This is a genomic window from Collinsella sp. AM40-7AC (assembly GCF_003468125.1).
In the GTDB taxonomy this organism is placed as follows: Bacteria; Actinomycetota; Coriobacteriia; order Coriobacteriales; family Coriobacteriaceae; genus Collinsella; species Collinsella aerofaciens_O.
In genome coordinates this window covers 169,952-218,384 of record NZ_QSGK01000005.1, presented here as the reverse complement: position 1 = coordinate 218,384, position 48,433 = coordinate 169,952, and the positions used below count along the sequence as shown (strand labels likewise).

Sequence of the window (48,433 nt, the reverse complement as noted above, 5' to 3'; positions counted from 1 at the left end):
GGGGCGCCGGGGGCGGGAATCGCGCACTCCATATTTTGTTCACAAATGAATAGGTCCCTCAGTCACGTCACTGAGGTTATAACTGAAGCATCAGCTTCTGATATTGGCGGTGACCAGCTGGTTTATAGATGTTGAGGCATCGGTCATCTCTGGAGCGCCACTTTACTCCAAAAGCATCGGTTATTTGTTTCCCGTCGGTAAAAGGCAGGTTTTGTTCGCCAAGCGTTCCTATATATAGAAGTTCGGGTTCGAACCGTGCATCGGTAACAAAAAAGCGACCAGCCGGAGCCGATCGCTTTCTATTCTATGCTGGAGCATCCAGAGGGGTTCTTCCGAACTCATTTTCTCGCTGCCATTCATGCTTTCGAAGCATCTTTCTACAGCCCTCGTTGTCTATCCTCGTATCTCACAGGTCTTCCGGAAATTCACAAGCAGTCTTTGGGTCAATTTAGTTCTGCTTTCAGAGACTTGTTTGAGAGTTTTTAAAGACAGTTCAAAACAATAAGTGAGACACCATAAAGCAGAGCAAGATGAGCCGGATAGAAAATGTAGAAGAAATATTTGAGCTTCAGCCCTCGCTTGCCATTATAAAGATTGATAAGCAGCAACGAAACGACCGCGGCAGCAACATCAGGATTAAATATATTAGCTGTAGCAAACTCAAATCCGCCGCCAACTATATGGCATGACGAAAGGAGCACTGCGCATACTGCAGCAAAGAACATCTTGGCCTTGCTGTCGTGGAATAAATAGAATGCAGCCACAAGCAGAATGCCATACACACCGCCATCTAGTTTAGTGTATTCAGCTGCCAGTGCTGTCAAAACAATCAGAGCAGTTTCTGCGATGTACCTCTTCCATTTTGAAAGGCTTTGTATCTTTTCCAGAATTATCAAGAAGACCAAGCAAAGCAGGAGCTCACACATAACATTTTGTTGCCGAAGGTCAAATAGTTGCCCGGTTTGAACGAAATCGTATATGGGCTCCGCAATGATTGCGAAGACAAGCATATTTCGCAGGTACCTCTTTATGTCATGAGTATGCAAAAATCCCTCAACTATCAAAAAGCAAAATAAGGGAAATGCAATCCTGCCAAGAACATGAAGCACATCCGAAGCCTCGCTTAGAATCGCCCACTGTTCGTCTGATATCTGATTGTACGATGCGTGAGTCATGATTCCATTGGTCAGGACGATCCTGCTTACATGATCGAGAACCATCGAAATGGCCGCTATTATCTTTAATGTGCTGCCGCTAATTCCGTATCTATCTGTTTTCATTTCGTTTTCCTTTCTTTGGGTGGGCCGTCAGAGGTTCGGCCTGCTCTGCAGACGGCCGCTGCGGCGCTTCGCGCCTTGCGCGCTGCGCTGGCAAACGCTCACGCGTTTACTCAGCTCCGCGCCCTTTCGGGTTCGAACCCATGTCGCGGCAACAAAAAAGCGGCCGGCATCCGCCAGTCGCTTTTCTATTCTATGGTGGGCCGTCAGGGGTTCGAACCCTGGACCTTGGGATTAAAAGTCCCCTGCTCTGCCAGCTGAGCTAACGGCCCGCGGGTGGCATTGTACCACGGTCTGGGGCTATTCCCAACTCCATTGGCCGTTCTGGAAAATCACAACTTCACGTCCATCAGGCGTAATGCCCGTAATATCGATATCGTCCGTGCCGATCATAAAATCGACGTGCGTGCTCGAGACGTTAACGCCATGCTCCAGGAGCTCCTCCTTGGACATGTCATACCCACCCTCGATGCATTCGGGGAAACCGACACCCAGCGCGAGATGGCAGCTAGCGTTCTCATCATAGAGCGTGTCATAGAATAGAACGCCACTTTCACGGATCGGCGTGTTCTTGGAGATAAGCGCGACCTCACCCAGATGAGCGGCACCTTCATCGGTGTCAATAATGCTCGCAAGCGTCGCCTTACCCACGCGGGCATCGTAGTCCACTACGCGGCCCGCCTCGAACTTAATCCAAAAATCGTCAACCTTGTTACCGTGGTGAATGAGCGGCATAGCCGAATACACGATACCGTCGGCACGCATACGATCAGGCGAGGTGAAGACTTCCTCGGTGGGAATGTTGGGGAAGAAGGGGTGCCCATCGGGCGTCTTGCCCTTGCCGCCGGCCCACTCGTGACCTTTCGTCATGCCAATCGTCAGATCGGTTCCATTTGCCGAGGTGTAATGCAGGTAGTCGAAACGATTGTCGTTCAGGAAACGCAGGTTCTTTTCGAATGCGGCGTCATGGAGTTCCCAGTCGCTCTCCGGGTCCTGGCCATCGGCGCGAGCGGTATGCAGAATCGCATTCCACAGCTTATAGATTGCAACCTCATCGGCGTCTCCCGGGAACACCTCGCGCGCCCAGGCAACGACCGGCGCGCCGGCGATGCACCACGGGTTGATGTTGTAGTCCAGTCCGCGGCGGAAGACCTTGCACTGCGTGTTCCTTGCCTTAGAAGCTGCAGCAGGCTTAGCGGGATCGATGCCCTTAAGAGCGGCAGGGTCCGCACCCTCGATAAAGATAAAGCAGGCACCATCCTGGGCCAGTGAATCAAGCTGCAGGCGCTTCCACTCGGGCGTCTGCTCAAAATAGCTTTTCTCGACATGCTCGTACGTGAGCCTCGTCACGGCGTCATCGGCCCAAATAACCGTCACGTGACCGGCACCGGAGGCATAGGCCTCCGCGACCACCACGCGCGCAAACGGCGCGCACTCGACCGGAGACTGAACGACAACCTCCTGACCGGGCTTGACGTTTACGCCCTTGCGGACAACCAGGCGCGCATAGTTTTTAATCTTGGGCTCTAGGGCCTTCATGCCCTCCAGAGCCTCTTCGACCGTCAGGGCAGCTCGAATCATGTGCCACTCCATCTATCTATAGAACAGTAAAAAGGCGCGCCGCAAAAACGACGCGCCTTATATCTTAGCGATAAGTATGCATGCAAACGCTACTTCTTCTTGGAGTCCTTCTTGTCCTCCTCGGCAGCCGAGCGCTCGATAAGGGCGTTGAGCTTGTTCTCGGACATGCCCTCGGCCTGCGTGCGGTACATGTTGCGCAGGGGACGAATACGAACGAAGTCGTAGATGAAGTCACCCAAAATGACGACGTAGGACAAAACAATGCCGACCATCTGGACAGGGCTGGACACCATGCCAGCGGGAGCGAAGTACAGCGAAGCCCAAATGGCCACGACGAGCACCATGCCGATAGTGAGCACGGCCCACCAGATGCGGCGGCGCTTGGTGTAGTCCTCATCCTGCTTGAGAAGGATATTCGACACCGTGTAGATGCGATCCTCCTTGGCGCGCTGCTTAGCCTTGCGGGCGCGCTTCTCCTCTTTAGAGAGGCCCTCGAGGTTCTCGCCCTTCTCGAGCTCTTTGCGGCGTGCCTTAGACGAAGCCGGCACGACGCGGACAGAGCTCGCTGCCTGACGGGCGGGCTTGGCGGATGCAGCGGACTTGCGCGCAACCCCGGTAACCTCGTGGGATTGCGTGCGCTTGTTCGTGGCGCTACGGGTACTCACTTATGCGTTCTCCTTCATGCTTGTGAACTGGGAGCCCGTGATGATCTGGAAGGCCTCGCGATAGCGCTCGGACGTGCCATCGATGACCTCGGCGGGCAGATGCGGGGTCTCCCCCGTCATATCCCAGTTGGCTTTGAGCCAATTGCGGACGAATTGCTTGTCGTAGCTGGGCTGAATCTTGCCCTCCTCGTAGCTGGCGGCAGGCCAGAAACGGCTGGAGTCGGGCGTGAGGCACTCGTCGATCAGCGTAACCTTGCCATCGATGACACCGAACTCGAACTTGGTGTCGGCAATGATGATGCCACGGGTCGCTGCATACTCGGCGGCAGCCTTGTAGATCTTGAGGGAAAGGTCGCGAATCTGCGTGGCGATGTCCTCGCCCACGATCTCGCAGCAACGCTCGAACGAGATGTTCTCGTCGTGGTCACCGATCTCGGCCTTCGTGGACGGCGTGAACAGCGGCTCGGGAAGCTTGGAAGCCTCGGTCAGGCCCTCAGGCAGCTGGATGCCGCAGACGGTGCCGTTCTCGTCGTAGGTCTTCTTGCCCGAACCGGTCAGATAGCCGCGGACGATGCACTCGATAGGAATCGTCTGGGCCTTCTTAACCAGCATGGCGCGGCCGGCGAGGTAGTCACGATACTCAGCAAACTCCTCGGGGAAATCCGCCGGGTCGATGGAAACGAGGTGGTTGGGAACGATGCCGGCAAACTTATCGAACCAGAATGCCGAGATGCGGTTGAGCACCTCTCCCTTAAACGGAATCTCGTCGGGAAGAATGAAGTCGAACGCAGAAATGCGGTCGGTGGCGACCATCAGCAGGTTTTCACCGGCATCGTAGATATCACGAACCTTGCCACGGGAATCCGGACGACGCTCCATCGTTGTCACGTGAGTCACTCCTTACCAAAATACGACAGTAATGCGGGTTCTTTCCCGCACGTTTTCGCAAACTCGGAGCGGCAGGGACGAAACCCCTCCTTCACCGAATAGCGAAAAGCTAGTGCTCCATTGTAGTAGATGCCGCGTCCGCCGTGTGCTCGCGAGGCAGATGAATCGTAAAAGTCGTACCCTTTCCAAGCTCCGACTCCACGGATATGTAGCCGTGATGGCGCTCGACGATCTGTTTAGTCACGGCGAGGCCCACGCCCAGACCGCCCGCCTCACGGGCACGGCTGGCATCGGCGCGCCAAAAACGGCCGAAGATGCGCGACAAGTCATCCTTGGCAATACCGATGCCGGTATCAGAAACGGCAATGCTGACGTGTTTGCGGTCACTGAGCACCGACACCACGACCCAACCGCCCTCGGGGGTGTAGCGCATGGCGTTGCTCATGAGATTGATGACGCATTGTGTGATCATGTCGGGATCGGCTTCGACGACATCGTCGTGACCTTGGGTCTCGTCAGCAAAGCGCAAGCGCAGATCGCGGTCGACAAACAGGCGCTCCTGGGCATTGACGATGGAACGCACGAAAGGAACCATGTCCACCGGCTCAAGGTTGAGCGGAGCCGTGCTGTTTTCCATGCGCGACAGGTCGAGCATCTGCTGCACCAGACGAGCCAGGCGACGCGTCTCGGAAGCAACAGTCTCCAAGTGCTCATCGTCGGTAGGATATACGCCATCCTGCATGGCCTCGACCGTTGCGAGCATGGCCATAAGCGGAGTACGAAGTTCGTGAGCCACGTCCGAGGTCAAACGTTTCTCGTGTTTCATATCCTTCTCGAGCGAAGTGGCCATCTCATCGAACGTCTCGCCCAGTTGATCGATCTCGTCATCGCCGCGCAAGCCCGTACGAGCAGACAGATCGCCATCGCGAATTTGCTTGGCCGTGCTGGTAATACGGTGAATCGGCTTGGTGAGCATGCGCGACACGAGTGATCCGATAACGACCGAAATGCAAACTGCAACAACCGCAGCAAGGGCCATGGCGTTAAAGGTCTTCTCCCTAAACGCAGAATCTGCCTTGGTGAGCAAGGCATCGGAGCCGATGGCCCACAGCTTTACTTGTCCGACATGCTCGCCGGAAGACGTTATGATTTCGACGTTTGCAACGCTATCGGAGCCGGTGGGAGCCGACGAGACCGGACTATGCGATGCTTTTTTCCCGCTCGAGCTGCTCGACGGCGATTCGTTCTCGCGCACATCGGCGGTCGCGCTTGCCGAAGGCCATGAGTCGTCATAAACGACAACGCCTTTCTTGTTGACGACCTGCATACCCAAATCGTCGGACACCAAACTCGATGTCGCGACCGTACGTAGCTCGCCCGCAGTCCAATTGCCGTTTTCCTCATACGACGTCGCAAGCTTTTCGGCAGCGGAATTTGCGATTTCGACGATATTAGAGCGCGTGTAATCCGAAAAGACCGTGCCCCACACAACAGAGACCACGCCCACCAGCACCAATACCGTCATGAGCGATGTCAGAGCAAAAGCAAGTGCCATGCGCGAGGGATAGCTCATCGTTGGCCGTGAATCGGAACGAGGCGTGTTCCAACTAGCCTTGGAACCCGCCTCGCTCTCCTGCTTGTGCTTTTGTCCGATTTCAAAGCGCGCAGGTGTCATATGTGATTTCCCTATTTCTCGTCCGACTTATCGGTCTTGGCCGGAGCCTCGAAGCGATAGCCGACACCGTGGACGGTGTAGAGCCACTTGGGCTTCTTGGGATCATCGCCCAGCTTGGCGCGAAGGTTCTTCACGTGGCTATCGATGGTGCGCTCATAGCCCTCAAAGTCGTAGCCGAGCACCTTCTCGACCAGCTCCATGCGGTTGTAGACGCGACCGGGGTGACGGGCAAGCGTGGTGAGCAGCTTAAACTCGGAAGCCGTCAGGTCGACTTCCTTGCCCTCGACCAAAATCTTGTGGCCCGAGATATCGATGACCAGATCGCCGAAGTCGAGTACCTCGACGGCTGGCTCGTCGGCCTGATGGGCACGGCGGAACAAGGCGCGTACGCGCGCGACAAGCTCGCGCGGCGAGAACGGCTTAATCAGATAGTCGTCGGCGCCGAGCTCAAGACCGATAATACGGTCCTCGATCTCGCCCTTAGCCGTCAGCATGATGATGGGGACATCCGAGGTATCGCGAATGGTGCGGCAAACGCGCTCGCCGGGGATCTTGGGGAGCATAAGGTCGAGCACGACCAGGTCAAACTGATGCTTCTCGAACTCCTCGATCGCGGACTGGCCGTCGCCGACGCCCACAACCCAGTAGCCTTCGCGCTCGAGATAGGCAGCGACGGCGTCACGGATTGCCTTCTCATCCTCGACCAGCAGAATCTTTTTTGCATCTGAAGCCATAACACGGCCCCCCTGTCTCAATTAGCTAAGAACAAGCCCATTTTAACGCACCTGAACCCGCCGGATGCCACTATGACGCGGCAGCTCGGCGGGCGGTACTCACAATTACAACGCGCTTATTCCCCTGTTGGCGCCTTTTTAACCCCTCTAAGCTTAAAGAGAGAATAGGCGTGCGGTGACCGTCTCTGGTATACCCTGGCTGTTGCGCACCGTGGCGTACGTAAGGAATGAGTCCGATTTTCCCGCCGTAGCTGGATAATCGCCATACTCCAAAGCGCGATCGGGCGACAGCAGCGAGCCATAGGTCTTGGCAGAGGTGTCGATCAGGAAATGCGACGCCTGCACCTTAACAAGGTATTTATTCTTCTTGCCAGCCGCACATGCGAGCGGCTCGCGTGACAGGAAGAGGTACGGCCCTCCCTCATTACCGATATACGTGCCCATGTTGCCCAAGCTGCCCACGCCACTATAGGTCGCCTCGATAGAAAACACGAAGGTATCGCCCATATATACGGCCTCGAAAGGCGAGACTGACGAGGGAAGGACTAGCTGGGCACGTTTGGTGTTGTTGCCGTCGGTCAGATCGATTGCCGTTATGCCATAGTAGACGCCCTCGTCGTTGCGGACACGCGGCGAGATGGTCAAAATGCCGTCACTCGCACGCGGGGCCGATGCAAAGCGGCCCGTCGATTTCCAAATTGTCTCGGCCTTGGATTCATCAAGCGAGCGACGATAGCAAAACGAATCACTACTCGTTTTATTGCCGCCTGCCGAAGGCATTTTATACCAGATGACTGATGACCCGTACGCCGTAAACAGTGGCGGATCATAGTCCTTGCCACCCCGATCGAGCTCAACCACGTCGCCAGAGAGCGAAGCGCCCGACAGATTTTGAGCGTAGAGCTTCCACGATGAATTGGCAAAGTTCATCTCAACCCACGCAAACACGCCATCGCCGGCACGGACATCGTAAAATGCATATCCCGTGCCCTCGATAGGATCCTCGATTAATGTGGTAAGCGAGCCATCGCCCAGGTTGAGCACACCAAGCGTATTGGCATGCAGGGCAGAAGCAGGCGCCATCATCGCGGCAGCGTAGTCACCATCGCAGTAGTACAGCAGCGTACCCAAGGGCAATGTCCATGAAGCCGCCGGCTCAAGATCGATGTCGACTGCCTCGTACTCATCAGTGATCGAGACAATCTTCGAATCGTCCTTGATAACCTGCGGCTCGCCGGCGGCATCATCACTCGTGCCCGTTTTTTTCGAGCAACCGGCCAGTACGGCAGCAGCACCGGTAGCGGCGCCACCCAGTACAAAACCTCGACGCGTTATTCCATTCTTAAAGCGATCAGCGGTGCCCATTAGGCGATCTCTGCGCGAGCGGCCTCGATGGCGCGCGTAAGCTGATCGGCGCAAGAGGTCTTCTTCATGCCGCAGGTATTGCCGGCAAGAACCTCAATCACGCGATCAGCAGGAGCACCCTCGACCAGCTTAGAGATAGCCTTGAGATTGCCGTTGCAGCCGCCGGTAAACTCGACGCCCACCACCTTGCTGCCGTCATCGGACAGGTCAAGGTGGATATTGCGAGTGCATACGCCCTGAGGCTTGTAATCAAAACTAATCATTGCATTCCCCTCTCGTAAAGCAATTTCAGACGTCTATTATCCCCGTCCGAACCGATAAAGTATCGCGGGCACCGATTCAACATTCCCCAATGCGCAAACCGACGGCAGCAATACTAGCAATCTGCTTCCCGAGCGTGGACTTTTCGTTTCTCTTGATACATGTTGTGGTCAGCGATGTGGTAAATCTCGGTCAGTGTATAACCGGGTGCCTCTGCCGTCGCGACGCCAAACGATGCACTGACTGTCAGCACCTCATCGCTCGCAGCAGCAAGGCTGAGGCGAAGATCTTGCACTACTTCACATGCGGATTCGCGATCGGTGTGAGGGCAAATCAGCAAGAACTCGTCTCCACCAATGCGCATAGGCACAAACTTCTCGCCTGCCGTTCGCCTCAATACAGACGCCGTACGCCGTAGCAGCTCATCGCCCATTTCGTGACCGTAGAGATCGTTGGTACGCTTGAGGAAATTGCAGTCCATCATGATCACACTCACGGGCAGGGACTCGTTCACCAGGTCGTCGCCAAGGGACTCAAGGTAATTTCTATTGCGAAGTCCCGTCAGCTTATCCTGGAAAGAAAGCTCCTCGGCGCGCTTTGTCATCGAGATGTTATGCGTCGCCACGACGACCGACTCCAGTCGACCCTGCTCATCGCGGCGCTGTGGAACAACCTGCAGCGAATACCACGTACCTCGGCAGTCTCGTACCTCGGCATCCAAGTACGGCATGCCCTCCATACGATCCTGAAGCGTCTTTATATCTAAGAGCTCCATGACCGCCTCGCGACTTTCGGGACTCACAATGTCTCGGCAAACCGTTGCAAAAAAGTCATATGCCTCAGCGTGCTCGGCAAATATCTTCGTCACCGATGGCGACATGTTAATCCCCTCGATCTCGAGCGTGTCGAGATGCAACAGGAGGGTCGACTCATACGTGGAACTGATGGCATTGATGATGCCGAGCTGCTTGTCCTTTTCGGCCAAATTGCGACGATCGGCGACGATACGCACCAACAGCACTACAACCAAAAACACCAGGAACGCCAGCACGCCGACAGCGATAAATGAAATCCTGCCCGACATGACCTCAGATTTGGGATAGAGCGCAAACAGGCGATAGTCCTCATACGCCGCACGCACGGCATACCAGGTACTTCCCCGATATTCGACACGTGTTAGACCTTCGTCTTTCCAATCAATTCCGCTATCGGCAAGAAGCCGGGCGAGAGCTATATCGACGGTCGAATCGTTTGAAGAAACGATTTGCGCATCGCGCATCACGAACACCGTTGGGCTCTGATGGAATGTGTTGTTCACGAGCACGTCGGCGATCGTATACGAATAATCATCGGCGGGCTCGGGCGCAAGCGATCGATACCCCAGCGCTACGCCATCACCGTACGGAACAACACTCACGGCAAAGTCGACATCTCGACGCTCAACGACCGTCGAGTAGGACACCTTGGAACCTCGATACATCGATGCGACCGGCGAACAGGCAAGCTCCTCTCGCCACAGCATCAGCGGATCGCGACCGTCGATATCGTAATGAGCGGTCATATGGCCGTCGGCGTCCATGACCAACATTCCCGAAAGGTGCTCGGAATGGACGTACTCCTCGACACGATCATCGTTGACTTCAACGCGATCAGGCGGCAAGAACGTCGAAAACGACTCGAGCGCGGCATCCAAATTGTGCGTCGCCTCGGTTTTTCTTCCCTGTTCATATCGGTCATATTTTTCGCAGGCGTTTTTTAAAAACACCATGGTTTCCTGGCCAAATCCAAGCGTTTTATCGAGGCAGCGGTGCGTGCCGACCACGTATAGCAAACCCAACAAGACAACGCTGGCCACAACGCAGATAGCCGCGGTGACTAATGCCTTTCGGCGCAAGCGGCGCTCATCATTTGTCATGATTCCGCTCCTTGCCCGTCCGTCGTCGCCCCTGCCTTGTACTTGCCCACAATGCGCTCAATCGTGCCATCTCGATCCATCTCGAACAGCACGGTATTGAGGTTTTTGACGTACTCCCCCTCATAGCCGTCCTTAAACGCGACGCCAAGGTCAACCGTCATAACGTTGTCGGCGAACACACGATACAGGCCGGGATACTGGGCGACAAGACAATCAAGCGACTGAACGTCCGCCATCCAACAGTCAACATAACCTTTGACCAGGGCGGCCTTGCAGAGTTCGGCGGAGCCATATGATTTGATATGCACGTCCGACGAGATTTCCAGATCGCCTGCAAGCAATCGGCGTTCACTCACCGAACCGGCAATCACCGCAACAGTCTTGCTGCCATCGAGATACGCCAAGGACTTGATACCACTCGTTTTCTTGGTGGCAACCGAAACCGTCAAGGTTAGATACGGCTCAGTCCAGCAATACTCGTCTTCGCGATAACAGGGTGAATAGTCGCACCACAGGCAATCGATCTCGCCGTTTTTGAGCAGGCGGTCACGATCATTCCAAGATATGTCAATGAATTGCGGCTTGATTCCCGCACGCTTGCAAGCCTCGCGGGCGATATCGATATCGATACCGGCGTAATCGCCCGTGGTATCGATATACACATAGGGGTCGTTATCCGTAACGCCGATTTTAAGTACCGGGAGGTCTTTATCGGCTTCGCTCGATGAGGTAGAGCTGCTTCGAACGGCATACGTCAGGGCGACCGCACAAACGGCAACAAGGAGTATGAGCACGGACGAGACGATGGCGCCTCGTTTGATACGTCTGGGCACACGGCTCTTTTCATCGAAACAGCAGATAAGGTTCATTTTATTACCAGGGGGCCAGTGCAACAGCGAAAAAAGCGCCTTGCCCAAGACGGGCAAGGCACCAATGGTTGAAATGTATCCGTAAGCGGTCGAATTAGGTCAACCCTACTCGAAGCTTAGCTGCTCCAGGCGATCGAAGACCGTGTCGATACGGGTGACGAGCGGGATACCCTAACGCTCGAAACGTTTACGCATAAGAGCGAAAGCGATCAGCGCAACGCCTGCGACAGTAGCAATAAAGGCAACCGCAAGGGCCTGGTCGCCCGTATTGGCGAGCGCGCCCTTAGTAGCCTTAACAGACTTTTTGGTCACCTTAGTCGTCGTCTGCTGACTAGGCTGGGACGGCGTCACGGGCTGCGTAGGCTGAACCGGCTCACCATTGGCCTCCTCGCCCGCCACCACGTACGTCGAGAAGTGGCTCGTGCGGAAGCAAAGGTAGTCGCCCTCGGTCCACGTATCCATAGCCTGAGTGGAACCATCCTCGGCAACGTAGAGCACCTTGAGATTGGTGAGCGCCTTCATGGCTGCGGTCATCTTGACACGAACGATGAAGGACATGCCATCGAAGTCCTCGATAACCTCGCCATTCTTGAGAAGCTTGATATCGAGCTTCTCGGCAACCTTGGTAGCCCCCTGCTCAAGGCCGGAAATCGTAGCATTGGCGGCGTCGGTAAGATTTGTCGGCTCCTCGACCACAAGAGAGATGCTGTTGTTCTGGGCAATGCCGGCAGCGGCATTGTTCTCGGCGCTTACGCTAACGTCCGTTCCGTCGCTACCTGCAACGCCCGCAATGGTCCTCGCCGCTACAGTAACGGTACAGGTCATTGTTTTGTCACCACAGGTGACGGTGATCGTGGCGGTACCGGCCTTAAGCGGCGTCACGACGCCGTCTTTGACCGTAGCGATCGACGAGTCGCTGGAGGTCCAGCTCACCGTCGTATCGTCTGCATCGGCAGGACTCACCGTTGCGGAGAGCTTTGCGGAGGCATCACCGACGGTAAAGGACAGGCTCGTCTTGTCGAGCTCGACTTTCTGGACGGGGTTGGTCACGGTCACCGAGACGGTTTGGGAGAGCGACTCTGCAGTGATGACAAATGAGCCAGAACCGGTCTTGAGGGCGGTAACGGTGTAGGAGCCATCGCCGTTGTCGACAACCTTAAACGCCTTCGAAGCGCCCGTGTCATCCAGAGCAAGCTTGGTCTCGTCGACCTCACCCGCAAGGGCTCCAACAAGAGAAATCTTCACGGTGCCCTCTTCGCCCTTCTTAAGGTTAAGAGCGGTCTGGTCGACCGTAAGGTTCGTTGCGGGATTAGAGACGGTCACCGCGCAATCCTGAGAATAGACGCCGTCTTCAGTCGAAACGGTGATGGTTGCGGCGCCCTTGGAGACAGCCGTCACCTTTCCGGTTTGATCGACCGTAGCGACGCTCTCATTGCTGGACTTCCAAACAACTGTCTGGTTAGCCTCCGCGGGAACGACCGCCGCCTTAAGCTGCTCGGTTGCAGCGCCCGCAAGCGCGACCTTCTGCTTATCGAGCGTGATGCCCGTAGCAGGCTGAATAACGGTCACCTTGCACGTGGCGCTATACTCGCCGTCCTCAGTGGTAACGGTGATCGTGGCAGCACCGGCCTTGACCGGGGCCACGACGCCGTCCGCAACCGTGACGACCTCCGGGTCGCTCGAAGACCAGGACACATTCTTATTCGTTGCATTGTTGGGCTCAACCGTTGCGGTCAACGTCGAGGGCTCACCGCCCACAGCAAGCTTAAGATTCGACGCGCTGAGGCTGACGCCCGAGACCTTTACGACCGGAGTGGTTACCGTAATTGTATCCGTGGTTGCAGAGACCCCATCAACCGTTGCCGTGATCGTGGCATCACCGTCACCGACAGCGGTAACAAGACCGTTGCCATCGACGGTAAGGACGCTCTCGTTAGAAGAGGACCAGACAACCTTACTGGCCTTATCGTCAGGGGAAACCTTTGCCTTCAACTGCTGAGTCGTGCCCTTGTCCATAGATGTTGAGTAACCATCCGCAATGGAAACCGTCGTTTTTGCAGGTTCCTCGCCAGGCTTGACGACATGAACGGTCATCGTGTCACAGAGAAGGCCCCCATTATCGGGGTCACCGAGATAGACGTCTATCTTTGCAGTGCCGTAGCCATTCGGATGCGCGAAATATCCTGCTGTACTTGAGCTCACAGCGTACATCTCGATGCTAACGATGCTAGGGTCTGATGACACGAATCGATATTCAGAATATGGATATTTATCGAGAAGCTCTACAGCCTCCTTCGTCAACACAGTTCCAAAGTAATCGCGATATCTGTTCGCATCAAGCAGATAATCGTCCGTGCCAGTGCGGTCTGGAGCTAATTCGCTTTCAATTGAGATTTCGCTCTCCTTCAAGAATGCAATCGAAGGTTTAACGGATGGGTAGGGAATCACATCTATGGTGCCGACATGTTTGCCGCCGAACGAATCCGTCGCCTCAATAGTTGCAGTCCCCACCTTGATTGCGGTGACCCGATCTCCCTCTATCGAAACAATGTCTTGTCCTTTTATAACTGAATAGGATAATTTCCACGTTTGAGACTGGTAGTCACGCGATGAATCTCTGCAAGCTTGCCCGGTTGAATTCAGTTCAACATCAATCAAATCACTCGAATCGATCCATGCGTTAGAGCCGATAGCCATTTTTCCGCTCATGTTTTTCTCAACAAAAGCGGGACCCTGTTCCTTCATCACCACGTCGCAGAGTCGTTTCTTCTGATAAATACCTTGCGCGTAGTCACTCACGCCTATCCGGAGTTCACCAGCGCTGCTGCTGTGCGGATTAATATAAACAGGAGCCTGCAGCTGATAATCGGCAGAATTGCTACACTCCGTTATCTGATCACTGCTTAGCTGCGTATAAAGCCCCGACCCATCGTCATAAGAGCTATTTCCATAGATATCAAACGCCGTCGGCTCCTCATCGGGCCGCTCAAATGCGAGCAGCACTTTCCCTTTCTCAGAGCCATAGTGTTGTTTTCCGCAAACAGGACACTTCTCGATATATAACAACGTCAGAGAAGACACAGGCTTTGCCTTGTCCGAATTGTTTGCATACTTTATTTCTTTTATTTTGTTTTGAGACTTAGCAAGGCTTATTTCAAGATAACCCTCCGCTTTGTAACCCTCATAATTGAACTCAGCAGTTATCCGAAGCTTGCCGTCTCCAACAGACACTGGGGACAACGTATATTCCCATTGTCCATAGATGTTTGAAAGCGAGATATTCTCTGCATCATCACTCGAAATCGTTAGCGTGTAATTCTCGGGGTTTTGCGCCGCTTGAGCTATCTCCTGGGACGGAGCTCCCGGAAGCGAAAAGCGGACACTTCCATTCAGTCTTTGCCCGACCGCAACAGAACAATATTTCAAAACACTGTCCTGTGAAACAGAAACGAGAACCTCTCCTCCCTTAGTTTCCGATGCGACCGCTATTGATGGCGTAGCGACTGAAACTGCCGTTACGGCAGCCAAAACGGCACAAAATGCGGCGGCTATCCTCCAAAATCCTTTTCTCATTCCCCTAAGTCCAATCTCTCGTGAGAAAACGCAGTATTCTCCCGCACCTTAAAATTGGCTTAAGGATACCCCCCCCCCGACGGTCACTTACAAGCTAATGTTTGCCAGAAGGGGCAAATTAACGGCAAACGACATTTCTGCAATATACCATCATCCGCTAAAGTGCGACTTTCCCGGCGCCCCCCCACGCAAAAGCCCCGTTGGTAAACGAGTTACCAACGGGGCTTGAGCTGGAAAGCTGTACCTCAAAGGAGCTCAAAAGCAAACTGATAGGTTTAACATCGTCCCTAATCGATCAATTAGAACTCGAGCTGCTCCAGGCGATCGAAGACTGTGTCGATGCGGGTGAGGAAGTCCCACGGATCAAAGATCTCGTCGAGCTTTTCCTGGCTGACGGTGCAGCGCGGATCGGCCTCGAGACGCTCCTTAAAGGTGGGGCCGGAGACACAATCCTGTACCTCGTGCCAGGTGGCCATGGCATTTTCCTGCACGATAGCGTAGGCGTCCTCGCGGGTGATACCCGTGTCGACGAGGGCCAGCAGGACCTTGGAGGAGAAGATGAGGCCGCGAGTCTTGTTGAGGTTGGCCATCATGCGAGCCGGATACAGCTGCAGGCCGTCGATAACACGAATGAGGCACTGGAACATATGGTCAAGCGCGATGAAGCTATCTGCCTGGGCGACGCGCTCGGCAGAGGAGTGCGAAATGTCGCGCTCGTGCCACAGAGCGACGTTGTCAAAGGCGACCTGGGCGTTGGACTTCACGACGCGCGACAGGCCGCAGACCTTCTCCATGGTGATGGGGTTGCGCTTGTGCGGCATGGCGGAGCTGCCCTTTTGGCCCTTGCGGAAGGGCTCCTCGGCCTCGAGCGTATCGGTCTTCTGCAGGTTGCGGACCTCGGTCGCGATGCGCTCGCAGGTGGCCGCCGTAGTGGCAAGCACGCCGGCAAGGTAGGCATGGTGATCGCGGCTGATGACCTGCGTGGACAGCGGATCGTGGACCAGGCCCAGGTGCTCGCAGACGTACTCCTCGACGAACGGCTCGATGGAGCTGTAGGTGCCGACGGCACCGGAGATGGCACCGAAGGCAACATTCTTGCGAGCGTCCTCAAGACGATCGAGATCGCGCTTGAGCTCCCACGCCCAAGAGCCGAACTTCATACCGAAGGTCATCGGCTCGGCATGAATGCCGTGGGTGCGGCCGGCGCAGAGCGTATTGCGCTCCTCGAAGGCGCGGCGCTTGCAGATCACGCCGAGCTTCTTGACGTCCTCGATAATCAGGTCACACGCCTGAGTAAGCTGATAGCACAGAGCCGTATCACCCAGGTCGGAGCTGGTCATACCGTAGTGAACCCAGCGGCTAGGCTTGGGCTCGCCCTCGGGAACATCGGCGTCGATATATTCCTTCATGTTGGTCAGGAAGGCGATGACATCGTGGCGCGTGACCTCCTCGATCTCATCGACCTTTGCCTTCTCAAAGTTGGCGTGATCGCGGATCCACTGGGCCTCTTCTTTGGAAATACCGATCTTGCCGAGCTCCGCCTGGGCCTCGCAGGCCAGGACCTCAATCTCCTGCCAAATGGCGTACTTGTTCTCGAGGGAGAAGATGTGTCCCATCTCCGGGCGGGTATAGCGATCGATCATAGCGGCTCCTTTTTGGCTATTGGCACGTTGGTCGTAACTCAACCATTGTACCGTGCGCGGGTGCGAGTATGGGCAGCAGGCATTAACCTAACATTTTGGAATTGGAGCGGGCAACGGGACGTCTGCGCGCCCGCGTCGCGGACGCACACCGGCTGTGGCCAGCATGCCCCAGTCCGCAAAGCCGTCGAAGGAGACCGGATCGAGCCGTGTGTCCAAACATCCCCCTTGGCCGATGGAGCGGGCAACGGGACGTCCGCGTATTTGCTTCGCAAATCCGCACCGGCTGCGGTCGATCTCCTCGGATTCACGGAGACGATGGGGAAGACTTTGTTGAATTGGCCGTCCCAAGGTCTCCCGCGCTCGATGGAGCGGGCAACGGGACGTCCGCGTATTTGCTTCGCAAATCCGCACCGGCTGCGGTCGCCTATCGGCGACCTTGCCTGCTCGCTATAAACGCTTCGCGTTTATTTAACGCTCGCACCCTGTCGGGTTCGAGTCCCGGCACTTTATTGAAAAAGGCACAGTAACGAAACGTTACCGTGCCTGAAATTCGAATGGAGCGGGCAACGGGACTCGAACCCGCGAGTGTCAGCTTGGGAAGCTGATGCCTTACCACTTGGCGATGCCCGCTTGTGTGTTGGCTAGTATAACGCGGTTGTCTTGTTCGATACAAGGGTGGTGATGCTTGTTTTAGCTGTGGAGATTCGTTTGAAAATCGCGTCAATTGTGGAGATGAGGACCTTTGACCTCCTGTTCTCCCTATCTTCTACCTGCGCTTTTGCTTGATTGTTGTATTTGAGCTCAATTTGTCAGGAATTGGGCAAGCTTTTGGTCAGGCTCCGGTACTTACCCGCATGAACCTCGGGGGTAGCCTCATCCTACGCGTCGCAGCCTCCCCGTGCGGCGCACGAGGGATAAGGAGCAGCCATGTCCAACGCACCCACGCACTCTGTCCACAGCGCAATCGCAACAGGTCCGCTGCTCCTGCTCCTCTTCCTGCTTTTCGGCTGCCTGGCACCGGGAGCCGCATTTGCCGTCGATGGCTACGACCAGCTCGGCTTCCGCACTATTAGCGATGATTGTGGGCCCTTCTTCATCGGCAAGTATGAAGCTCAAGACGCCTCGATTGCCTACTGCATGAACCAGGAGCGCCCCGGCCCCACCAAGCCGGGCGGCCCATGGCTCAACTTTGATCAAGGCTGGGTGTGGCTCGACGACGAGTTCGCGGCAATCGTTTGTCACGGATATCCTACCGCCACGTCGTTTGGCGGTTACCATCTTTCACCCGATCGCGCCCGCGCCGCCACCCAGCTTGCCGTATGGATGCTCAACGGCACTACCCATGTCGACGGCACCTACTCCTACACGACCGCTCAGGGTAAAACCAAGAGCGGACACTTTACCGCCGACAATGAAGTCGTGGCGGCTGCGCGATGGCTCCACGACAGCGCAAAATCAGGAAGCATCAAAGCCGCTCCGCACCGCGCGCGGCGCTATCTAGGAGCCGTATCGGGCGGCAGTAAACGTCAAGACATGCTCTATGTACTGCCGACGGTCTCTGTTTCCTTCCAAAAGCAGTCTGCGAACACCGTTATTACCAGCGGAAACAATACCTATGAGTTTGACGGGGCAACATTCGATGTTTTTGAGAGCGCCAGCGGCGCGCGTGTCGGCACCATCCAGATGGACAGCAACGGTCGAGCGCAGGCAGCACTTCTGCCCAACACGGCATACTACCTAGTTGAAACAAAGGCGCCGGCCGGCTATGTCCCCCGTCGTGATCGCATCGCCTTTACCACGGGGAATGACGGTGGACAGGTCGCCGTTGATGAACAACCCGGCACCATCACCCTGCATGTCGTAAAACTCGATGCCGCGACGAATGCCGGACCCCAGGCTGGAGCTTCACTTGCGGGAGCAGAGTTTACGTGCGTGTCGCAATCCGCCCCCGGATGGGCGCAAACCCTCACAACCGATGAAAGCGGTCGAGCTACCCTCACCGATGTCCCCCTAGGAACCTTTACCATCTATGAGTCAAAAGCCCCCGAGGGCTACCTGCCAGCCAACGACAGCTGGTCCTATACCGTTGGAGCCGACCAGCTCGGTGATTCAGGCGTGGTCGAGATCGAATCGCGCGTTTCCGATATCCCCATTGCGTTTGACCTTGAGATTTCCAAATTCAAGGACTACGGCAATAGCGATCAATCCGGCCTGGAGCAGCCGGCAGGAGGTGTTGTCTTTGAGGTTGTCAGCAACAGCTCTCAGCAGGTTGTTGGCACACTGACCACAAACATCTATGGCTTTGCCTCCACCAAAGATCAGTCAGAAGCATGGTTCGGCGCAGGCAAGCGACCCGCCGGTGTCCACGGAGCCATCCCATACGACCGCGCCGGCTACACCGTTCGCGAGGTTCCGGAAACCGTCCCCGAGGGTTTTAAACGTGCAGGGGAATGGACCGTCGGGGCCAATCAGATTTCCGACGGCGCCGAGCTTCAATATATCGTGGACAACCACGCTCTGTCGACGCATCTCCAGATTGTAAAACGCGATGCCCAAACAGGCGCTTCTGTTCCGCTAGCCGGATTCACCTTCCAACTCCTCGACAGCAATCACAAACCTGTCTCACAAACATGCTGGTATCCAGCACATAATGTAATGGACACCTTTACGACTGACGCGACCGGCACCGTCACACTGCCCGAATCGCTCGTGCCGGGCACCTATTATGTACGCGAAACTTCGGCCAAAGAGCCCTATCTTGTCGGTGAAGAGATCGAGGTAAACATACCCGCCGACATGAACCTAACGCCCATTGCAATCGCCTCGTATTATGACCACGCCGCGACCGGAAACATCAGGATCGTTAAAACCGATGCCGTAGACGGCAGCAGCCTCGCGGGCGCCATCTTTGAGATCCGTGCCTCAGGTGATATCGTGCGCCCCGATGGTAGCATTGCCGCGCTCGACGGTGAGACCGTCGCGACCATCGCGACGGATGAAACTGGAGAGGCACGCGCGGACGATCTCCCGCTGGGATCTGGCACCGCACGCTACGAGGTTGTCGAGACCCAAGCGCCGGCAGGCTTCTTACTCGACCGGACGCACCATATCGTCGACCTTACCTATGCCGACCAGAAAACACCCGTTGTGGAAGCACGGCTTAACGTATCCGACGATTACACCAAGGTTGATATCTCCAAGGTCGATGCAAGCGGAGAACAGGAAGTGAAAGGTGCACAGCTCACCTTATATGGTCCCGATAAAACCGAAATAGACTCCTGGACCTCATCCGACAAGCCACACCGCATCGAACATCTTGCACCCGGCACCTACTCGTTGCGCGAAACGATGTCTCCGCGGACCTATGACCTTGCCGAGGAGATAACGTTTGAAATAAAGGATACGGGAGAAGTCCAATCCGTCGCGATGAAGGATGCGCCCATCGAGATCAAAGGACAGGTCGACAAGCGTCAGGAACTTGTCCAACCTATCGGGAAGGGTCTGCTGGCCAACGGCGATGGTAAAAATCGCGCCGCGACGCAAACCAATACGGACGGACTTTTCTCCTATACCATCGACGCTCGAAACGATTCAGCTACCTGGGTTGATGAGTTTACGATTACCGATGATCTTGAGTGTGCCAAAGACGGCACGGCGAGATTCGTCTCAATCGAAACCCCCGTCGCCATCGGCGACCTCAACGGTCTGTGCAACGTATGGTATCGCACGACGCCGTTGGACTCGACAGACGTCGATGGGCCGGCAAACGCGACGCTTGACGATGGGCACGAAAATCCTTGGCTTGAGTCCGACGAAGTAAAAGAGAGTCTGGGTGAGGATTGCCGCCTCGTCGATTACGACGGCTGGCACCTCTGGAAGGCGGATGTCTCGACCACGGAATCCACCACACTCGAGGCGAAAGAACTTGACCTTGCATCCAATACCGTCGTAACGGGCATTCGCATTGAATACGGTGCAGTAGCCGCCGACTTTACGACTCGAAGCGATGTGGATTCTTGGACCCGTGATGATCTCAAAGATGAGCACGACGACCTTGACGATGCCAAAGCAATCCTTGGCACAGACGCTCGGGGCGCAGCCGTGCACATGCAGGCAACGTCGGCTTATACGCCCCAAACCGCACTCACCAACAGCGCGCGCGTCGATCTTTGCCGCAACGGCGGCGGCGATAAACTTGAGTCACATGACGAGGACCGTGTCATTCAACGCTGTACCCTACCGCAGGACCTACCGGCAACAGGATCAGTTCCCATCGCCGCCTGCATCACCGCGCTTCTGACCTCGGGTGCCGCAGCCTTATGGTTCGCTCGCCTTAGGTCGATCCCAAAGAAGCGCTAGCGCGATAAAAAAGCGGGCGAGCCAGTCCCCCGGCTCGCCCGCTTTCAATCATTTAAATCGCCGTATCTACTCTGCAGACGAAGATCCACCATCAACGATTGCCTGCTCGGACTCAGGAATCCCATCGGCACCCGTGCTCCGTTCTTGCTCCACCTCTTCGCTGATTGCGGAGGCGGGGGTCGAGCCCTTCGCACCCACGATGTAGGCAGCCCCAAATCCTAACGCAATGGCGATCAAGGTCAAAATCACGTAGACAGGCCAATGGCGCTTAATATACGAAAACACGTTGACTCCTTAGAGCTCCGTCTACGAACGGCGGATAACCTCGGTCACGACCTCGGATACCGTGGCAATGTTCGTCGGGTTGACATTGTGGGGCAGGTCGTCCTCGGTACGAGCGCAAGCCAGGCGCGTGCCGTCCACGCCGGCGATGGTGAGGGCTCGGCGGCTCGCCTTGAGCGCGGCGTAGGCATCGGTCTTGGCATAGGGCATCTCGAGCGCGCCACAATCGACATGGAACGACTTGCACACCTTGCTGACCAGGTTCATGATGCGGCGATCGCCCTTGAGCAGCTGCTGTTCGCCCTCGACCGTCACCACCGAAAGCCTACCGGCGCCGACGGATTCAAGATTGATGAAAAATACGCCGCGGAGCTTATCGCGATGCGAAGCCAAGAAGGCCTTCATACCGGCGCCATCACAATCCGAGGCGCCCGTTGCCACAAACCAGATATCATGACCGAGCAGCTCATCGTCACCCATAGAGGCGACAGCCGAGAGCATATCTTCGGAGGAAGCGCCGTCGGAAGACGTAGCGCCGCCCTTCCAGCCATCGTTATCGTCCTCGAAATTATCCCACGAACCGATGCCGCGACCGGACTTCTTGGCATCGTAATCGTCTTCGACGCCCAGCCAATCACTCATGCTGTCCTGTTCGTTTTTCTTTTTACGACCGAACAGGCCGCCCAGGCCGCGCTTGCGAGACTTGGGGGCCGCCGGGGCGGGAGCCGAAATGGTCTCGATCGGCTGAGCGCCCGACGCAACGGGCATAGGAGGCGCAACGGGTGCCGATGTGGGTTCGGGACCCTGAGCGGTAGCAAAGGGGTCGTTGACCTGTGCGGAGGGGTCGGGAAGGTCGAACAGCGACGTGCGAGACGCAACGTTTGCCTGCTTCATCGACGGCAGCGACGGATCGGGGACCGAAGCCAGCGGAGACGAGGAAGGTGCAGGCGACGGAGCTGACGCCGGATCGGGAACATTCATCTGCGGACGCGGCGATGCCTGGGAGGAAATCTGGGCCATAAGGGAATCGACCGTTTCGTCCTGGGTGGGAGCAACATCGGCAACCGTGGCACCGGAACCACTCGGGGTCGGCATGGTGAAAATCTGCGTGGAGTAAGGCCTCGACTCATCTGTCTCGGGAGCCTCGGAAACCGCAGGCACTTCCTCCTGCTCGACCTCGGTCGAATCATCTTGCTCGGCTGTTGCGTATTGCTCTTCGTCAGAGTTGGCCTCGACGGGCTCGTCCTCGGCGGCATCTTGGATTTCGGCAGTATCGATAGGCTCGTCATCGTCTGCCGCGTCGCCCTGCTCATCGGAAACAGGAAGGGGCTCGGCAATCGCGGTGCCTTGCTTTTCAAACGTTATCGTGGAATCGAACTGCGCGGCATCAAACGACATGGTGCTATCGACGTGCTGTTGAGCCTCGAAAGACGTCGTCGCCTCAACAACATCCGCGGACGCCGGTTGCTGGGACTCAAAGGACGTCGTAGCTTCGGCAGCGTCGACGGGCCCGGACTGCATAGCCTCGTTCTGCTCAAACTCTTGCGCCGCGCGCTCACGTGCCGCCTCGGCTGCCTGCTGCTGAGCGATAGCCTCCTGCTCGGCGGCCTCGCGTGCGGCAGCGCGCTTCTCCTCGAAATCGTCGACAAATTTCCTGCCCTTTGCAAGCGCACCCTTAAAGAAGCTGGAAGCGCCGGCGCCAATCGAAGAGAACGCGGATGCAATATCGGCATGGGGCGTTGCCGCGGGAATCTCGGCAGAGAAATCAGTATCGCTCTCGTAAGACACGCGCCTCGGCTGTTCAACGTAATCGTCGTCAGACTCGTCCGCAACGTCTTGCGCCGGCGCGGCGGGAGCCAAAATGTCCAGTCCTGCCGCGGGATCGATCGCAGACACCGCCTCGGGCTCGGCAACGGCAGCGGTAACCGCGGCAGACTCATCATCCGCAGTGACAACGGGCGCAGGCTCGGGCTCAAACGTCGGCTCCTCGCCCTCCTCGTAATCGAGCGTGCAGGACTCGGGAAGCATTCCGAGCGCACGGATGGCATCCGAACCAAAGCGAATGTTGCCGGCGGCGTTGCGATAGAGCTTGGGCTCGGGCTCGGCCGCGGCAGGCTCCTCCGCCGGCTCAGCAGCGGGAACCTCGTCATTGAACTCTTCGGCCTGGACAGCCTGATTCTGATCCTCGGGCACGATGGCGCCAATCAGCGTCTCGTCGGCAGACGCACCCTCAAAGCCCTCGATCTGCTCGTCGAAAGCCTCGCCCTGTTCGGGCTCGGTTTGAGCGTCGGGAGCAATCGGCTGACCGAACTCGTCCTCGGCGTAGGTAGGCTCTTCGTACTCGATGGTGTTGCCGTAGTCGTTTTGCTGCTGGGCCGCGGCATACTCCGCCGCCGCGCGCGCCATTTCCTCGGCACGACGTTTCTGCTCCCCAAAATAGGTATCGAACGGAACATCGTCGGGAAACTCGTTCTCGCCCTGGAAGGGAGCAACGTTGTCCATAACGCCGAGCATAGCGGCGACAGAAGACTTGTTGCACACCGCGCCGGACGTATAGGGAAGAATGTGGCGGTTAGAGATGATGTTTGCCGCGTTGGCAAGTGCAACGAGGGAAGCGAGGATCGCGACAATCCACAGCAGAACCTTGAGCGCGCCGGGGAGCGGCAGGATACGCAGGATGGCAACGGCAGCGGGGGCAACCGTGGCAACGGGCAACAGCTTGGCAATGAGCGCACGATACGAAGCATAAGGCTCGCGGGCGAGCAGCTCAGCACGGGGAGAGTCGTAGTGTGCGACAACGACCACCGGGCGGTTGCGCGGAGACGCAAGCGAGCCCGAGGCCTTGTGGTAGGCGATGACATTTTGGCTCACGCCCGTCTTGCCCAGGCGCGAAACCACGGGGTGGCCCGTGCGCTCGAGCACGTAGAGCACGGCACCGACAATGGCCAGCAAGGTGCCGACCAAGCCGATACCGCCGCCGATGCCCATCAGCAGGGCGCCGGCAAACGCAAGGATGCCAGTAACGGCAAATGCCAATCTACTGGGCGCCGGGGCATTGAACTCCTGAACCTCGGGATCAAAGCCGTGGTTGCGGAAGATCTGAGCGATATCCTCGGCAGCCAAGCGCTCTTCTTCGCTGCATGCCGGCGTAATGCCGGTGTTCTGCAGCAGGTGGTTAATATAGTTCTGGGTGTTCGCCATGTGCGCTCCACATCCATAATCCGACAAATAGGCCCAATGCTTGCACATTAGAACCGTATATAGTCGAAAGTATACCCCGAGCGAGCGCAAACGACCGAATTCGGGCCATCTTAACGCCCCGAGCGGACAAGGATATAGCCTAATCTCCATATCGGACTAAAATCATGGCAGCAAACCACCTTCTCATGCGAGGACTCTATGACGGCAAGCGACGCGACCGCGACAATTAAAAAGGGAAATTCGGAGCCAAGTTTCGATAAAACGGCTCAGCGTGTCCTCAATCTTTTCTTTGTGCTCAACAGCTCCCCCGAACCGCTGACGACCGAGCAAATCGTCTTGGATTCTGACCTGGGATATGGCTCGGGCAACATTGACTCGGATAAGCGCAAGTTTCGGCGCGATCGTGACAAACTGCTCGAGCGTGGCATCTTAATCAAGGAGGTTCGCCCCGCCGGTGCGCAGGAGACCGAGGAAAGCTCGTGGACAATCGACCGCGAGCACACGTTTGCTGCAGGCGGCCTCATCACCGCAGACGACGCCGATATCCTGCTCAACGCCATCGACCAGACGCTAGCGGCCGGCTCATCCACCTTTGCCGCGCCGCTTGCCGATATTCGCTCCAAGATTGCCTACCTCACCGGCATGTCGGCGGTGGACGATGCACCGATCCGCCGCTCTCCCACCGTCGATGCGGTATGGAGCGCCTTTGCCGAGCGATGCGCGCTGCGATTTTTATATCAGAACGGACGCGGCGAGCAGAAAGAACGTACCGTCTGCGTCTACGGCATGTTCGAACGCGAGGGCGTGGCGTACTTCTGCGGCCTCGACAATGTCACCGACGACATCAGGACATTCCGCTGCGACCGTATCGTTCGCGCTTGGCGTCCTTCGAAGGCCTACGCCATCCCTGCGGACTTCAATCTCAACGACTATCTGTTCTTTGAATTCGATTTCGCCGACCGACCGCCCGTTGCAGCTACGTTCTCGTTCGCCCCTCAGACGCAGATCGATATGATCAACGGCCTCACGCGCGGGCGAGGCGAGCTCGCACACACCGATGCAGGATGGACCTGGACCGTTGACGTGCGCGACCTTGAAGCTGCCGCCTCATTTTGCATGGCCCACGCCATGGACGGCATGAGGCCCGTGGTCCCCAAATCGCTCAAACAGGCGTGGAACCACCTCATTGAAAGGACGGTGCACGAGCATGCCCGTGCGTAAACTCACCAGCGAGCAGAGGCTCTCGCGCGCCATCGACATCATTGAGGCCCTCTACGCCGCTGGCGAGAGCGGCATGACACGAACTGAGATTTGCAGTCGCTTTGACATCACGGGGGTGTCGCTCGACGAGATTCTCGAGATCGTCTCGACGCTCGCGGACCGAGAATCGGGTGCGCGCATCATCTGCGAATGCCACGGCGAGCGTGTGGTCCTCACCGGTGACGCCGGGCGTGTGCTACCGCTGCGTCTGAGTGCCGCCGAGGGCGCTGTGCTCAACCACGAACTTGAATCGTTGGGGATCGAGCCCCAGGCGGCGGCTCGAATTCGACACGCTCTTCTACCCGAAGAGCTCGGCTATAACCAGCGTGTCTCTGACACCGTCAGCCACGGGTCGCACTGGCAGCAGCTGAGCTGCGCCATTCAGGACGGCGTTCGCTGCCGTATCTCGTATCGCTCGATGGACGATGCACGGCCACGCGAGCGTCTGGTCGACCCCTTGCGCATTACGGCAAACGGCGACCAAACATACCTGATTGCCTGGGACATCGCGGTCGATGAGCAGCGCACCTATCGCATGGATAAAATCGAGGGACTCGCCTTGACGGAAGACTCCGTCGTGCCTCACGTACCGGACGTTGCATCCCTCCACGATTCCCTTGCCCGGACGCAGCGTAGCGCAAAGCTCTTGATGCCATTCGATATGGCGGAGCATCTGGACTGGGCCGGCATCACCCTAATCGAGCGCAGCGGGACAGACATGGCAACGGCAACCGTACATTACGGCTCCGAGCGTTGGCTGCTGAGCCAGATAATCGCAGCGGGCGGAGCCATCCGCATCTTGGATGACCCCGCCCTGTCAAAGCGTCTGTGCGATATGGCAAAAACCCTCGTCTGTCCGCTTTAGCGCCGCCGCTCGTGGCGTGCACGCCACAGCTGTAGATAGTGCCCGATCTGCGCCGATTCGATGCGCTGGTAGGAGCTCGTGGGCAGCGACGTTAAGAACTTCTTGCCATAGCCCTTCGTCACCAGGCGAGGATCTGCCAAGATCAGCACACCGCTATCGGTCGACGAGCGAATCAAACGCCCCGCGGCCTGCTTAACCTCGAGCACCGCCTCGGGCAGCGAATAGCGCGCCCATGCGCGGTCTTCGCGCAGGTTGCGCTCGCACGAGAGCGGGTCCGTGGGGCTTGAGAACGGCAACTTGGGAATGATGACGCAGCGCAGCGTCTCGCCGCTGGCATCAAACCCCTCCCAGAAGGCCTTGAGTGCAAAAAGCGACGAGGTCGGTTCGTTGATAAACCGGTCGCGCAGGCGACGAGGAGATGAGTTGCGCTGCTGGCAGTTGAGCTCCAGACCCGCACGGGCCATCTTGGGCTCAACGCGGGCGTATAGGTCCTCCATGTCGCGCCGATTGGTGAACAACGTGAGCACCGATCCGCCCATGGCAAGATGGGCGTCGACCAGTACGCGCTCGAGCGCCGTAAGATAGCTCTCACGATCGCGCGGATCGGGGATATCGCCCGCAACGACTACAGCCATGTTCGAATCGAAGTCGTAGCTCGAATCCAAGTGCAGCGATGACGACGTTGAAGCACCGATGCGATCGAGCCCGACAGCATGGTTGAAGTGCTCAAAGCTTTTGGACACCGTCATGGTCGCTGAGGCAAAGATAGCCGTGTGAACCTCGGGCAGCCACTCGGTTGCCAAGGCCTCGCCAATGTCGATGCGCTCTGCGGTCATCGACTCTCCGCCGGCACGCAGCCTGCGATTGACCTGCAGCGAATACACGTAGTGTTCATCGGTGCCATCAATGATGAGTTTGAGGTTCTCGGCCAGCTCGTGCAGGCGGCGCGAGATATCACCCAGGTCGACAACAACCTCGGGCTTGTCGGCGGCGACGGCTTGCACCAGCGCGTCGACGCTCTTGTCAGCTTGTTCCAATGCGGCGATGGCAGTGTAGGCCGACTGTAAGAAATCATGCCAGTCGTCTGATTCGCGCAGCTCGGGGCCAATCCACAGATTGGCATTGTCATAACTCCCACGGGCACGGCGGCCGAGCTCGCGTACTCCATCGAACACGTCGGCGATCGCCATGCTCGCGCGCGCAACCGTCGACGTCGCCTTGGCAGTAAGGCCCAGATAGAGCGTAGAGCCCTCGGAGGTTGCCAAATCACGGGAAACCTGGCTTAGCGCGCCGGTGCTCGAGCCACCCAGGCGCTCAAACAGAACGCGTGATTCGTCCGCCGACACCACGCGCGCCCACTGGCGGCGCGCCTCGCGCTCGATGGAATGGGCCTCGTTGATTACCCAATGACGAATCGGAGGTAAAATCCTGCCCTCGGCCGCGACATTGCGGAACAGCAGGGAATGGTTGGTGACCACCACATCGGCATGCGCCGCACGACGGCGAGCGCCGTGGACCAAACATTTATCAGGGAAAAACGGGCAGAGGCGGCGAGCACACTCGCGCGAGGCCGTCGTAAAGTCGGGGCGGTTGACGCTGCGCCACCGAATGCCGAGCGAGTCGAGGTCGCCATCGGCCGATTGGCAGACGTACGCCATAATGACCGCGACCGCCGTGAGCGTATCCGCCGGATCGCGCTTGGTGGTAATCTCGACCTGGCCGCGGCTCATGCGCTCAAGCTTGCGCAGGCACGGATAGTGGTCATACCCCTTGAGAGCGCAAAACGACAGACCACCGTCCAGTTGCTCGGCAAGTTTTGGCAGCTCATGGTACATGAGCTGGTCGGCAAGATTGTTCGATTTGGTCGCAATACCAACCGTGATGTTGTTACGGCGTGCTGCCTCGGCAAAAGGCACCAGATAGGCCATCGATTTGCCGACGCCTGTGCCTGCCTCAATTACTCGATGAGTGCCCGTGACCAGCGCATCGCGGACCTCGAGCGCCATCGCGATCTGCTCATCACGCGGCTCGTAGGTGGGATACATGCGATTGACCAGGCCACCTGGCGCATAGTCTGCCTCAATCTCCTCACGACTCGGCATCTTAAGGACCGGTAGCTCGTCCGCATCAACGCGATCGTCGGCGCGATCGGCCTTGAGAACGTCAGCACGAGCGGCGCTGAGAGAGAAGATAGAACCAGGGTTCTGCCCTGCCAAGAACGAGAAGATAGGACGATAGGACCAAGGCACGTCCGGATGCATGTCGGCTAGGCGCGCCATGAGGCCCTGGGGCAAGTTGGTGAGCGCCACGAGCAACACGCGCCATACGCCACACAGGGCGTCGACGTCGGCATTGGCACGGTGTGATACCGAGTCGCAGCCAAACAGATCGGCCATAAAAGACAGCTTGTGAGAGGCCAGGCGCGGAAGCGCGATGCGCGACAGCGCCAGCGAATCGATCCAAATATCGCTCACGTTGACGCCGCCTTTGACCGACTCGATAAACGAGCGGTCGAACGTGGCGTTGTGTGCGATCACCGGACAGCCACCGACAAAATCGGCGAGAGCGGCGACGGCCTCAACCGCCGACGGGGCATCTGCCACATCGGCATTTGTAATGCTCGTGAGCTCGGTAATCTCGGCGGGAATCAGCTGCTTGGGATGCACGAAGGTATCGAAGCGGTCGATGACCTCGCGGCCCGAAAGACGGGCCGCCGAGATCTCGATCAGCTCGTTGTCCTGCACCGAAAGACCCGTGGTCTCGGTATCGAGGACAATCACAACTTCCTCGATAAGGCCGAAGGACTGCGTTTTGGCGCGGTCGGCAAGCGTGGCATAGGAGTCGATGACAAACTGCGGCGTTCCTGACGAAACCGCGTCCTCGATTAGCATGCAATGCCCGCTCGACGAAGGCCCATACGGATCAGGCTGTCACAGACCTGCGGGAACGTCATGTCGTCGGTGTGGCGGATCTCATCCGGATACAGCGACGTATCGGTCATGCCGGGAATGGTATTGGTCTCGAGGATAACGGGGCCGTCCTCGCTCACAATAAAGTCGCTGCGCGAGATACCCAGGCAACCGAGGGCCTTGTGAGCGGCACAGGCAAGTTCCTGAGCGCGAGCGTAATTCTCGGGTGAAATCTGCGCCGGAATGCGATGGATATCCGTAGGGTCGACATACTTCACGTCCAGATCATAGAACTCGCAGTCCTCGGGCTTACGAATCTCGACAATCGGCAGGGCGCGCACGTCATCTTCGCCGTATACGCCGACGGTGATCTCGGTACCCTCGATGCACTTCTCGACCAGCACTTTGTCGCCGTACTCAAACGCCTTGGCGATTGCCGCGGGCAGCTCGGAGGGCTCATGGACCAGGGAAATGCCATAGCTGGAACCGTTGACGGCCGGCTTCACAAAGCAGCGCTCGCCACAAACCTCGACGATATGATCGATATCGACTTCATCGCCCACCTCGAGCGCGAGGCCGGGGGCAATGGGAATGCCTGCCTTGGCGTACAGGAGCTTAGAGACCTCCTTGTCGGCACCGCAGGCGCTGGCAAGCACGCCCGAGGCTGTGTAGGGGATACCCAGGGTCTCCATGGCACCCTGCATGGCACCATCCTCACCGCCGGCGCCGTGCATGGCGATAAATGCCACGTCGAAACCACCGGTCGCCATGGTTACCATAAAATCATCGGCAGCCGTGTCGAGCAGCTTCACCGAAGTGTAGCCGGCCTCCTTCAGGGCCGCCACGACGTTCTTTCCCGAATTGAGCGAGATCTCGCGCTCAGCGGAATGACCGCCCGCCAAGACCGCTACGTGCATGTTCTCTAGGCTTTTACCCGGCATGGGCAGACTCCTCCTCTATAATTTCTGCAGCTGATACCATATTGTAGCGATACCCTCTACGTTTCCCCAAAATCGAAAGGCTTCCATGAATCCCAGGACTAAATCTCAGGACATTCGCGACTTGAGCCAAAACGATATTCGCGAGCTCGTGGCCGAACTTGGCCAGCCCGCCTTCCGCGCGAAGCAGCTCATCGAATGGGTCTTTGAGAAGAACGTTTGTTCGTTTGACGATATGACCAACCTCCCCAAGGCTTTCCGTGAGCAGCTTAAAGAGGCTTTTGCCTTTGATACGCCGACTGAACTCACCAAGCAGGTTTCCAAAGATGGCTCGCGCAAGTATCTGCTCGAGTACCACGATGGCATTTCCGTCGAGACTGTCGGCATGCCCCGTCGCAACAAGCTTTCCGTCTGCGTTTCCACCCAGGCAGGCTGCGGCATGGGCTGCGCCTTTTGCGCTACCGGTCTCAACGGCCTCAAGCGCTCTCTGACCGCTCAAGAGATCGTCGACCAGGTGCTTCATGTATCCAACGACTTTGGCGAGCGTGCCACAAGCGTTGTCTTCATGGGCCAGGGCGAGCCGTTTGCCAACTACGACGAGGTTCTCAAGGCACTGCGTATCCTCAACGACCCCGATGGCATCGGTATCGGCGCTCGCCACCTCACCGTCTCTACCAGCGGCGTTATTCCCGGTATTCGCAAATTTGCCGATATCCCCGAGCAGTTCACGCTTGCCGTTTCCCTGCATTCCGCCATCCAGTCGACGCGCAATAAGCTCATGCCCGGTGTCAAGAAGTACACGCTGCTTCGCCTTCACGAAGCGCTTCAGCTCTACACCGAGAAGACCGGCCGCCGCCCGACCTATGAGTATGCCATGATCGAAGGCGTCAACGATACGAATCCCGAGATGCAGGCACTCTGCGACTTCTGCGAGGGAACGCTGTGCCACGTTAACCTGATTCAACTTAACGACATCGAGGGCAGCCCGCTCAAGCCGTCGCCGATTCATAAGGTTGAGGATCTTCAGCGTCGTCTTGAGTCCCGTGGCATCGAGACCACGATTCGTAACTCCCGTGGTAACGATATTGACGCCGCTTGCGGACAGCTGAAACAGCGCTTCAAAGTTCAGAAGAACGCATAGGGGAGTCGCACTCCAAAACGTTTCATGTGAAACATCGAACGGCCCCGGTTGCAGGATATGCAACCGGGGCCGTTTCATTTATTGACCTCAATTTTGGACCAGCTGCTACCTTTCCCATTTTTTACGGACAAAATAAGGGGCCCATGTCTCATGAATCAGACAAGGGCCCCTCAAAATATGCAAAGTAATTGTTAGGTACCTAATAGCCTACATTTTCCCATTGGTTGCTAACCCAACCTTGATTAATCTTAGGATTTTTCGTTACCTGAGCAGTGCGCATGGCAACATCTTCTGTCATAACATCCATTTTCTTCTTGGATGTATCAACGATATCTTGCGCTCCACGAAGCAAACGACCTCGAAGTTCATCGTCTGTCGCGATCTTATAGCCAGCAAAGGCACCAGCCGCGACAGTCGTCACCAATGCAATCGCAGTAATAATCTTATTCCTCATCTTGGCCTCCTTGATCAAACTGAATCATTTCACCAAGAATACGAGAGAGCTCTTCCTCGTCTTTAAACTCAATCTCAATCTTATTCTTTCCACGCGAGCTCTTCACACGCACGTTGGTATTAAATACCTGACGAAGTACACGCGCAGCCTTTTTAAAAGACTGCGGCGTTGCGGGCCGCGGCGTCTTAGGTGTCTCTCCGGCAGAAAACAATGGAGCAAGATTTTCTGTCGCTCTTACGGAAAGGCCCTCCGCAACAACCTTCTCTGCAAGTCGAATTCGAGCACCCTCATAGGGAACTGCAAGAATCGCACGTGCGTGACCAGCAGTAAGTTTACCCTCAAAAATCATCTGCTGAACTACTTCGGGGAGATCGAGAAGGCGCAGCGAGTTTGTAATTGCAGAGCGTGACTTGCTTACGGCCTTCGACAATGCCTCCTGGGTCATACCGCTAGCATCGATGAGCTGGCGATAGCCCTTAGCCTCTTCGACGGGATTCAAATCAGAACGCTGAAGGTTTTCGATAAGAGCAAGAGCCAGCATCTCTTCATCATTAACATCTTTAATGATGACAGGCAGTTCCTCAAGACCAGCAAGCTTTGACGCCTGGTAACGACGCTCACCAGCGATGATCTCATAGCCGTTTCCATGCTTGCGAACCAAGAGCGGCTGCAGAACGCCATGTTCTTGGATTGACTCGCTCAACTCGCGAAGTTCAGTTTCATTAAAGTGAATTCGCGGTTGATTAGGGTTGGGAACGATATCCTCAATAGGTAGTTTTGTTTCAGATGCGGCATTTGAAGCAGATGCAGCAGAACCACCGGTCTCATACTCAGCCTCTGAGACCAAAGCATTGAGTCCGCGTCCCAATCCACCACGTTTCTTTGCACTAGGCACGCTTGATCACCTCTTTTGCAAGGTTCATATACGCTTTTGCACCCTTATTTTGAGGTGCATAGGTAATTACCGGTTCTCCAAAAGACGGAGCTTCAGAGATTTTAACCGTACGGGGAATCAGCGTCTTAAACGCCTTATCACCAAAGTACGATTGAACTTCCTCAACAACCTGATTCGACAAAGAAGTACGTGAGTCATACATGGTCATAAGCACGCCATAGGTGTCTAAGCCCTTATTCAGACGTGATTTGACCATCTTCATTGACTCAAGCAGCTTCGTAACGCCCTCGAGTGCGTAATACTCACACTGGATTGGAATCAAAACGCTATCTGCTGCGGTCAAGGCATTGATAGTAAGCAGGCCGAGCGAAGGAGGACAGTCAATGAAAATAAAATCGAACTCGTCCTGAATCGGCTCAAGCAAATCTTTGAGGCGGGTTTCACGAGCAATTGCGCTTACGAGCTCAATTTCGGCACCTGCAAGCTGAATCGTAGCTGGAATTACGAATACCTTTTTGCAATTTGTATCAAGAACAAGCGATTCTGCCGGCACATCATTCAACAATGCATCATAAATGCAGTGATCAAGGTCTTCTTTTTCAATTCCAAACCCACTGGTACTGTTTCCCTGCGGATCAAAATCGACAATCAGTGTCTTACGACCCTGCTCACCCAGTGCTGCTGCAAGGTTTACAGCCGTCGTTGACTTACCGACGCCGCCTTTTTGATTGATGATTGCAATGATACGCGTGTCTTTTGCGTTCTTAGAACGCTTAACGTCGCGAAATCCCACGGTCCCTCCTGGTGTGTATTAAAGCTGTCAAACGGAGGATGTTTCACGTGAAACATTCCGATTCGATATCAACCGCCATGTTTCACGTGAAACACTGCAAGTTGTTAGTATCCATTATGTTTCACGTGAAACATCTAGGCAAGCGGATTCTTCTTTGCCATGCCATTTGCACGAGGCAATGAAACGGATGCTGGATGACTCTTCTGAAATACAATAAACTCCCTGTGGCCCAAGCCCTCAGGCAAATCGATTGCGTCATTCAGAAGCAAAGTGAAGCCACAAATCTTAGCTGCTGACATGCCGGAAGCAAGCTCCTCAAACGAAGGATTACCCTTGGTGATAACAAATAGCCCTCCGTCTTTAATGAACGGAGCCGCATACTCAACAAGAATCGGTAGAGGAGCCAGTGCACGGGCGGTTACGACAGAAAACTGCTTCTTATGGCTTCGAGCATATTCTTCAAGGCGATCATGAACCGCATCAGCATGTTTCAATCCAAGAGCATCAACAAAAGAATTGACAGCATCAACCTTCTTCCCAACAGAGTCAATATAAGTAGCTTTACGATGCGTGGTTATGGTTAAAGGAATACCAGGGAAGCCCGCACCTGTTCCCATATCGAGCAAAGCTCCCTCAGGAGCCTTATTGATATAGGGAAGCAAAACAAGCGAGTCGAGGATATGAAGTACTACAGCATCTTCTACGTTAAGAATACGGGTAAGATTGGTTGTCTTATTTTTTTCCAGAACCAAATCCAAATGCTGAATACAGTTCCTCAGCTCAACATCAGTTACGCTCAAGGAATACTCTTTGCAATAAGAAGTTAGACGACTCAACATCTTGTCAGCCTGCTGATCAGTAAGTACTAACAACGAAAGCTCCTTTCTGACAAAAATCAGTGTATCGAGAACTTTTGACAAAAAAAGGGGACGTGGAAACCACGTCCCCTTATCATAAGCTCGAGTGGATTAACGAGCAACAATTACCACATGGCGATCAGGGTCAGAACCCTCGGAATGTGTATCGACTGCATCATTACCACGAAGCGCAATGTGAACCAGTCGGCGCTCATAGGCATTCATGGGCGGCAGGGAAACGCTCTTATGAGTACGGATTGCACGCTCGGCAGCAGACTGAGCCATAGCGGCAACCTTGTCCTGACGACGGCTCTTGTAACCCTCAACATCGACGACAACCGGATACCTAAAGCCGAGCTTACGGCTAACCAGCAGAGAGAACATAACCTGAAGGGCATCAAGCGTACGTCCATGGCGACCAATGAGAACAGCAAGATCAGGAGCAGTTACATCCAGAATCAACTCGCCCTCATCGCCTTCATATTCATCGATAGGAGAGTTGGCGGCATCGAAGTGCGAAAGGATGGAACGCAGGATGGAAATCGCGACATCGGCAATGGTGTCGAGCTCCTCGTCGGTCAGCTCTTCACCAGCCTTGTAGCGCTGTGCAATCTCGGGATAATCGCCCGCGACCTGCGGGGCAACCTCCTCAAGCATATCCTCGATGATCTCTTCAGACATAACGTACTCCAAAAGTTAGGTACCTAAATAAGATTGATATCCCACTACTTCTTCTTGTGCGGGCGCGGCTTCTTCTCGCGACGAGTGACCTCAACCTGCAGCGGCGCGTTCTTAAGGCGCTCCTCCTCATCGGCCTTCGCCTTGTCGATGACCTTCTGCGTCACAAAAATCTGCTGGATAACCTGCCAAGCAGACGAGACGTCGTAGTACAGCAGAACACCAACGGGAAGGCTCCAGCCCATCCAAAGCATCATGACCGTCATGACAACGGCCATCATACGCATGCTCTGAGCCTGCTGGCCGGTCTGGTTGCGCGACATATAGAGCTGCGGAATCAGGGTCAGGACAGCGAACAGGATCAGGCAGACCAGCGCAGGCAGCGCGACCATAAAGCCATCGGCAAAGGAGGCACTCGGCGTGGTGGTCAGGTCGGGTAGAATATTAAAGAACGAGAACGTGCCGTCGTTAAAGTAGTCCGGCAGGTTACGCAGCAGCGTAAATAGGGCGAACAGGACAGGCATCTGAATCAACAGCGGCAGACAACCAGCCATCGGGTTGAACTTGTTCTCGCTGTAGAACTTCTGCATCTCCTCGGCCTGACGCTGGGGATCGTCGGCATAGCGCTCCTGGATCTCGAGCATCTTGGGCTGCAGCACCTGCATGCGAGCCGTCGACTTGGTCGACTTGAGCATAAGCGGCGTCAGCAGCAGACGGATGATGACCACCAGGATGATGATGGACAGGCCCCAGTCGACCGCAAAGGTCTGGATGAGCTTGAGCAGCTCGAAAAGGATGTTAACGATCCAATCCCACATGTAAGTTTTCCTCCGATAGCGAGTGCCCGCTAGGGCACAGGGTCATAACCGCCGACGTGCAGGGGATTGCAGCGAGCGATGCGCCTCACGGCAAGCCAGCAGCCTCTCAAAACACCGTACTTCTCAATCGCCTGGATGGCGTATTGCGAGCACGTTGGGTAATAAATGCAGGCGTCAGGCAATAAGGGCGAAATAACCTGTTGATATATGCGAATAGGAGCGATGGCAACACGTCGCAAAACGTGATTGCTCATCGCTCCTCCCCGGCAACGCCGGCGCGTTTCATAAGCGAACGCAATGCCTTGTCCATCTCCTGCGGCGAGGAATCCCTCGTCTTGGGAGTTGCGAACAAGATGATGTCATAACCCGCAACGGGAAATCCGCAGCTGCGGGCGGCCTCGCGCATCACACGCTTAGAACGGTTGCGCACGACAGCACAACCGAGCCGTTTAGCACCAACGAAGGCGACCCTTCCGGAGTCGCCTTCGCCAACCGATTCACATATGGTCATTCGAATCAGAGGGTGATTGAAACGACGCCCCTGACTGAACACATGCTCGAAATCTTGCCGAGACTTAATAGTCTTCATGCGAGATGTGTGTATCGCTGCTAGACAGTGAGACGCTTGCGGCCCTTGGCGCGGCGACGGGCGAGCACGGCACGACCACCCTTGGTGGCCATACGGGCACGGAAGCCATGGGTCTTGGCACGCTTACGCTTATTAGGCTGATACGTACGCTTCATCTTAAGTTCCTCCTGCTGCATTTCGAGTGTCCGCGGGAGCGCGGACGCAGATATAGACACGTGAGCTTGAAGATTGTAGGGAAATCAATGTTCAAATGTCAAGAAATCAAAGGTAAAAGGTTGCGTAGTTCACACGGTTCCCCCATAAGCTCAACCGAATTTTGCGGTGCATAACAACTTTTCACGATATTTCATCGAGTTTTCAACAGGTCATGTTGGCAATGTTGAGAACTTTTCGCCCGTTTTCCAAGGTTTTCAACAGGTTTTGAAAAGTTGTCGAAAGATGAGAAACATTGCACGGTGAGCTACTATTTATTCGAAACCTTTTGAACGATTGCGAGCGGCATGTCTGACGACTTTTACACCATGGTCGATTCCGGAGACCCGGCACCCGACAACGAGCACATCACCGGCGTGCGCGAAGAGCGTGACGAAGGCGAGCAGACGACCACGCAGGCGCCAAAAGCCATGTACGCCGCGCGCATCGCCGTCTATGACGACATGTTGTCGACACCGCGTGTGATCGTCATTGATCCGCAAGATGTCCGCACGTATTTGGAAGAGACGACCAACACCGTCTACCAGTGCATGAAAGAACAAGGTGGCCATATCTCGCTCATGGTCATCCGCGAGATTGTCGAAAACTTTATCCACGCGCACTTTGCCGAGCCCATCATCTCGATTCTGGACGGCGGGGACACCATCCGCTTTGCTGATCAAGGACCCGGTATCGACGACAAGGAACGCGCTTTCGACTTTGGCGTTACCAGCGCAAACAGCAAGATGAAGCGCTATATCCGTGGAACCGGAGCAGGGTTTCCCATGGTGCAGGAGTATTTGGAAAACGCCGGCGGCGCCGTGTCCATCGAGGACAACATGGGCAGCGGCACCGTGGTTACGGTAAGTCTGGACCCCAAGCGCGTGCAGGAAATCGAGCGTGCCGGCGGACGCGGTGCTGCCGTGCGGCCCGAGACGGAGCAGTCCACATATCCCCTGCCGGGAGCTTTTGCGCAGCAGCCCATGGCAACGCAGCAGATGCAGCCCCCCGTGGGGCAGATGCAGCAGCCCGGAATGCTTCCTACACAAGAGCCCCAGGCGGCATCGATGTCGATGCCGCCAAACATGCCAGAGGCCATGCCGCTGGCGGATCAGGATGCAGCAGCAATGCAGCAGGCGACGGGGGCACCGGGTGGCCAACAAATGGGCTATCAGCCGTACCATCAGGGATATCCATATCAGCAGATGCCGCCACTGGGGTATGGCCAGCAGTTCCCGCAGCAGTACCAGCAGGGATATCAGCAGCCGTACCAGCAGATGCCGCAGCAGCAGTACAACCCCTGGGCCCAGCAGATGCCTCCGCAGCCTTACCAACAGTGGCCCCAAAGTTTTCAACAGCAAATGCCGCCCATGCAGAGTTCTCAACAACCAGCAGCTCAAATGATGTATCCTAATGCAGCAAATCAGTATGCGCAGCCACAACCGGACGTGTTCGTAAGCGATCGCGGCAACGCCGCGCTGGGCTATCTGGCGCAAAATCAAGCGTGCGGTGCTACCGATCTGGCGAGGGCGTTTGGAAACTCGGCCCCCACTTGGTCACGCACGCTCAATGACTTGGCGCAGGCCGGCTTGGTCATCAAGCATGGCCAGAAATACCATCTGACCGAACTCGGCGCCGCTCGCGTGCGAGCTCAGAGCTAAAGAACGGGAGAGACAGTGGACGAGGAAGCAAGCATCATCCTGGGGGATGCCATCGCCTTTTGCCAGCGCGACGGCCAAGATGCACGCCTCATCAACATGCTGGGGCAATCGCGAGCCATAAGCCTGACCGAAGACACGCTCACGATCGAGGCACCCTCGCGCTTTGCCATCGCGCAGCTCAAAAAGCATCAGCCGACTATTGAGGCCTATCTGGAAGAAATCGCCTTTGCGCCGATTGCGCTCGATATCGTGGCACCGCAAGGCGCAACGGCCGAATCCGCTGCCGCGACGGCGCCCGCCACGGCTCCCGCTACTTCCCCGGCGGCGCCGGCCGGCGCGGGCGCCGTGCCGACAATCGAGCACCAGCACGGCGATGTTTCCCGTGAAACCATGACACCGTTGCCGACCGCGGCGGCGACGTCAACGAACGCGCCCGTCACGCACATGCCCATCGCTCACGACGCAGCGGCGGGCACGGATTCGGGCATTGCAATCAAGAACACGCTCTCGGCCGATGATTTTCGTCGCATGATGAACCAGATGAAGGGCGGAACGCCGACTACATCCACGCAAGCTGCGACCCCTGCTTCACCCATGCCAGCACCGACCGTGCCGGCCGAGCAGAATACGGATGGAGCCCCACTCGCCGCGAACTCAAAATTTACCTTTGAGAACTTTGTCTACGGCCCCGAGAACAGCCATGCCTATCGCTCGGCACTCAAGTTTGCCGCCCTCGCGGACGAACGCGGCACGTGCACATCGCTGTTCATCTACGGCAAATCGGGCCTGGGCAAGACGCACCTGCTGCTTGCCATCAAAAACGAGCTCGCCGAGAAGTCGCCCGAGATCAAGGTGAAGTACGCCAACTCCCAGGCATATCTGGACGACCTGATGACCGAGTTCGACCGCCAAAAGAAGAGCAACGCCCCCATCATGCAGGCGTACCACGGCGTAGACGTGCTCATCATCGATGACATCCAAAACATCATCGGCAAGCGCGCGAGCGTGGACTATTTTTTCCAGCTCATGGACGAGTTCATCCGCAACAACAAGAAGGTCGTCATCGCGGCAGACCGCGCCCCCAAGGACCTGAGCATGGACGAGCGTCTGACCAGCCGCTTCAACGCCGGCATGCTCTGCCTGGTCGCAGAGCCCAGCTACGAGATGAAATACAAGATCTTGCAGCGCTATTACGAGAACACCATCGTCGCCGCTCCCGAGGCAGGCGACGACTCGTTACTGGCGGCCTACGGGGGCGACGGCGGGCACCTGACCGACGAGCACTTTAAACACATGGCAGAGGTCTCGGGCACCAACATCCGCGAACTCGAGAGCTTTTGCGAGCGCTGCGCCGGCGAGGCGGGCGACCGCGAGCGCGAGGGCGGGGAGCTCACCTTTGACGATATCGACGCCATCGCCAGCCAGTACTTCGACACATCGGCCAAAAAGATCAACGTCCAGACGGTTCAATCCGTCATCGAAGAGCAGTACGGCGTGACGCACGAGGAGCTCATCGGCCCGCGACGCAACGCCAATATCGCCAAGGCACGCCACATTGCCATCTATCTGGCCATCGAGATGTGCGAGATGACGACCACGGCGGTGGGCGCCGAATTTGGCAACCGCAACCACTCGACCGTCAGCACAAGCTACAAAAAGGTCCAGAAGATGATCCAGGAAGACCGCACCGTCACCGAAGACCTCAAGTCGCTGCGCGATAAAATTACACTGCGCTCGTAGGGAAATAGAGACACCTGTTGAAAACTTGTCGAAACCACGGGCATAAGGTGTCTAAAACCCAACCCGCGTTGATGAAAAGTTTTGCGCAGGTTTTGAACGTGGAAAACCACCCCTGTTGCACACAGGTTGCTGTCGATTCTCTTTTTGGGTCTGACCTGCGTCTTTGGGAGTAATCAACAGTTTCGTCAGTGCTATTACTATTATTAAGATATTTATATCTATAGAAAGGTATTAAAAGATGAAGTTCACCGTCAGCCAGAGCTCGCTTACACAAGCCATCGGCGTCGTTATGAAGGGTGTCGCTTCGGCATCCACCCTTCCCATCCTGTCGGGCGTGCTCGTTAAGGCGCAAGACGGCATCTTGGAATTCCAGACCTCTAACTACACCATCTCGATCCGTCATCGCATCGCGGCGCATGTCGAAGAAGAGGGCGAGATGGTTATCCCCTGTAAGATGCTCTCCAATATCACCAAGACCCTCCCCGATGCCCCGGTCACCTTTGAGCTGTCTGAGCGCCAGGTGCTGATTGGTTGCGAGAAGAGTTCGTTCCGCCTGAACACACTCGATGCCAATGACTTTCCCGAGTTTCCGGCCTATGCCATCGAGAGTGCCGTGGAGCTGCCGACCGATGTCTTGTCCGAAATGGTCGGCCGCGTGTGGCGCGTCACCTCGACCGACAAGGCCCGCCCCATCCTGGGCGGCGTGCACATGAAGGTCGAGAACAACACCGTACGCCTGGTGGCGACCGATTCCTTCCGCTTGGCCGTGTGCGATACGCAGGTCGAGACCTCGACCCTCGAGGGCTCCTTTGAGCTCAACGTTCCGGCTGACGCCTTTAACGACGCGCTGAACATCATGGCCAGCCAGGCGACCATCATGATCGGGGCTACCGACACCCAGGTCGTCTTCGAGGCCGGCAACACCACCTACGTGTCGCGTCGTATCGAGGGCGTGTACCCCAACTACAAGCAGCTCATCCCCGATTCGTGCGTGACGAGCGTCAAGATCGACGTCGCCGCCTTTAACGCCGCCCTCAAGCGCGTGGCCGTTATTGCGAGCGCCAACCCCGCCGTCAAGTTCGAGATCGATGTCGAGAACGGGCAGATGGGCCTGTCCTCCATTTCCAATGACCAGGACCTTGCGCAGGAGACGATCGATGTCGAGGCCGAGGGCGAGTCAGGTACCATCGCCTTCAACTACCACTACATCTTCGGCTGCCTCAATGCCCTGTCCAAGGAGAAGGAGATCACGCTGGAGCTCAAGAGCTACTCGCAGGCGGGCATCTTTAAGTCCTACGATAAGATCAACTACCTGTACCTGGTCATGCCGGTCCGCATCTAGCGCTGCGCTATGACCATGTTCGCCCGCGATCTTTCCGTCGCGCACTACCGCAGCTTCGATAGCTATCGCCTTGCCCTGGACGAGGGCGTGACGATACTTGCAGGACCCAACGCGGCGGGAAAGACCAATCTCATAGAGGCCCTGCAGCTGCTGACGAGCGGCGCCTCGTTTAGGCATCCGACCGCAGCGGAGCTCGTCCATGACGGCGTGGGCTCGTGCAAGATCGAGCTGAGGCTCGAGGGCGACGGCCGCGTGCTTGATATGGGATTGAGCGCGGAGGACGGTAAGCGCTCGTTTAGCCGCAACGGCAAGAGATGCTCTGCCGCTGGTGTGCGCGGGGTTCTGCCGAGTGTGCTGTTTTGCCCCGACCATCTGGACATGGTTAAGCGAGGCGCCAGTGTGCGCCGCGCCGCCCTCGATGACTTTGGCATGCAACTGAGCGCACGCTATGCCGATCTTGCGAACACCTATGGGCGCTGCGTGACCCAGCGTAACGCCCTGCTCAAGGAGACCTGGTGCTGCCGCGAGATGCTCGGCGCGTGGAACGAATCGATTGCCCGCGCGGGCTCGGCCCTGCTCGTGCACCGGTTGGCCCTGCTCGACCGGCTGGCGGGCCATGTGCGCGCTGCCTACGGGCAAGTGGCGTCCGGTGAGGCCGCCAACGTGTCCTATGCGTCCACGCTGGGGGATTTGCCCCAGGTCGAGAATCGCGAAGAGCTGAAGGGCTGGGCGTACGAGCGCATGCTGGCCGCCCTTGATGAGCACGCCGACGAGGAAATTCGCCGCGGCGTGACGTTGGTGGGACCGCATCGCGACGAGATTGAATTTACCGTGGCGGGTCGCTCCGCTCGTTCGTTTGCCAGCCAAGGACAGCAGCGAACGTTGGTGCTGTCCTGGAAGGTGGCCGAGGTGGCCGTGGCTCGCGATGTCCTTGGCACCGCCCCACTGCTGCTTTTGGACGACGTGATGAGCGAGCTCGACGGCGAGCGTCGCGGCGCTTTCCTGCGGCTGATTGGCGATGATATCCAGACGGTCATAACCACGACCAACCTGGGGTACTTTACCGATGACCTGCTTGATCGAGCCAAGGTGGTGAGCATGGGTGAGACGTGCTAATTACGAGCGCGAGAGCGAGACGGTCGCCTTCAGCGGCTTTTTGAACGCAGAGCGCCAGCGCATCCTGGCGTCGGCGACCCCCGAGCGCCGTGCGCAGATGGAGGCCGCCGAGGAGTCGCGTGCGGTCTATCGCGCGTGGAACGCGGTGTGCTCGGGCACGCGCGAGGGGCGGCATGTGACGGGTCTGCGCTACCTGCCCGAGTCCAATGAGCTGCTGGTATATCTCGATTCGCCCTCGTGGACGCAGGAAATGACGTTGTTGCGCGAGATCATCCGCGCGCGCATGGAGCGCGCCGGTGCTCATGTGGACGGCCTGGTGTTCAAAACCACCGCGCCCGGTCACACGTCGCCCGCCGCCAAGGAGCGCCTGCGCCCAGCGACGATCGAGCGCCCGCCGGCCCCACACGCCGACCTAAGTGAGGCCGAGCGCACCGAGATTGAGCGCCAAGTGGCGCCCATCGAAGACCAAAAACTGCGCGAGGCCCTCGAGAATGCCATGAGAGCCAGTGCCGAGTGGGCCAAGGGCGTGCAAAGCAAAAAAGAGCCTTAAATCGCATCTGGTGGCCTTGTAGAGCCAAATACCCTCGTTCCCGAGGGTATTTTTTTACGATAAACTAGTAAGGCTGTACACATTTTCTTGACTGAAGGAGGACGTGTGGCAAACGAAAACGATTACGATGGCGGCGAGATTAAGATTCTCGAAGGTCTCGAGGCCGTTCGTAAGCGCCCGGGCATGTATATCGGCTCGACGAGCGCCAGCGGTCTGCATCACCTGGTGTGGGAGATCGTTGACAACTCCGTCGACGAGGCCATGGCCGGTTTCTGCACCGAGATCCAGGTGACGGTCCACGCCGACAACTCCATCACGGTCGTCGACAACGGGCGCGGCATCCCCGTCGACGAGCACCCTGTTAAAAAGATCCCGACGCTCGAGGTCGTCATGACGATCTTGCACGCCGGCGGTAAGTTCGATAACTCGGCCTATAAGGTCTCGGGCGGCCTGCACGGCGTGGGCATCTCCGTCGTCAACGCACTGTCCAAGCGCGTGGTCGTTCAGGTTCGTCGCGATGGCAACACCTACGAGATGGAGTTCTCGCGCGGCAAGACCGTCAAGAAGATGGAGGTCGTGGGCACCTCGGATTCGACGGGCACCACCGTCACCTTCTGGCCCGACGACGAGATCTTCGAGACCTGCATCTACGATTTCGATACGCTGCACAACCGTCTGCAGGAGACGGCGTTCCTCAATAAGAACCTCAAAATCGTGCTGACCGACGAGCGCGAGGCGACTCCCCACGTGGAGGAGTTTTGCTACGAGGGCGGCATCATCGACTTCGTCAAGTTCCTCAACGAGGGTAAGGACGTCCCCGAGGCCTTTAAGGAGCCCATCTACATCGAGGGCAAATCGGACCCGGATGCGCCCGTGGCCAAGATGGGCGAGGTCGAGGTTTCCCTGCAGTGGAACAGCGGCTACGGCGAGAACGTCATGTCGTTTGCCAACGACATCTACACTCCCGAGGGCGGCATGCACCTTGAGGGCTTTCGCACCGCGCTCACCCGCGTGATCAACGACTACGCGCGCAAGCAGAACCTGCTCAAGGAAAAAGACGCCAATCTGACCGGCGACGATGTGCGCGAGGGCCTTTCGGCCGTTATCTCGGTCAAGCTGCCCGATCCGCAGTTTGAGGGCCAGACCAAGGCCAAGCTCGGCAGCTCCTATATGCGCGCGCTGACGCTCAAGATCGTGACCGACGGCCTTGCCGATTACTTGGAGGAGCATCCCAAGCCTGCCCGCGAGATCGTCAAGAAGGCGCAACAGGCCTGCAAGGCGCGCAATGCCGCCCGCAAGGCGCGCGAGGCGACCCGCCGCAAGAGCCTGCTCGAGACGGCGTCCCTGCCCGGTAAGCTCGCTGACTGCTCGGTGCGCGATGCCGAGCTGACCGAGCTCTTCATCGTAGAGGGCGACTCGGCAGGCGGTTCGGCCAAGGACGGCCGTCGCCGAGACATTCAGGCGATTCTGCCCCTGCGCGGCAAGATTCTGAACGTCGAACGCGTTGGTGACCATCGCGCGTTCTCGAGTGACACCATCCAGTCGCTGATTACCGCGATCGGCTGCGGCGTCACGACGATTGCCGGCGACGGCGGCGACTTCGATATCACCAAGGCGCGCTACCACAAGATCATCATCATGACCGATGCAGACGTCGACGGTGCGCACATCCGCATCCTGCTGCTGACGTTCTTCTACAAGTACATGCGTCCGCTGATCGATGCCGGCTACGTCTATGTTGCCTGTCCGCCCATCTTTGGCATTAAGGTGCGCAACAAGATCCACTACGTGTATCCCAACGGCCGCCAGCCCGAAGACGAGATCCTGCGCGACACCATCCAGAGTCTGGGCCTGAACCCCGACGATAACGACGAAGACGGCAAGGCCAAGGATGGCAAGATCACCAAGAAGCGCAAGGGCTATACCGTCCAGCGCTACAAGGGTCTGGGCGAGATGGACCCCAAGCAGCTCGCCTCGACGACGATGGATCCCAAGACCCGCATCCTGCAGCGCGTGTCGATCGAGGATGCCGTGGTGGCAGACCGCGCCGTGCGCGAGCTGATGGGTTCCGAGGTCGGCTATCGCCGCGAGTACATCGAGAAACACGCGCATGACGCACGATTCTTAGATGCCTAACCTGTTCGGCTTTCCCAGCCACCGCACCTTCGCTCTCAATCGTCGGTCGCGTACCCAAGTACGCTTCCCTCCTCTTTCGAGCGAATCTGCGGCACCTGGAAAAGCCGTCTCCGTCCTAGTGACGGGGACGGGGACTATCTGATTTGAACCACGCAAACCATGAGGAGGTAACGTGGCAGACGATATCAACAATAACGAGGGTATGGGCGAGGCCGGCGATGCCGGCATGCCCGACGATCTGAAGCGCCTGCTTGCCCGCGCTGAGCAGGGCGAGGACGGCGATCCGGACGCCTATAACCCCGATGCCGATGATGATGAGGAAGAAGACGACGACGGCGAGCTCGAGGAGAGCTTTGGCGAAGTCGACCGTGGCGCCTCGGCCGGCGAGGATATCAATGGCGGCCAGCTCCAGATTTCGGAGTTCGGCCGTGAGATGAAACAGTCGTTCATCGAGTATTCGATGTCGGTCATCACGGCGCGCGCCCTGCCGGACGTGCGCGACGGCCTAAAGCCGGTTCACCGCCGCATTCTGTACGCGATGAACGAGAGCGGCATCTACCCCAACCGCCCACACAAGAAGTCGGCCTGGACGGTCGGCGAAGTTATCGGTAAGTACCATCCGCATGGCGACGCCGCGGTCTACGAGGCAATGGTTCGCCTGGCGCAGTGGTTCTCCATGCGCACGCCGCTCATCGACGGCCACGGCAACTTCGGCAACATCGACGGCGACGGCGCCGCTGCCATGCGTTACACCGAGAGCCGCCTGGCAAAGCCCGCCATGGAGCTGCTGCGTGACCTGCAGAAGGATACCGTCGACTGGCAGCCCAACTACGACGAATCGCTCGCCGAGCCTCAGGCGCTGCCTGCGCGCTTCCCCAACCTGCTGGTCAACGGCAGCCAGGGCATCGCCGTCGGCATGGCCACCAATATCGCCCCGCATAACCTCACCGAGGCGATCGAGGCAACCTGCTACCTGATCGATAATCCCGACGCCACTGTCGACGAGCTCATGCAGATCATGCCCGGTCCGGACTTCCCCACCGGCGCCATCATCATGGGCAGCGCCGGCATTAAGCAGAGCTACGAGACCGGCCGCGGCTCCATTACCGTGCGCGCCAAGGCCCACGTGGAATCCACCAAGACCGGCCGCAACCGCCTGGTCTTTACCGAGATTCCCTACATGGTCAACAAGGGCACCCTGCAGGAGAAGATCGCCCAGCTCGTCAACGACAAGCGCATCGAGGGCATCTCGGACATGCGCGATGAGTCCAACCAGAAGGGTATCCGTCTGGTCATCGAACTCAAGAAGGGCGTCATCCCGCAGGTCGTGCTCAACAACCTGTACAAGTACACCTCGCTGCAGACGACCTTTGGCGCCAACAACCTGGCGCTTGTCAACGGCGTTCCCAAATGCCTGAGCCTGCGCGAGATGCTGCAGCACTACATCGACCACCAGGTCGACGTCGTCACCCGCCGCACCCGCTTCGACCTTAAGAAGGCCCAGGCCCGCGCGCATATCCTTGAGGGCTACCTGATGGCCCTTGACCATATCGACGAGGTCATCAGCATCATCCGCTCCTCGCAGACTGATTCCGAGGCCAGCAGCCGCCTGATCGAGCGCTTTGGCTTTACGCCCGAGCAGACCACGGCCATCCTCGAGATGAAGCTGCGCCGCCTGACCGGCCTGGAGCGCGACAAGATTCAGGAAGAGCTGGACGGCTTGCGCCGCGCCATCGCCTACTACGAGGACCTGCTGGCGCACGAGGAGAAGATCCTGGGCGTCATTAAGGAAGAGATGCGCGAGATCTCCAAGAAGTTCGGCGATAAGCGCCGCACCGAGATCAGCCATGTCGAGAAGGACCTGGACGTCGAGGACCTCATTGCCGACGAGGACATGGTCGTGACCATCACCCACACCGGCTATGTCAAGCGCATCCCGGTGGCCGCATACCGCGCCCAGAAGCGCGGCGGCAAGGGCGTGTCGGGCGTCAACCTCAAAGAGGACGACGTTATCGACGAGATGTTCATCGCGTCCACGCACGAGTACGTGCTGTTCTTCTCGAGCAAGGGTAAGGTCTATCGCCTGAAGGTGCACGAGCTGCCGGTGGGTACGCGCCAGGCGCGCGGTACCGCGATCGTCAACCTGCTGCCCTTCGAGGAGGGCGAGAAGATCGCGAGCGTCATCAGCTGCCGCGAGTTCCCTGCCGACGAGTACCTGATGTTTGCCACCAAGAGCGGCATGGTCAAGAAGACCGTAATGAGCGCATATGACCGCAGCCGCCGCGACGGCCTGATCGCTATCAACCTGCGTGACGACGACGCGCTGCTGAACGTGCGCCGCGTGCGCGAGGGCGACAAGATTATCCTGGCCACCACCGCGGGCAAGGCGATCATGTTCTCCGAGGAGCAGGTGCGCGCCACCGGCCGCGATACTAGCGGCGTTCGCGGTATCGGTATGAAGGACGGCGTGAGCGTTCTGGGCATGGAAGTCACTAACGGCAACGGTGATTTATTCGTCATCACCGAGCGCGGCTACGGCAAGCGCACGCCGGTCGCGGACTACCCGGAGCAGAATCGCGGCGGCCAGGGCGTCTACACCATCCAAATGACCGAGCGTAAGGGCAACCTCGCGGCCATGAAGACGGTGGGCCCGCAGCACGAGCTGTTCATCGTGACGGAAGGCGCGACGGTCATTCGCGTCAAGACCGACGAGATCAGCCAGACCGGCCGCGCCACCCAGGGCGTCAAGATGATGACCGTCGACAACAACGACCGCATCTGCGCCGTAGCCCGCATGACGGCAGCCAAGGAAAAACCCGAAGGCGAAGGCGCCGAGGCCGCAGCCGATACCGAAGAGGCCCCAGTCGACCTAGGCGACGGCAACGACATGCCAGAGGATCTCCTCGACGAGTAAGTAGTCCTCTCCGGTCAAAAACATCAGACCCCATATATCGGCGGTCGGCGCACCTGCGCGCCGACCGCTTTTTTGAAAACCTAGGGACCCGCGTTCGCCCCGGTCGCCCGGCGGCATATGAAGTCGATCGCGAGTTCCGCACGAGCCGGAGAGCACTTAATGTGCTCTCCGTGCGAGTCAGGACTGTCCGAGCAGGCGACTTCATATGCCGCCGGGCGACCGGGGCGAACCCCTCCAAAGATTTTCAAAAAAGTTGTTGACGCGCGCGTAACGACTCGTCTAATATATCCCTTGCGC

The 48,433-nt window shown here is 57.3% G+C and carries 36 protein-coding genes and 2 tRNA genes; 11 read left to right on the top strand and 27 right to left on the bottom strand.

The window, feature by feature from the left end:
• Window positions 1-482: 482 nt before the first annotated feature.
• The 14 genes from DW892_RS06150 to DW892_RS06085 all read right to left on the bottom strand — a co-directional run bounded on the left by DW892_RS06150 (window position 483) and on the right by DW892_RS06085 (window position 17,076).
• Window positions 483-1,280, bottom strand: a complete 798-nt coding sequence (locus tag DW892_RS06150; RefSeq protein ID WP_117563997.1) for a TraX family protein — start codon at window positions 1,278-1,280, stop codon at window positions 483-485.
• Window positions 1,281-1,473: 193 nt separating this feature from the next.
• Window positions 1,474-1,549: transfer RNA gene (locus DW892_RS06145), tRNA-Lys, on the bottom strand.
• 28 nt (window positions 1,550-1,577) lie between these two features.
• The gene (locus DW892_RS06140; RefSeq protein WP_117634755.1) at window positions 1,578-2,858 is read right to left on the bottom strand and encodes an aminopeptidase; all 1,281 of its coding nucleotides are present in this window, start codon (window positions 2,856-2,858) and stop codon (window positions 1,578-1,580) included.
• A gap of 89 nt (window positions 2,859-2,947) precedes the next feature.
• A complete protein-coding gene (locus DW892_RS06135; protein ID WP_055251296.1) occupies window positions 2,948-3,523 on the bottom strand; it encodes a hypothetical protein in 576 nt (191 codons plus the stop codon).
• Window positions 3,524-4,402 (bottom strand): phosphoribosylaminoimidazolesuccinocarboxamide synthase, encoded by an 879-nt coding sequence (locus DW892_RS06130; RefSeq protein WP_117563999.1) that lies wholly within the window; start codon window positions 4,400-4,402, stop codon window positions 3,524-3,526. It lies immediately after the preceding gene.
• 118 nt (window positions 4,403-4,520) lie between these two features.
• Window positions 4,521-6,086 (bottom strand): cell wall metabolism sensor histidine kinase WalK, encoded by a 1,566-nt coding sequence (locus tag DW892_RS06125; protein ID WP_117634753.1) that lies wholly within the window; start codon window positions 6,084-6,086, stop codon window positions 4,521-4,523.
• An 11-nt stretch (window positions 6,087-6,097) separates the two neighbouring features.
• A complete protein-coding gene (locus DW892_RS06120) occupies window positions 6,098-6,820 on the bottom strand; it encodes a response regulator transcription factor (protein ID WP_006236208.1) in 723 nt (240 codons plus the stop codon).
• Between the two features lie 153 nt (window positions 6,821-6,973).
• Window positions 6,974-8,185 carry a twin-arginine translocation signal domain-containing protein gene (locus DW892_RS06115; protein ID WP_117766391.1) on the bottom strand — a complete coding sequence of 404 codons (1,212 nt, stop codon included), beginning with the start codon at window positions 8,183-8,185 and terminating at the stop codon, window positions 6,974-6,976.
• Window positions 8,185-8,448: a TIGR03905 family TSCPD domain-containing protein gene (locus DW892_RS06110; RefSeq protein WP_117766389.1), complete on the bottom strand. Its 264-nt coding sequence runs from the start codon at window positions 8,446-8,448 to the stop codon at window positions 8,185-8,187. Before DW892_RS06110 ends, DW892_RS06115 begins: the two co-directional genes overlap by 1 nt.
• 113 nt (window positions 8,449-8,561) lie before the next feature.
• Window positions 8,562-10,361 (bottom strand): diguanylate cyclase, encoded by a 1,800-nt coding sequence (locus DW892_RS06105; RefSeq protein WP_117766387.1) that lies wholly within the window; start codon window positions 10,359-10,361, stop codon window positions 8,562-8,564.
• A complete protein-coding gene (locus DW892_RS06100) occupies window positions 10,358-11,194 on the bottom strand; it encodes an ABC transporter substrate-binding protein (protein WP_158567034.1) in 837 nt (278 codons plus the stop codon). Before DW892_RS06100 ends, DW892_RS06105 begins: the two co-directional genes overlap by 4 nt.
• A 207-nt stretch (window positions 11,195-11,401) precedes the next feature.
• Window positions 11,402-13,324 carry an Ig-like domain-containing protein gene (locus DW892_RS10395; RefSeq protein WP_255415170.1) on the bottom strand — a complete coding sequence of 641 codons (1,923 nt, stop codon included), beginning with the start codon at window positions 13,322-13,324 and terminating at the stop codon, window positions 11,402-11,404.
• A 1,778-nt stretch (window positions 13,325-15,102) separates the two neighbouring features.
• Window positions 15,103-16,446, bottom strand: a complete 1,344-nt coding sequence (gene purB, locus DW892_RS06090; RefSeq protein WP_117766381.1) for an adenylosuccinate lyase — start codon at window positions 16,444-16,446, stop codon at window positions 15,103-15,105.
• Between the two features lie 555 nt (window positions 16,447-17,001).
• A tRNA-Gly gene (locus DW892_RS06085) sits at window positions 17,002-17,076 on the bottom strand.
• A 297-nt stretch (window positions 17,077-17,373) separates the two neighbouring features.
• Here DW892_RS06085 and DW892_RS06080 point away from each other — a divergent pair.
• Window positions 17,374-20,805, top strand: coding sequence for a SpaA isopeptide-forming pilin-related protein (locus tag DW892_RS06080; protein WP_117766379.1), 3,432 nt, complete (start codon window positions 17,374-17,376; stop codon window positions 20,803-20,805).
• A 66-nt stretch (window positions 20,806-20,871) separates the two neighbouring features.
• On the opposite strand, the gene DW892_RS06075 is transcribed toward DW892_RS06080, so the two are convergent.
• Both DW892_RS06075 and DW892_RS06070 read right to left on the bottom strand, forming a co-directional pair.
• Window positions 20,872-21,090 carry a hypothetical protein gene (locus DW892_RS06075; RefSeq protein WP_117766377.1) on the bottom strand — a complete coding sequence of 73 codons (219 nt, stop codon included), beginning with the start codon at window positions 21,088-21,090 and terminating at the stop codon, window positions 20,872-20,874.
• A gap of 21 nt (window positions 21,091-21,111) precedes the next feature.
• Complete coding sequence (locus tag DW892_RS06070; RefSeq protein WP_117766375.1) at window positions 21,112-24,288, bottom strand: hypothetical protein; 3,177 nt, start codon at window positions 24,286-24,288, stop codon at window positions 21,112-21,114.
• Window positions 24,289-24,486: 198 nt separating this feature from the next.
• Here DW892_RS06070 and DW892_RS06065 point away from each other — a divergent pair, with 198 nt between their 5' ends.
• Window positions 24,487-25,509, top strand: coding sequence for a YafY family protein (locus DW892_RS06065; protein ID WP_117766373.1), 1,023 nt, complete (start codon window positions 24,487-24,489; stop codon window positions 25,507-25,509).
• Window positions 25,496-26,413 carry a YafY family protein gene (locus DW892_RS06060; RefSeq protein WP_117766371.1) on the top strand — a complete coding sequence of 306 codons (918 nt, stop codon included), beginning with the start codon at window positions 25,496-25,498 and terminating at the stop codon, window positions 26,411-26,413. The genes DW892_RS06065 and DW892_RS06060 overlap by 14 nt, the downstream gene beginning before the upstream one ends.
• Here DW892_RS06060 and DW892_RS06055 read toward each other — a convergent pair.
• The gene (locus tag DW892_RS06055; RefSeq protein ID WP_117766369.1) at window positions 26,410-29,304 is read right to left on the bottom strand and encodes a helicase C-terminal domain-containing protein; all 2,895 of its coding nucleotides are present in this window, start codon (window positions 29,302-29,304) and stop codon (window positions 26,410-26,412) included. The two genes, DW892_RS06060 and DW892_RS06055, sit on opposite strands and share 4 nt — an antisense overlap.
• The gene (locus DW892_RS06050) at window positions 29,298-30,263 is read right to left on the bottom strand and encodes a D-alanine--D-alanine ligase (RefSeq protein ID WP_117766367.1); all 966 of its coding nucleotides are present in this window, start codon (window positions 30,261-30,263) and stop codon (window positions 29,298-29,300) included. Before DW892_RS06050 ends, DW892_RS06055 begins: the two co-directional genes overlap by 7 nt.
• An 85-nt stretch (window positions 30,264-30,348) precedes the next feature.
• Between DW892_RS06050 and rlmN the strand changes: the two genes are divergently transcribed.
• Window positions 30,349-31,401 carry a 23S rRNA (adenine(2503)-C(2))-methyltransferase RlmN gene (rlmN, locus tag DW892_RS06045; RefSeq protein ID WP_055251319.1) on the top strand — a complete coding sequence of 351 codons (1,053 nt, stop codon included), beginning with the start codon at window positions 30,349-30,351 and terminating at the stop codon, window positions 31,399-31,401.
• A 199-nt stretch (window positions 31,402-31,600) separates the two neighbouring features.
• Here rlmN and DW892_RS06040 read toward each other — a convergent pair whose 3' ends face one another.
• The 9 genes from DW892_RS06040 to rpmH form a co-directional block, all read right to left on the bottom strand.
• Complete coding sequence (locus DW892_RS06040) at window positions 31,601-31,855, bottom strand: hypothetical protein (protein WP_117637918.1); 255 nt, start codon at window positions 31,853-31,855, stop codon at window positions 31,601-31,603.
• Window positions 31,845-32,750 carry a ParB/RepB/Spo0J family partition protein gene (locus DW892_RS06035; RefSeq protein WP_187364991.1) on the bottom strand — a complete coding sequence of 302 codons (906 nt, stop codon included), beginning with the start codon at window positions 32,748-32,750 and terminating at the stop codon, window positions 31,845-31,847. The genes DW892_RS06040 and DW892_RS06035 overlap by 11 nt, the downstream gene beginning before the upstream one ends.
• Window positions 32,743-33,543 carry a ParA family protein gene (locus tag DW892_RS06030; RefSeq protein WP_055251322.1) on the bottom strand — a complete coding sequence of 267 codons (801 nt, stop codon included), beginning with the start codon at window positions 33,541-33,543 and terminating at the stop codon, window positions 32,743-32,745. Before DW892_RS06030 ends, DW892_RS06035 begins: the two co-directional genes overlap by 8 nt.
• A gap of 134 nt (window positions 33,544-33,677) precedes the next feature.
• Window positions 33,678-34,343 (bottom strand): 16S rRNA (guanine(527)-N(7))-methyltransferase RsmG, encoded by a 666-nt coding sequence (gene rsmG, locus DW892_RS06025; protein WP_233546849.1) that lies wholly within the window; start codon window positions 34,341-34,343, stop codon window positions 33,678-33,680.
• Between the two features lie 168 nt (window positions 34,344-34,511).
• Window positions 34,512-35,081, bottom strand: coding sequence for a R3H domain-containing nucleic acid-binding protein (locus DW892_RS06020; RefSeq protein WP_117637920.1), 570 nt, complete (start codon window positions 35,079-35,081; stop codon window positions 34,512-34,514).
• Window positions 35,082-35,125: 44 nt separating this feature from the next.
• Window positions 35,126-35,896, bottom strand: coding sequence for a YidC/Oxa1 family membrane protein insertase (locus tag DW892_RS06015; RefSeq protein ID WP_055251326.1), 771 nt, complete (start codon window positions 35,894-35,896; stop codon window positions 35,126-35,128).
• Between the two features lie 29 nt (window positions 35,897-35,925).
• Window positions 35,926-36,150, bottom strand: coding sequence for a membrane protein insertion efficiency factor YidD (gene yidD, locus DW892_RS06010; RefSeq protein WP_117584026.1), 225 nt, complete (start codon window positions 36,148-36,150; stop codon window positions 35,926-35,928).
• The gene (gene rnpA / locus DW892_RS06005; RefSeq protein WP_117766363.1) at window positions 36,147-36,485 is read right to left on the bottom strand and encodes a ribonuclease P protein component; all 339 of its coding nucleotides are present in this window, start codon (window positions 36,483-36,485) and stop codon (window positions 36,147-36,149) included. Before rnpA ends, yidD begins: the two co-directional genes overlap by 4 nt.
• Window positions 36,486-36,505: 20 nt before the next feature.
• The gene (gene rpmH, locus DW892_RS06000) at window positions 36,506-36,640 is read right to left on the bottom strand and encodes a 50S ribosomal protein L34 (RefSeq protein WP_019127408.1); all 135 of its coding nucleotides are present in this window, start codon (window positions 36,638-36,640) and stop codon (window positions 36,506-36,508) included.
• A gap of 345 nt (window positions 36,641-36,985) precedes the next feature.
• Here rpmH and DW892_RS05995 point away from each other — a divergent pair, with 345 nt between their 5' ends.
• From DW892_RS05995 to gyrA, 7 genes are all read left to right on the top strand, one after another.
• A complete protein-coding gene (locus tag DW892_RS05995) occupies window positions 36,986-38,338 on the top strand; it encodes an ATP-binding protein (protein ID WP_117766361.1) in 1,353 nt (450 codons plus the stop codon).
• 15 nt (window positions 38,339-38,353) lie between these two features.
• Window positions 38,354-40,078: a DnaA ATPase domain-containing protein gene (locus DW892_RS05990; RefSeq protein ID WP_117766359.1), complete on the top strand. Its 1,725-nt coding sequence runs from the start codon at window positions 38,354-38,356 to the stop codon at window positions 40,076-40,078.
• Window positions 40,079-40,316: 238 nt separating this feature from the next.
• The gene (dnaN, locus tag DW892_RS05985) at window positions 40,317-41,420 is read left to right on the top strand and encodes a DNA polymerase III subunit beta (protein WP_099432409.1); all 1,104 of its coding nucleotides are present in this window, start codon (window positions 40,317-40,319) and stop codon (window positions 41,418-41,420) included.
• A gap of 9 nt (window positions 41,421-41,429) precedes the next feature.
• Window positions 41,430-42,536, top strand: a complete 1,107-nt coding sequence (locus DW892_RS05980) for a DNA replication/repair protein RecF (RefSeq protein ID WP_117766357.1) — start codon at window positions 41,430-41,432, stop codon at window positions 42,534-42,536.
• The gene (locus tag DW892_RS05975) at window positions 42,523-43,086 is read left to right on the top strand and encodes a DciA family protein (protein WP_117766355.1); all 564 of its coding nucleotides are present in this window, start codon (window positions 42,523-42,525) and stop codon (window positions 43,084-43,086) included. Before DW892_RS05980 ends, DW892_RS05975 begins: the two co-directional genes overlap by 14 nt.
• Window positions 43,087-43,191: 105 nt before the next feature.
• The gene (gyrB, locus tag DW892_RS05970) at window positions 43,192-45,222 is read left to right on the top strand and encodes a DNA topoisomerase (ATP-hydrolyzing) subunit B (RefSeq protein WP_117766353.1); all 2,031 of its coding nucleotides are present in this window, start codon (window positions 43,192-43,194) and stop codon (window positions 45,220-45,222) included.
• A gap of 202 nt (window positions 45,223-45,424) precedes the next feature.
• Window positions 45,425-48,136, top strand: a complete 2,712-nt coding sequence (gyrA, locus tag DW892_RS05965; RefSeq protein WP_187364992.1) for a DNA gyrase subunit A — start codon at window positions 45,425-45,427, stop codon at window positions 48,134-48,136.
• Window positions 48,137-48,433 lie beyond the last annotated feature (297 nt).

Coding starts and splice junctions, on each gene's coding strand:
- DW892_RS06140 (WP_117634755.1), bottom strand. CDS start 2,858: ATGATTCGAGCTGCCCTGACGGTCGAAGAGGCTCTGGAGGGCATGAAG.
- DW892_RS06110 (WP_117766389.1), bottom strand. CDS start 8,448: ATGATTAGTTTTGATTACAAGCCTCAGGGCGTATGCACTCGCAATATC.
- rpmH (WP_019127408.1), bottom strand. CDS start 36,640: ATGAAGCGTACGTATCAGCCTAATAAGCGTAAGCGTGCCAAGACCCAT.
- DW892_RS05995 (WP_117766361.1), top strand. CDS start 36,986: ATGTCTGACGACTTTTACACCATGGTCGATTCCGGAGACCCGGCACCC.
- DW892_RS06050 (WP_117766367.1), bottom strand. CDS start 30,263: ATGCCGGGTAAAAGCCTAGAGAACATGCACGTAGCGGTCTTGGCGGGC.
- DW892_RS06020 (WP_117637920.1), bottom strand. CDS start 35,081: ATGTCTGAAGAGATCATCGAGGATATGCTTGAGGAGGTTGCCCCGCAG.
- gyrA (WP_187364992.1), top strand. CDS start 45,425: ATGGGCGAGGCCGGCGATGCCGGCATGCCCGACGATCTGAAGCGCCTG.
- DW892_RS06105 (WP_117766387.1), bottom strand. CDS start 10,361: ATGACAAATGATGAGCGCCGCTTGCGCCGAAAGGCATTAGTCACCGCG.
- DW892_RS06125 (WP_117634753.1), bottom strand. CDS start 6,086: ATGACACCTGCGCGCTTTGAAATCGGACAAAAGCACAAGCAGGAGAGC.
- DW892_RS06120 (WP_006236208.1), bottom strand. CDS start 6,820: ATGGCTTCAGATGCAAAAAAGATTCTGCTGGTCGAGGATGAGAAGGCA.
- DW892_RS06130 (WP_117563999.1), bottom strand. CDS start 4,402: ATGGAGCGTCGTCCGGATTCCCGTGGCAAGGTTCGTGATATCTACGAT.
- purB (WP_117766381.1), bottom strand. CDS start 16,446: ATGATCGATCGCTATACCCGCCCGGAGATGGGACACATCTTCTCCCTC.
- DW892_RS06065 (WP_117766373.1), top strand. CDS start 24,487: ATGACGGCAAGCGACGCGACCGCGACAATTAAAAAGGGAAATTCGGAG.
- DW892_RS06015 (WP_055251326.1), bottom strand. CDS start 35,896: ATGTGGGATTGGATCGTTAACATCCTTTTCGAGCTGCTCAAGCTCATC.
- rlmN (WP_055251319.1), top strand. CDS start 30,349: ATGAATCCCAGGACTAAATCTCAGGACATTCGCGACTTGAGCCAAAAC.
- DW892_RS06115 (WP_117766391.1), bottom strand. CDS start 8,185: ATGGGCACCGCTGATCGCTTTAAGAATGGAATAACGCGTCGAGGTTTT.
- DW892_RS06080 (WP_117766379.1), top strand. CDS start 17,374: ATGTCCAACGCACCCACGCACTCTGTCCACAGCGCAATCGCAACAGGT.
- DW892_RS06060 (WP_117766371.1), top strand. CDS start 25,496: ATGCCCGTGCGTAAACTCACCAGCGAGCAGAGGCTCTCGCGCGCCATC.
- DW892_RS10395 (WP_255415170.1), bottom strand. CDS start 13,324: ATGACCGTTCATGTCGTCAAGCCTGGCGAGGAACCTGCAAAAACGACG.
- yidD (WP_117584026.1), bottom strand. CDS start 36,150: ATGAGCAATCACGTTTTGCGACGTGTTGCCATCGCTCCTATTCGCATA.
- DW892_RS06150 (WP_117563997.1), bottom strand. CDS start 1,280: ATGAAAACAGATAGATACGGAATTAGCGGCAGCACATTAAAGATAATA.
- rnpA (WP_117766363.1), bottom strand. CDS start 36,485: ATGAAGACTATTAAGTCTCGGCAAGATTTCGAGCATGTGTTCAGTCAG.
- DW892_RS06070 (WP_117766375.1), bottom strand. CDS start 24,288: ATGGCGAACACCCAGAACTATATTAACCACCTGCTGCAGAACACCGGC.
- DW892_RS06055 (WP_117766369.1), bottom strand. CDS start 29,304: ATGCTAATCGAGGACGCGGTTTCGTCAGGAACGCCGCAGTTTGTCATC.
- dnaN (WP_099432409.1), top strand. CDS start 40,317: ATGAAGTTCACCGTCAGCCAGAGCTCGCTTACACAAGCCATCGGCGTC.
- DW892_RS06040 (WP_117637918.1), bottom strand. CDS start 31,855: ATGAGGAATAAGATTATTACTGCGATTGCATTGGTGACGACTGTCGCG.
- DW892_RS05980 (WP_117766357.1), top strand. CDS start 41,430: ATGACCATGTTCGCCCGCGATCTTTCCGTCGCGCACTACCGCAGCTTC.